Annotated in this window: 50 protein-coding genes and 2 pseudogenes (1 of these 52 running past the window's edge); 33 read left to right on the top strand and 19 right to left on the bottom strand. The window is 47.2% G+C overall.

Annotated features, from left to right (window positions below; translation table 11 throughout):
• The 4 genes from YWK_RS20075 to YWK_RS22900 form a co-directional block, all read left to right on the top strand.
• Positions 1 to 1,349: the 3' portion of a glycoside hydrolase family 3 protein gene (locus YWK_RS20075; RefSeq protein ID WP_051375617.1), read on the top strand. 508 nt of this gene lie to the left of the window's left edge; 1,349 of the gene's 1,857 nt are visible here — the last part of the coding sequence; its start codon lies beyond the left edge, outside the window; it ends in the stop codon at positions 1,347 to 1,349.
• A 529-nt stretch (positions 1,350 to 1,878) separates the two neighbouring features.
• Complete coding sequence (locus tag YWK_RS20070) at positions 1,879 to 3,078, top strand: multidrug effflux MFS transporter (protein ID WP_084453743.1); 1,200 nt, start codon at positions 1,879 to 1,881, stop codon at positions 3,076 to 3,078.
• Positions 3,079 to 3,168: 90 nt separating this feature from the next.
• The gene (locus tag YWK_RS0114145) at positions 3,169 to 4,377 is read left to right on the top strand and encodes a M20 family metallopeptidase (RefSeq protein WP_211231415.1); all 1,209 of its coding nucleotides are present in this window, start codon (positions 3,169 to 3,171) and stop codon (positions 4,375 to 4,377) included.
• A gap of 411 nt (positions 4,378 to 4,788) precedes the next feature.
• Positions 4,789 to 5,052: a YezD family protein gene (locus YWK_RS22900; protein ID WP_084453742.1), complete on the top strand. Its 264-nt coding sequence runs from the start codon at positions 4,789 to 4,791 to the stop codon at positions 5,050 to 5,052.
• A gap of 296 nt (positions 5,053 to 5,348) precedes the next feature.
• Here YWK_RS22900 and YWK_RS21960 read toward each other — a convergent pair whose 3' ends face one another.
• Entirely contained in the window at positions 5,349 to 5,672 is a 324-nt protein-coding gene (locus tag YWK_RS21960) for a hypothetical protein (RefSeq protein WP_156909163.1), read from the bottom strand.
• Between the two features lie 479 nt (positions 5,673 to 6,151).
• Positions 6,152 to 6,325 (bottom strand): hypothetical protein, encoded by a 174-nt coding sequence (locus YWK_RS21955; protein WP_156909162.1) that lies wholly within the window; start codon positions 6,323 to 6,325, stop codon positions 6,152 to 6,154.
• Between the two features lie 773 nt (positions 6,326 to 7,098).
• Between YWK_RS21955 and YWK_RS22155 the strand changes: the two genes are divergently transcribed.
• A complete protein-coding gene (locus YWK_RS22155) occupies positions 7,099 to 7,266 on the top strand; it encodes a hypothetical protein (protein ID WP_169727189.1) in 168 nt (55 codons plus the stop codon).
• 194 nt (positions 7,267 to 7,460) lie between these two features.
• Positions 7,461 to 8,321 (top strand): DUF421 domain-containing protein, encoded by an 861-nt coding sequence (locus YWK_RS0114110; protein WP_026965317.1) that lies wholly within the window; start codon positions 7,461 to 7,463, stop codon positions 8,319 to 8,321.
• Positions 8,322 to 8,341: 20 nt separating this feature from the next.
• On the opposite strand, the gene YWK_RS0114105 is transcribed toward YWK_RS0114110, so the two are convergent.
• The 4 genes from YWK_RS0114105 to YWK_RS0114085 all read right to left on the bottom strand — a co-directional run bounded on the left by YWK_RS0114105 (position 8,342) and on the right by YWK_RS0114085 (position 12,421).
• Complete coding sequence (locus YWK_RS0114105) at positions 8,342 to 8,590, bottom strand: hypothetical protein (RefSeq protein WP_026965316.1); 249 nt, start codon at positions 8,588 to 8,590, stop codon at positions 8,342 to 8,344.
• Positions 8,591 to 9,550: 960 nt separating this feature from the next.
• Positions 9,551 to 10,372 carry a Dam family site-specific DNA-(adenine-N6)-methyltransferase gene (locus tag YWK_RS0114095; RefSeq protein ID WP_026965314.1) on the bottom strand — a complete coding sequence of 274 codons (822 nt, stop codon included), beginning with the start codon at positions 10,370 to 10,372 and terminating at the stop codon, positions 9,551 to 9,553.
• Between the two features lie 132 nt (positions 10,373 to 10,504).
• Positions 10,505 to 10,978 (bottom strand): DUF1003 domain-containing protein, encoded by a 474-nt coding sequence (locus tag YWK_RS0114090; protein ID WP_245578623.1) that lies wholly within the window; start codon positions 10,976 to 10,978, stop codon positions 10,505 to 10,507.
• Between the two features lie 558 nt (positions 10,979 to 11,536).
• On the bottom strand, positions 11,537 to 12,421 hold the full coding sequence (locus tag YWK_RS0114085; RefSeq protein WP_026965312.1) for a GAF domain-containing protein: 885 nt from the start codon (positions 12,419 to 12,421) through the stop codon (positions 11,537 to 11,539).
• 874 nt (positions 12,422 to 13,295) lie between these two features.
• Here YWK_RS0114085 and acsA point away from each other — a divergent pair.
• Positions 13,296 to 15,008, top strand: coding sequence for an acetate--CoA ligase (acsA, locus tag YWK_RS0114075; protein ID WP_026965310.1), 1,713 nt, complete (start codon positions 13,296 to 13,298; stop codon positions 15,006 to 15,008).
• A 310-nt stretch (positions 15,009 to 15,318) separates the two neighbouring features.
• Entirely contained in the window at positions 15,319 to 16,191 is an 873-nt protein-coding gene (locus YWK_RS0114070; protein ID WP_026965309.1) for a DUF1002 domain-containing protein, read from the top strand.
• A 213-nt stretch (positions 16,192 to 16,404) separates the two neighbouring features.
• On the opposite strand, the gene YWK_RS20060 is transcribed toward YWK_RS0114070, so the two are convergent.
• A complete protein-coding gene (locus YWK_RS20060; RefSeq protein WP_051375615.1) occupies positions 16,405 to 16,995 on the bottom strand; it encodes an acetate uptake transporter in 591 nt (196 codons plus the stop codon).
• A gap of 424 nt (positions 16,996 to 17,419) precedes the next feature.
• On the opposite strand from YWK_RS20060, the gene YWK_RS0114055 reads away from it, so the two are divergent.
• Positions 17,420 to 19,105: a long-chain fatty acid--CoA ligase gene (locus tag YWK_RS0114055; protein WP_026965307.1), complete on the top strand. Its 1,686-nt coding sequence runs from the start codon at positions 17,420 to 17,422 to the stop codon at positions 19,103 to 19,105.
• A 268-nt stretch (positions 19,106 to 19,373) separates the two neighbouring features.
• Here the strand turns inward: YWK_RS0114055 and YWK_RS0114050 are convergent, their stop codons facing one another.
• Positions 19,374 to 20,123 (bottom strand): YheC/YheD family protein, encoded by a 750-nt coding sequence (locus tag YWK_RS0114050; protein WP_026965306.1) that lies wholly within the window; start codon positions 20,121 to 20,123, stop codon positions 19,374 to 19,376.
• Between the two features lie 4 nt (positions 20,124 to 20,127).
• The gene (locus tag YWK_RS0114045) at positions 20,128 to 20,868 is read right to left on the bottom strand and encodes a YheC/YheD family protein (RefSeq protein ID WP_026965305.1); all 741 of its coding nucleotides are present in this window, start codon (positions 20,866 to 20,868) and stop codon (positions 20,128 to 20,130) included.
• Between the two features lie 529 nt (positions 20,869 to 21,397).
• Between YWK_RS0114045 and YWK_RS20055 the strand changes: the two genes are divergently transcribed.
• From YWK_RS20055 to YWK_RS22895, 7 genes and pseudogenes are all read left to right on the top strand, one after another.
• A complete protein-coding gene (locus YWK_RS20055; RefSeq protein WP_051375614.1) occupies positions 21,398 to 21,934 on the top strand; it encodes a histidine phosphatase family protein in 537 nt (178 codons plus the stop codon).
• Positions 21,935 to 22,399: 465 nt separating this feature from the next.
• On the top strand, positions 22,400 to 23,275 hold the full coding sequence (gene aepX / locus YWK_RS0114035; RefSeq protein ID WP_026965304.1) for a phosphoenolpyruvate mutase: 876 nt from the start codon (positions 22,400 to 22,402) through the stop codon (positions 23,273 to 23,275).
• 21 nt (positions 23,276 to 23,296) lie between these two features.
• The gene (gene aepY / locus YWK_RS0114030; RefSeq protein ID WP_026965303.1) at positions 23,297 to 24,469 is read left to right on the top strand and encodes a phosphonopyruvate decarboxylase; all 1,173 of its coding nucleotides are present in this window, start codon (positions 23,297 to 23,299) and stop codon (positions 24,467 to 24,469) included.
• Complete coding sequence (locus tag YWK_RS0114025; protein WP_026965302.1) at positions 24,457 to 25,578, top strand: 2-aminoethylphosphonate aminotransferase; 1,122 nt, start codon at positions 24,457 to 24,459, stop codon at positions 25,576 to 25,578. Before aepY ends, YWK_RS0114025 begins: the two co-directional genes overlap by 13 nt.
• Before the next feature lie 18 nt (positions 25,579 to 25,596).
• The gene (locus YWK_RS0114020) at positions 25,597 to 26,340 is read left to right on the top strand and encodes a YheC/YheD family protein (RefSeq protein WP_245578622.1); all 744 of its coding nucleotides are present in this window, start codon (positions 25,597 to 25,599) and stop codon (positions 26,338 to 26,340) included.
• Between the two features lie 343 nt (positions 26,341 to 26,683).
• Positions 26,684 to 27,409, top strand: coding sequence for a PhoH family protein (locus YWK_RS0114015; protein WP_169727188.1), 726 nt, complete (start codon positions 26,684 to 26,686; stop codon positions 27,407 to 27,409).
• A gap of 247 nt (positions 27,410 to 27,656) precedes the next feature.
• Positions 27,657 to 27,799, top strand: a pseudogene (locus YWK_RS22895) (IS256 family transposase); the annotation flags it as partial.
• A 180-nt stretch (positions 27,800 to 27,979) separates the two neighbouring features.
• Here YWK_RS22895 and YWK_RS0114010 read toward each other — a convergent pair.
• From YWK_RS0114010 to YWK_RS0113970, 6 genes are all read right to left on the bottom strand, one after another.
• Entirely contained in the window at positions 27,980 to 29,227 is a 1,248-nt protein-coding gene (locus YWK_RS0114010; RefSeq protein ID WP_026965299.1) for a YheC/YheD family endospore coat-associated protein, read from the bottom strand.
• A gap of 45 nt (positions 29,228 to 29,272) precedes the next feature.
• Entirely contained in the window at positions 29,273 to 30,442 is a 1,170-nt protein-coding gene (locus tag YWK_RS0114005) for a KamA family radical SAM protein (RefSeq protein ID WP_026965298.1), read from the bottom strand.
• Between the two features lie 536 nt (positions 30,443 to 30,978).
• A complete protein-coding gene (locus YWK_RS22700; RefSeq protein ID WP_281172257.1) occupies positions 30,979 to 31,110 on the bottom strand; it encodes a hypothetical protein in 132 nt (43 codons plus the stop codon).
• Positions 31,111 to 32,015: 905 nt separating this feature from the next.
• Positions 32,016 to 32,783 carry a YheC/YheD family protein gene (locus YWK_RS0113990; RefSeq protein ID WP_026965297.1) on the bottom strand — a complete coding sequence of 256 codons (768 nt, stop codon included), beginning with the start codon at positions 32,781 to 32,783 and terminating at the stop codon, positions 32,016 to 32,018.
• Between the two features lie 1,524 nt (positions 32,784 to 34,307).
• Positions 34,308 to 35,555 (bottom strand): IS110 family RNA-guided transposase, encoded by a 1,248-nt coding sequence (locus tag YWK_RS0113975; protein ID WP_026965296.1) that lies wholly within the window; start codon positions 35,553 to 35,555, stop codon positions 34,308 to 34,310.
• A gap of 611 nt (positions 35,556 to 36,166) precedes the next feature.
• Positions 36,167 to 36,916, bottom strand: a complete 750-nt coding sequence (locus YWK_RS0113970) for a YheC/YheD family protein (RefSeq protein ID WP_026965295.1) — start codon at positions 36,914 to 36,916, stop codon at positions 36,167 to 36,169.
• Positions 36,917 to 38,056: 1,140 nt separating this feature from the next.
• Here YWK_RS0113970 and YWK_RS20050 point away from each other — a divergent pair.
• The 14 genes and pseudogenes from YWK_RS20050 (at position 38,057) to YWK_RS0113905 (ending at position 50,710) form a co-directional block, all read left to right on the top strand.
• Positions 38,057 to 39,010, top strand: a complete 954-nt coding sequence (locus YWK_RS20050) for a reverse transcriptase N-terminal domain-containing protein (protein WP_051375613.1) — start codon at positions 38,057 to 38,059, stop codon at positions 39,008 to 39,010.
• Positions 38,958 to 39,491 (top strand): reverse transcriptase domain-containing protein, encoded by a 534-nt coding sequence (locus YWK_RS22695; RefSeq protein ID WP_281172256.1) that lies wholly within the window; start codon positions 38,958 to 38,960, stop codon positions 39,489 to 39,491. The genes YWK_RS20050 and YWK_RS22695 overlap by 53 nt, the downstream gene beginning before the upstream one ends.
• A 458-nt stretch (positions 39,492 to 39,949) precedes the next feature.
• Positions 39,950 to 41,085: pseudogene (locus tag YWK_RS20045) on the top strand (IS256 family transposase).
• Positions 41,086 to 41,720: 635 nt separating this feature from the next.
• A complete protein-coding gene (locus YWK_RS0113945) occupies positions 41,721 to 41,921 on the top strand; it encodes a cold-shock protein (protein WP_035467134.1) in 201 nt (66 codons plus the stop codon).
• A 123-nt stretch (positions 41,922 to 42,044) separates the two neighbouring features.
• Complete coding sequence (locus YWK_RS21570) at positions 42,045 to 42,227, top strand: cold-inducible protein YdjO-related protein (protein ID WP_084453734.1); 183 nt, start codon at positions 42,045 to 42,047, stop codon at positions 42,225 to 42,227.
• A 165-nt stretch (positions 42,228 to 42,392) separates the two neighbouring features.
• The gene (desA, locus tag YWK_RS0113940) at positions 42,393 to 43,400 is read left to right on the top strand and encodes a Delta(5) desaturase DesA (RefSeq protein ID WP_026965290.1); all 1,008 of its coding nucleotides are present in this window, start codon (positions 42,393 to 42,395) and stop codon (positions 43,398 to 43,400) included.
• Between the two features lie 171 nt (positions 43,401 to 43,571).
• On the top strand, positions 43,572 to 43,808 hold the full coding sequence (locus YWK_RS0113935) for a hypothetical protein (protein WP_026965289.1): 237 nt from the start codon (positions 43,572 to 43,574) through the stop codon (positions 43,806 to 43,808).
• Positions 43,809 to 44,531: 723 nt separating this feature from the next.
• Positions 44,532 to 45,470: a L,D-transpeptidase family protein gene (locus YWK_RS20040; protein ID WP_169727187.1), complete on the top strand. Its 939-nt coding sequence runs from the start codon at positions 44,532 to 44,534 to the stop codon at positions 45,468 to 45,470.
• Between the two features lie 808 nt (positions 45,471 to 46,278).
• Complete coding sequence (locus YWK_RS0113925; RefSeq protein WP_026965288.1) at positions 46,279 to 47,148, top strand: DMT family transporter; 870 nt, start codon at positions 46,279 to 46,281, stop codon at positions 47,146 to 47,148.
• A gap of 131 nt (positions 47,149 to 47,279) precedes the next feature.
• Positions 47,280 to 47,609: a chaperone CsaA gene (csaA, locus tag YWK_RS0113920; RefSeq protein WP_026965287.1), complete on the top strand. Its 330-nt coding sequence runs from the start codon at positions 47,280 to 47,282 to the stop codon at positions 47,607 to 47,609.
• A 73-nt stretch (positions 47,610 to 47,682) separates the two neighbouring features.
• Entirely contained in the window at positions 47,683 to 47,943 is a 261-nt protein-coding gene (locus tag YWK_RS0113915) for a DUF2164 domain-containing protein (RefSeq protein ID WP_026965286.1), read from the top strand.
• Between the two features lie 191 nt (positions 47,944 to 48,134).
• The gene (locus YWK_RS22765) at positions 48,135 to 48,278 is read left to right on the top strand and encodes a DUF6886 family protein (protein WP_342664251.1); all 144 of its coding nucleotides are present in this window, start codon (positions 48,135 to 48,137) and stop codon (positions 48,276 to 48,278) included.
• 167 nt (positions 48,279 to 48,445) lie between these two features.
• Positions 48,446 to 49,198 carry an enoyl-[acyl-carrier-protein] reductase FabL gene (gene fabL / locus YWK_RS0113910; RefSeq protein ID WP_026965285.1) on the top strand — a complete coding sequence of 251 codons (753 nt, stop codon included), beginning with the start codon at positions 48,446 to 48,448 and terminating at the stop codon, positions 49,196 to 49,198.
• A 399-nt stretch (positions 49,199 to 49,597) separates the two neighbouring features.
• The gene (locus YWK_RS0113905) at positions 49,598 to 50,710 is read left to right on the top strand and encodes an MFS transporter (protein WP_026965284.1); all 1,113 of its coding nucleotides are present in this window, start codon (positions 49,598 to 49,600) and stop codon (positions 50,708 to 50,710) included.
• Between the two features lie 955 nt (positions 50,711 to 51,665).
• Here the strand turns inward: YWK_RS0113905 and YWK_RS20035 are convergent.
• Positions 51,666 to 52,052 (bottom strand): transposase, encoded by a 387-nt coding sequence (locus YWK_RS20035; protein WP_281172259.1) that lies wholly within the window; start codon positions 52,050 to 52,052, stop codon positions 51,666 to 51,668.
• 405 nt (positions 52,053 to 52,457) lie between these two features.
• On the opposite strand from YWK_RS20035, the gene YWK_RS22535 reads away from it, so the two are divergent.
• From YWK_RS22535 to istB, 3 genes are read left to right on the top strand one after another with little or no spacing between them, the layout of a single operon-like run.
• Entirely contained in the window at positions 52,458 to 53,012 is a 555-nt protein-coding gene (locus tag YWK_RS22535) for a DDE-type integrase/transposase/recombinase (protein WP_245578621.1), read from the top strand.
• A 47-nt stretch (positions 53,013 to 53,059) separates the two neighbouring features.
• Positions 53,060 to 53,686, top strand: a complete 627-nt coding sequence (locus YWK_RS22530) for a Mu transposase domain-containing protein (RefSeq protein ID WP_035467132.1) — start codon at positions 53,060 to 53,062, stop codon at positions 53,684 to 53,686.
• The gene (istB, locus tag YWK_RS0113885) at positions 53,683 to 54,465 is read left to right on the top strand and encodes an IS21-like element helper ATPase IstB (RefSeq protein ID WP_026965281.1); all 783 of its coding nucleotides are present in this window, start codon (positions 53,683 to 53,685) and stop codon (positions 54,463 to 54,465) included. The genes YWK_RS22530 and istB overlap by 4 nt, the downstream gene beginning before the upstream one ends.
• Positions 54,466 to 54,558: 93 nt before the next feature.
• On the opposite strand, the gene YWK_RS0113880 is transcribed toward istB, so the two are convergent.
• The 3 genes from YWK_RS0113880 to YWK_RS0113870 form a co-directional block, all read right to left on the bottom strand.
• Positions 54,559 to 55,029, bottom strand: coding sequence for a hypothetical protein (locus tag YWK_RS0113880; protein ID WP_156909160.1), 471 nt, complete (start codon positions 55,027 to 55,029; stop codon positions 54,559 to 54,561).
• Positions 55,030 to 55,772: 743 nt separating this feature from the next.
• A complete protein-coding gene (locus YWK_RS0113875) occupies positions 55,773 to 56,225 on the bottom strand; it encodes a VOC family protein (RefSeq protein WP_026965279.1) in 453 nt (150 codons plus the stop codon).
• Positions 56,226 to 56,601: 376 nt separating this feature from the next.
• Entirely contained in the window at positions 56,602 to 57,180 is a 579-nt protein-coding gene (locus YWK_RS0113870) for a recombinase family protein (protein ID WP_026965278.1), read from the bottom strand.
• Positions 57,181 to 57,671 lie beyond the last annotated feature (491 nt).

Genomic DNA, 57,671 nt, shown 5'->3' with positions numbered 1-57,671 from the left:
GCCCGCCTGCCACACAGTTCCCTGGCAACATGGCGCTCGGTGCCGCTCGCAATCCAGAGTATGCGTATGATGCCGCGCACATCACCGGAACAGAACTTCGTGCCATGGGCATCCATCAGGACAACGCGCCGGATACTGACGTCAACGTGAATCCGGCGAATCCAGTCATTGGTGTGCGGTCGTTCGGATCAAACCCTGACCTCGTGGCTCTCCTAGGAAGTGCTGCTGTCCAAGGGTATCAGGATGCAGGAGTGGCTGCGACCGCAAAACACTTCCCTGGACATGGCGACACCGATACGGACAGTCACACAGGACTGCCAATCATTACACACACGTTGGACCAATTGAACAATATTGACTTGCCGCCGTTCAAAGCGGCGATTCAGAGCGGAGTCGACGTCATCATGTCCGCGCACATTGTTGTTCCAGCGTTGGACAACTCTGGTCGTCCGGCTACGTTGTCAAAGCCCATTCTGACCGGATTGCTGCGGGATAAGCTTGGTTACGACGGCGTCATTGAAACCGATTCGCTGCAGATGCAGGGTGTTCGAGCGTTGTTTGGGGACGACCGCGTCCCTGTAGAAGCCATTCAGGCTGGTGCAGACCTTCTCCTCATGCCGGAAGATCTGAATTTGGCCATTACCTCCGTCGAGAATGCAGTGAAATCCGGTGAGATCAGTGAAAAACGGATTGACCAGTCCGTTTACCGGATCCTGCGTCTAAAGTACAAGTTGGGATTGTTCCAGAACCCGTACGTAGACACATCCGCAGTAGGGAAGATTGTTGGGACTCCGCAAAACTTGCAAATTGCCGATGCCATCACCAACCAGACCATCACCCTCCTTAAAGATGATGATCACCTCCTTCCCCTGCAACCCAACAGCGGGAAGAAGGTGCTTGTCACTGGTTATGGGGTCAACACCGCAAACACCTTAGCCCGATCCGTGGGGCAGTATGGGGTTATCACCAGCGCCTATGCGACGGGGAGTTCGCCGGACGACATCACAATCCATTCCGTGGTTCAACAAGCGCAGCAAAACGACGTCGTCGTAGTGAGTACGTACAATGCTGCATCCTATCTGCAACAACAGAAGCTCGTTCAGGCTCTGGAAGCCACGGGGAAGCCGGTCATCGTTGTGGCGGTCGGAAATCCATACGATATCGCGTACCTGCCCGGAGTCAAAGACTATCTAGCGACGTACAGCGATAGTCCCGTGTCATTGAAAGCTGTGGCCCGCGTAGTCTTCGGTATTGTGAACCCGTCAGGAAAGCTGCCCGTCGACATTCCAGCGGCGTCCGATGCGAACGCCACCCTGTATCCGTTTGGATTCGGAATGAGCTATCCATAAGGGAGACTTAAGCACTTCTTACGTCAAGTTCAGCGGGGGGCGAGCGGTGGCACGTGCAGATCTACACATGGTTTACACATCTTTTCCACATTTTCTCCACATCTCAACGGTACACTGAACCCATACAGGACGACAACTCGTCCATCCACACCCGTGTAGGTGTCGCTCTCGAAATGCCCCCTTGAATTGTCACACCTACGACCTCACAAGCCTAACCCGGCAAAAACGCTCACATCCGTGAGCGTTTTTGCTTTGCCGAGATGGTATCGATGCAGAAAACGATTCGCCATAAGTCATCGCCACCAGAACATTCGAGACCTGGTATGCAAAACAAAACACGAAGACATGGAACATCATCGTTTGACATCCCTGGTGGGCGTCCCTATCATGTATCCATATGATCTTGGGTAACAGAAATTGGCTGGTGCCGGACGTTGAATTTTACGGAACTCCGGCTTGTTGAACATGTGGGAGGCATGTGGACTTGACCAACACAAATCATGCGACTTCATATGTACCAGAGCACAGAATGTGGCTGGCTGTCGTACTCGGATCACTGACCGCGCTGGCGCCGCTGTCGATTGACATGTACCTACCTTCCCTACCGTCGCTCGCGAGAGAACTACATGTCAGCACATCTTTCGCTCAACTGAGTTTGACGTTCTGCCTCGTTGGGCTTGCGTTGGGTCAATTGCTGGCTGGCCCCCTGAGCGACGCGTTGGGTCGCCGTAGGCCCTTGATTGCGGGACTGGTTGTGTACACGGCCGCATCCTTTCTCTGCGCCACGACCTCGTCGATTTGGATATTGATTGCGCTGCGATTGATCCAGGGCTTGGCGGGATCTGCGGGCATAGTCATTGCACGTGCAGTCGCACGGGATTATTTCTCGGGCAGCGAGCTGACGACGTTCTTTGCGCGTTTGATGTTAGTCAATGGTGCCGCGCCCATCCTCGCGCCGGTCGCCGGTGGACAATTACTCCGTGTCACAACTTGGCACGGTGTGTTCGTTGTTCTCGGCGCGCTTGGAGTTCTCATGGTCTTAGCGGTCGTCTTTGGTCTGCCGGAGAGTTTACCGAGTCATAAGCGGTCGAAGGGCGGACTTCGGAATACACTCATCACTTTAAGTAAACTTGTTCGTCATCGTACTTTTCTCGGATACTCGTTGGCTCAAGCACTCGTTTTCGCGGCCATGTTTGGGTATATATCCGGATCTCCGTTCGTGTTGCAAGAGATATTCGGTGTGTCGCCACAAACGTTTAGCGTGATTTTTGCGGTCAATGGACTTGGGATTATTTTAGCCAGCCAGTTGAGTGCCCGGTTCTCCACTCGAATCGGTGAGGCAAAGGTGCTGGTGGTTGGGCTGGGGTTGGCCGCTCTCAGCAGCGTCGTCCTTTTTTCCATGATATGGCTCGGAGTCGGGCTGTTTGCGGTGTTACCACCACTGTTCCTGGTTGTGGCGTGCGTAGGTATTGTCGGCACGACAAGTACGTCACTCGCGATGCAGAGTCAGGGGCGGTCAGCCGGTACTGCCGCAGCGCTGATTGGCGTCGTCCAGATGCTCATGGGAGCAGTGGCGACTCCGCTCGTCGGGATGGGAGGAAGCCGAACCAGTATGCCGATGGGCGTAGTGATTGCCGTCTGCGACATGTGTGCCATCCTGTGTTACTTTCTCCTCGTGTACCGCTCAGGGCACCTCGGGGCACAAGAGAATTCGTTGACCAGTCGATAGGTCTCCTTTATAATCTCCCATAATCGTGGGTATAGTCTGTCAATTCTCCGAAAACGACAGTTTCCGTTGTGTTCAGGGGAGGAGTATGGAGTGGGGGAGTCAGTAGTGGGGCATCGCACACAGGTTCACAACCGCATCCATGAAGCCATCCAAGAAATTCGCGCCGACATTGTGAAACTGAGTCTTGATCTACATCGTCATCCTGAACTGTCGTTACAGGAGTACTACGCGAGCGAGCGATTGACCGATTGGCTGGTACAAGAAGGTTTTGAGGTTGAAAGGGGCGTCGCCGACTTGCCGACGGCGTTCGTGGCGCGGCGAGGAACCAAGGCGCGCCCGGCAGTTGCCTTTCTATTGGAGTATGACGCACTTCCGGACATTGGGCATGCCTGTGGACATAATCTTATCGCGAGTGGAGGACTGGCGGCTGCGACAGCTTTACGACGAGCACTGCCGGACCCTAGCGGAAGCATCGTTGTGATTGGAACCCCTGGCGAAGAAGACGGGGGTGGAAAGATCATCGAGTTGGAAAAAGGGGTTTTTGACGGGATTGATGCAGCACTGATGTTTCATCCCGGGGACCGCACGATTCCTTGGCGCCACGCCACTGCGACAGCACATCTAGTCATTAAGTATCACGGGAAGGCGGCCCATGCGGCAAGTAATCCACAAGAAGGGCGAAATGCTTTGGCGGCTATGATTCAGTTTTACGTTGCGGTCGATGGGCTTCGTCAGCACATTCCCGAGACCGCTCGGATCCACGGCATTATCGTCAACGGAGGCTCGGCGCCAAATGTCGTTCCCGACTACACCGAAGCCTCGTTCTTGGTTCGAGCACTGACTACGGAAGAAGTCTTCGAGTTGGTCGACCGCGTGACCGCATGCGCTCAGGCAGCAGCTTTGGCGACGGGGACAACGGTTGAAGTGGAACACGGTTCCCCAATCTACGCGGAACGAAAGAATAACCACACCATCGCGTCACGTGTTTCGGAGTACCTCGAGGCACTGGGAGAACCGGTAGAGATTCCTGTCCTCAAAGGGGGGACAGGGTCGTCAGACATTGGCAACGTGAGTCTGGTGCTTCCAACGATTCATCCGTATCTGAAGATTGCTCCGCTTGGCACTTCTGGCCATACACACGAGTTCCGGGAGGCGGCTGCTTCTCCGGAGGCGCACGAGGCGATGCTGCACATGGCCGAAGCCTTAGCGAAAACCGGCGCAGATTTGTTGCTGGATCCCAGCTTCCTGGAGAAGGTTTGGGAAGAGTTTCGCACCAGCGGCCCAGACTTGCCGCAGTGAAGCGTTTACGACGATTCCGGGCAGTGTCTCGTCGGAAACATGACTGCCTTGACGCACAGGGGCATGGCCAGAATCACTCAATCACACATCACAAGGCATCCATTTCACACAAACAGCCGCTCAACGGCTGTTTTTTGTTTGTCTTTTGAGATATCAATCCAAATTGTATAAAAACCATTGGAGTAATCGGTTTTTATGGTTGACTTCATAAAATTGCGATATATACTCATTGTAACGGCAATTCGATAAAACAAATAAACATACTCGGGATTCGGTCAGAGGACGTCACATGTGGGGGGAAGCACAGAACACAAGAGGCATTGCCGGCCAGAAAGACCTGGGCAGTACGCGCTTACTTAGCGATCTCATAAATATCCATCGAAAGGGGATATTCGTGTGGCTCAGTACAAAATGAACCAAGACAAGGTCATTGAACAAATCCTTCATGCGTTGGAAGGATTGGAGTACGGTTCTGTGAACATTACAATCCACGATGCACAAATTACTCAGATTGACCGAATCGAGAAACACCACGAAGAGAACAACAAAAAAATGATGAGAAGCCCTGGAACAATGCGTAACAAAGGCTGGCTGAGAGGCCTATGTACCGTGGCATGTGGCACTGAAACGTACTCCCTTCAAACAGGCTTGGAATTCGATACAGATGAAAGTTGACTACTTTAATCATGTTTTCTCGTGTAAGTATAATCGCTTTATATGTCTAACTGCAATAGTTAGTTTATCCTAACTGTGCTGATTTACATGATGAGCTACATAGGATATGAAACTGCATGGAGAGAGCTCGTAGTATGGGGGGACCAATAACCGAAGGACGCCTGATGTGGGTGCTTGGTCGTGTCCTTGACCGACGCCAGCCTGGTCAGCAAAGAAATACATATTGAACATTTCCAGACGAAAAGAGAACCGTCTTTGGAGGCGGTTCTCTTCGTTCTAGACAGTCCTTATACAAGTCAATAATAGCCAGGATAATAGTACCCATAAGGAGGGTAAGCAGAAGCAGCTGCTAGACCAGCAAGAGCTACAAAAGGCAGGAAAAAGAACGGAAAGAAAGCTTCCGACACATCTGCTTTTCCATCGGTATCTGATATTGCGTGTTCGACCGCTGCCGTATTCACTGGTGCAGATGCCGGATGAAACCCTCTTGCATTCATCATATAGATACCATGATCTTCCACTGAATGCAAGGTTCCATGATACGTTGTGCCACTCACATGGTAGGCTACAACACTGTGACCGATTAACCTCGTGGCGTGATGCCTCATCACGACTGACATGCTTCCTCATCCCTTTTGTCCATTTTATCGCCTTCATAGATATCCTGGATGTAGAAAACAGGTGATGTTGTGCTAGGTGTCTAATATCTGCCGCGATGTGGAATAATCAGAATAAATAGAACAAGGATCATCAAGATCACGGCAGACCAATGGGTGTATCCTCCAAACCCTCCGTACATGTCATCTGGTGGTACATGCGACTCCCCATCTCTCAGCGACATGATACAAAGTATGAGACAGAATCAGTCGATGGGCACGGTATTGGCCCATCATTGCAATGCTCAGTTTTCGGGGTAAGCTCATCCAAGAACCATCCAACCACGACGGGCATTCCCGAGCGGGGAAGAAGGACAGCGATTCCTAAAACATGGGCCTTGTTTTCACAAGGCTCCTCATATCTGGAACACTTTCATTTCAGGATATACCTGCAATGATGGACAGTTTCGGCCGCTTGCCGTAGGTAACGATACATCATTGACTCATCTCGGTTTGTCCGTTAGATGATTCAGGATATTCTTGGCGCGCCAGCATTTCGCTTCTTTCATGGATGACGGCCCCGACTGCTTCAGTGCGTTCCGTGCGGTCGTCTTCACCACAATGACTGTTGTAACGGATGGCTCAGCCTGCTTTGGAAACGGAATAATCCTTCCCACTTCCTCACCTCCCCTAGTGCCAGACGGAAATACAATATGTTTGCAGGAAAGGTTGTGTTCAGACAAGTACCTACGGTGCCCCCGAACCGTGCGAACTTTGGTCTTGCGACGATTGCCTTATATCTCGAAAATCCCTCCTACACACGAACACGGTGTCTTGTTGGGAAAAAGAGGCGAATGGACTAAGTCATATGACCTTTTTGTAGGACAATCACCTAACAATATTCTAAGTTGACACTCAGCACAGGGGAGGGAAAGGGAATGTACGGGGTGTTCGGTGGCTATACGCATTGGGCAGTCGTATTTCTGATTATCTTCGTCTTGTTCTTCTTGTTAGTTCCAGGCTATGGAGCAGCGGTAGGGTGTTGATGCGCCAGTGGATGCGAGATGGTTTGTACGATAGTACCTGTTTACTCATGAACGCGTTGGAGCAAGGCTACTGTGCCTTTCTCATTGGAGAAAACAAGGAGGTGTCTATGCGATGAATTGCCCGCCGATTATGTGTCCACCCCGCTACTGTGTTCGGGATTGTTACATTCCCCGGATGGTTCCTTATGTCCATCCAATTGTAAACATCAACAGACACGTCATTGTGAACGTTCCACGGCACTTCTACCAACCCATCACTAGGAATATCGTCGTTGATCCAGGATGTCCAGGCGCAGGCTGCCACCGCCCCGGTTATTATTGAAAAAATGGGGGCATTCAAAACTACTTTCATTGATGTTTGTTTCGTAGGCTACATGACTGAAACGGAGGAGGTGTGACGAATTATGGACGGACACTTTGGTGGGTTCACTCGATGGGCAATCGTATTCCTGATTATCTTCGTGTTGTTCTTACTGTTGGTTCCTGGTTATGCTGGCTATACTGCAGCGGCAGCGACACCGTGCAGTGGTTATGGCGCGTACGATGGTTATGGAGCTGGCTATGGATATTGATCTCTGTGTGCAAACACCTGTCTTGTAGGCGGGTGTTTGTGTACATAATAAATAGGACCCGACAGGAAAACGAACAAACAGGACTCCGAAAAGAGACCAAACCGTTCTCCAAGAGAAAGGAGAACGGTTTTCTACACAAAAACCGAAGTCCTGGGCAAAGTAATTAATACACGCCATAATCGGGAGGGATTCGAATGCCAACGACGAGTGAAGTGATAGTACAGTCCGTTTTTTCCTTTATCGTGCTGTTCATTTTGGCACGCATCTTGGGCAAACGGCAGGTCGCTCAACTCAACTTTTTCGATTACATAGTCAGTATCACGGTCGGGGACATTGCCGCGAGTTGGTCGCTTGATAACATAAAAGGTATCCATGCCATTAGCAGCTTGGCGATTTGGACCGTTCTTTCCTTGATTGTGTCCCTGATACAGCGAAAATCATATAAGGGGCGTATCTTTCTGGATGGGCGACCAAGTGTGGTGATTCAGCATGGAAATGTTTTAGAAGAAAATTTAAAAAAATCAAACTTATCCATCGAAGAGATGATGATGATGCTACGTCAGAAGGATATCTTCAAACTGTCCGATGTAGAGTATGCCATTCTTGAAACCAACGGTACGCTGAGTGTCATGAAAAAGACCGAGTTACAACCGCTGACTCCCAAAGATGCTGGGATACCAGTCATTTCAGAGAACGAATCCCGACTACTCATCATTGACGGGCACGTTATGGAAAAATCCTTACAACATTCCGGTTATACAAGGGAATGGTTGCTGGGAGAAATCATGAAGCAGGGTGCATCAGATTTCAGGGATGTATTTATTGCACAGGTGGACTCAAATGGAAATGTGTACGTTGATCTCTATAAGGATGTGCAAAAGGAGCCGCCAATGAAAGAGAAACCTTTATTGGCAGCAACTTTGAAAAAAATCCAAGCAGATCTCGAGATGTTCACCTTGCAAACTGAGAATCGACTAGCCAAGCAGACCTATGGAGAGGCAGCGACTCATCTTAAAAACCTGATTACACAAATCGGCCCCTTTTTGAGGGAGTAACTGCTCAGGATTTACTGACTTTATGAGAGATGGAGATCACCAGTGTTTGGACGATGCCGTAATGTAATGGGGGTGAGTCCAATTGTCTTTGCCAAATCCGCCTCGATTGGAATGACTCGTTGAACAGAGTATCGGCTGTAGGGTTTATGGAGATTATCGCGTTGTATCTCCAAAACCAAGCCGGATAAATCTTTATCGTTTAATGTATCAGTTGATATCCTGTCTCCAAGGTCAAGAACAACATACCGCTTAGATTTCTTCTTGCCCAAACTTTCCGCCTCCTTTTCAGATACCGCAGTGTATGGGCAGAGTGTGGTATGAGACAGGGCGAATACCTAGGTACAACCGTTGTAACAAAAATTTATTCCGTGGACTCAATAGAAGAAGGCCTTTACTGGACTCTGATCTTCACAGGAAAATGGTAGACGGATTTCATCCATCTACCAGTTCCTTTGCGTTTGAATTCAGTACGTCGATGGAGAATCCTCATTCATCCCTCTGCCGAGCTCTTGCCGTGGTAGTCCTTCCAGTCGTTCGAGTCTGCGCTCAAGTCTGGCTAGCCTACGTTCATGCCTGTCAAACCTTCGTTCATGGTCCATGAGTCGTTGTTCATGTAAATGAAATGGGTGCGGATGTGTTTGTGGGTATGTCGGTTGTTGGTATGTCGGTTGCGGGTACGTCGGTTGTGCATAGTATGGTTGCTCATATTCTGCCGGCATCATCTGCGGTGGTAACTGTCGAAACGGATGCAATGTTGTTTCCTCCTCCATGGGTGTTTTCTCATGCCTAACCTATGACACGAGCACAAGAACCGTATTGGCTATTCGCCTATTCATGCGGATATTTGTGACTGAAATCTTCAATCCACTCCGCTCCATCACTCCTCACATTTCCGATTCATTCAGGCCCCCAGTTCGCGTACATCCCAACCTCATCAGACTTCAGCAATGGACTTTCCTGTTTCACGGTCGCAAAGCGAGAAACGACATGGAGAATTTCCACAGGTGATTTGATGACAAAATGGACAGACCGGACGAATCATCCGGTCTGTTTCGAGGGTTACGCCAAGTTTTGCGAGGAGAAAGCAATGTGCAAGTTACCAACATACCTTAACACCTTGATGTTAGAAAACTATAATTAAGCCATTAGAGTTGCGTGAGAGACGGCATATGGGGGGCGAAGGTAACGGGTAAGAGCAGAATATATCGGCCAAGGTTCCTTGCTTGATTTCATCCTACACAAATGTGCCTCCCATTGAATAAAGCTAACAACTCCGTGGCTTTATTCCGATTATCGCCATCGCAACTGATGAAGCGTTGTACATCGAACGATTCAATGTTTGCAGCCGCATAGGCTTCAAGCGTGAAGGAGTTTCGGTGATTCGATATGAGGACAGGAATACCTTTGGCAGATACCTCTTCGGCTACACGTGCAAGCCGCAGTTGTTCCTCGGGCCCAAACCCTCCGGCACTGTAGCTAGTAAAGTTCGCAGTATCCGATAAGGGTACATATGGCGGATCGCAGTAGATGACGTCACCAGGCTCAGCACGTCGCATCACTGTTTCGAAGTCCTCTGCCAAGAACTCAGCTGTCTGGGCTTTGTGGTAGAAGAACATCATTTCTTCATAGGGAAAGTACGGCTTTTTGTATCGACCAAATGGTACATTAAAGCCGCCTTCACTGTTGTATCTGCATAGGCCGTTGTACCCATGACGATTCAGATAAAGAAATAAAGCCGACTTGCGTACACGATCCTTTGTTTCATTGAATTCTTGTCGCAACGCGTAATAAGCATCAGGTGAGTTGTTGTCGGGTACAAAGAGGCTTTTGCACTCATCAATAAATGCTGGACCGTGTGCTTTTAAAACCAGGTATAGGTTAATCAAGTCTACATTCAAGTCGTTGACAATGTTATATGCGTAATTGGTATTCAGAAACACTGCTGCCGCGCCAGCAAATGGTTCAATCAGGCGCCGGCCCGGTGGAAGTAGCCCTCGTATTTTGTCAACAATGCGATATTTGTTTCCGGCCCATTTCAGGAAGGGTTTCATGTCGTCACTCCACAGTTTCTGGTCTACGACATTGGTTCGACAAGATGGTCCAAGTTTCCTCTCCGAAGTATTGTTCCGCCATCACGTAAAGGCTGAATCTGCATAGGAAAACCAAACGGCACATCATCTAAACTACGACTTGTCCTTTTGCGAAGTCAGTTGCATGAGCATGGACTCTATCGCAAACAATTTCCCATCAATGCGGTGCAAATGACTTTGCACATCGTCAATTTCGGCTTCTGCTTTGTAATTGATGGCAAAACTAATGACTGCCTCGTGTTTGTCACGGGCTGCCTGTCGGTTTTGACTCATCATAATGATTGGTGCTTGGAACGCGGCAGTACAAGAAAGAATCAAATTAAGCAGGATGAACGGTGGGGGGTCAAAGTGAGGAGTGAAATTTACCGAATTCCAGATCATCCAGAAGGCAAGGAAAAACGCCATTCCAATGATGAACTTCCAACTACCACCCAGTTGCGCGATTCGGTCTGCGAGTCGGTCAGCCCAAGTCGTTTTGCGCAAATACTCGTCATTGAGATGGGCCATAATGTGCTTTTCGTATTCGTTTACCAATCGGTCGATTCGCTTCACACTATCTTCATTCATTGGAATGTCAAATCCCTGCAACCTTTGATAACTTCCCAGGGCGTTTGCATCACTTCCCAATACGTCTTGAGGTTTAACAAAGTATTTTTTCCTCATCTGCTTCCCGTTCCCACGACATGGCTTGTTGTTCAGCGTTATGTTGTGCGTTCTTACGCCGAGTTATTACGGTTGAAGCCGATGAACAATGGATCACCACATTCCTGAAAGAAGGCGGATGTGTAGCGCGTCGGGATGACGAGTCGGAATGGACTAACGAGGGGGCGAGAAAACATTTCTATGTTTTTTGTCGAAAGCAGACGGGCTTTTTAACCCGAATCTAAAGAGGCGTTATGGACGATGGCTACCTTAGGAGAAGCGGGGGCGAATTGTTTTCTGACCTATACCGTATGCTCCAACACTTTAAGTATGCGTTTGACTCTCTTTTCGGAGGCCCTGCGGGTATTGTCAGCTGTCAAAGAACGGGAAATGATTTCTACATATTCCTGAGCAGTAATTTGCCCAGCGTAGTATTGATTCATGGGAGACGGAGAATGATTTTGGCGTCGTTGCTTGGTCGTATTACGTGCCACTTGACCCGGCTCCTTTCACATCGGTCGCTGCAGACGTCGATTTCACCTTATTTATTTCGAATTCTATGTTACGAGCAAACAGAAGTAAAGCAAGCTGGTTGGCGAAAAATTTGATGACATCTGCGTCATCAGCGGAAAACGCATCCTTTTCAGCGCAATCTACATTCAGAACACCCAAAGGATTTCCCAGCCACATGATGGGTACACATACAAGTGAATGATAGCTGTGCCGCTGCTGGTCGAGTTTTACAAATCCACCGGTGAGTGACAGTATGTCTCCTGTGTGATAAACCTCTTTGTTCCTAAATGCCCCCCCAGCAAATGAACTTTCCATTGGGAGAGTCAAATTTGATTGACCCTGAGGAGAGTATCCCAACCCTTTTAACATCACGAGATTTTCGTTGCTGTCGTCTGGTACAAATATGGCAATGCGCGAAAGGCCGCTCTTACCATCTCTCACGGAGTACTCAATGATATGCAGTATAAATGACAATGCTTGATCGAAATAGTTACGCATCTCTTGTTCCGTTGAATTTTCGGATGCACCAGATAAAACTGTTTGGAGTACCATTTGTGCGTTCTGTCCAACTTGGTCGAGGAAATTCAGTACAGCCACTTTGTGACGAGAGTCCCTGCTCACCGTTTCATACTCGGTAGTAAGTTTCTGTAATGCAGTTTCCAGGCGTCGAATCTCTGAGTTCGGTTTTAAAGTCACCTTCGTTATTTTGAAATCAAGTTCGATTTCGTCACCACGTTTATGCCGGACGATGGACATCATCACAATGAACAAAATCAGTATACAGATGCACAGCAACGCAACTGCAGTTCCGTATTTCCCGAGGTGTTCCCATGCTTGTCCAATGATCTCGTGCAATCGACTCATCCTCTCGCAAACACGGGATCGATGATGAGTATTTTTGTAATACATCAAACATAGCGTTTTCATGGTATGCTTTCAAGTCATCGCGAAGAAGTCCAATCGCAGATCCACAAGTGTGCATCCCAAGCCACAGCGGACTTGCTTTGAATCGCGAAAGGACGCAATTGAATATGTCATGAACGTACACACTGGAAGCGGAAACGGCGGTCACTGACAAAGAGGATGGATCCATATTGTCAGCGGGGGGCACCTTCATCAGTAACCGCCTTTCATGACTTGCATCAAATTTGTTCTTCTGGTTTTAACGGGATAAATTTTATTCCGTCACTGTAAATTTCGCATTGAAACCCTAGCGATGTTAAGTCGATTTCATGAGGGCCGATGATAATTTTCGAATAGTATTTCTCCTTTCGGTGTTTGATTCCCCATCCCCAGGGTGTTGCGATGGTTGTCCAGGGCTTCATCTTGTTTACATTGTTTTCATGCATCACTACACCTTCTCGCAGCTTTTGATTGGCCACCGCACAGGATTCAAGTGGACAATCCAGTACTATGCTCGTTACGCAGAAAGCGTTTGGGCAATGAGCTTCATATCATGCACTTAGCCGCACGCGTGTTACAATTTGTCGGGGAAACAAGTGAGCAATCCATTTCGTATATATATTTCGCAATATTGTGTGTTTTGTGAAGGGTGGATGTAAACTCGGTATCGACGAAATCGGCATGGGATCCGATGGTTGGCAATCGTTGTGCCATCCGAGTGAGTTTCCCGATGCTTAAACTTGCAAAAAATACAGACAAACCTCATAATGCTGTTATATAACAATGGTTTGATAAGTAGACGCTGTTACAGGGAGAGGGAATTCTTATGCAGACAACATTCGAAATCATCTTCCCACTGGATGAAAGTGCAAATTTAAGAAGTTACGAAGAAACAAAATCAACTTTTGATTGGAAGGAAATTGAAAAATGCTTTACGTGGAGCTCTACAGGTAAAGTAAACATTGTTTATGAAGCAATTGACCGTCATGTCGATGAGGGGCGTGGGGAGCAAATTGCGTTATATTTTACTGATGGAAACCGTGATGAAAGCTACACATACAAGCAGTTACAAGAGCTTTCTTGTCGATTTGCAACTGGTTTAAAAAAATTAGGAATCCAAAAAGGAGATCGCGTCTTTCTTTTCATGCCGAGAAGCCCTGAACTCATTGTCGCTATGTTAGGTATTCTTCGTATCGGTGCCATTGTTGGTCCTCTTTTTGAAGCCTTTATGGAAGAGGCACTAAAAGACCGTCTTCTAGACAGTGGAGCCGCGGCCATTGTTACTACAGACGAACTTCGAAAGCGCATTCTAGATTCTGAAATTGCAGAATTAAAGTATATCATCGTATTGGGGGAAACTTCCGGCTCTACGAAAGAGGTTTCCTACAATAGGATGTTAAGCGAGTCTGATGCCTATACCATCGAGTGGATGGATAAAGAAGAAGGCATGGCCTTGTTTTATACATCCGGTTCCACTGGCAAACCGAAAGGTATCCTCCATGTGCATTATGCGATGGTTCAAATGTATATTGCTGGTAAATATGTTTACGATCTACGTCCGGGGGATGTGTATTGGTGTACAGCTGACCCGGGTTGGGTAACCGGAACATCCGCTGGCATCTTGGCTCCTTTGCTCCACGGAGTCACATTGGTTTGCCGCGGTGGGCGTTTTAAACCTGAAGACTGGTACGCGACATTGGAAAAATACAAGGTCAATGTTTGGTTCAGTGCGCCTACAGCTTTTCGAATGTTGATGGCTCAAGGAAATGACCTTCCCAGGAAGTTTGATTTAAGTTCTCTGCGTCATATTCTGTCTGCCGGTGAACCGTTAAACCCCGAAGTGATTCATTGGGGATTAGACGTCTTGGGGCATCGCATTCATGATAACTGGTGGATGACAGAAACGGGTTCTACCATCTGTGCGAACTACCGAAATATGTCGATTCGCCCTGGTTCAATGGGTAAGCCTCTGCCTGGCGTGGAGATGGCTATCGTTGATGATGAAGGAAATGTTTTGCCTCCTAGCCGGATGGGAAATCTGGCGATTAAGCCCGGCTGGCCGTCGATGATGCGCAAAGTTTGGGGGAACGAAGAAAAGTACCAGTCTTATTTTCTCAATGGCTGGTTTATTTCGGGCGATTCTGCTTATCAGGATGAGGACGGCTATTTTTGGTTCGAGGGACGCGTTGATGACGTCATTAATACTTCAGGTGAACGCGTAGGTCCTTTCGAAGTGGAAAGCAAACTTGTTGAACATCCTGCGGTGGCAGAAGCAGGAGTCATCGGAGTTCCTGATCCCGTTCGTGGCGAAATTGTGAAAGCTTTTATCACGCTTCGCGCCGGATACGAACCGAGTGAAGAACTAACCAATGAAATATCGCAATTTGTGAAACAAAGATTAGCCGCCCATGCTGCACCACGTCTTATAGAATATAAAGAAAAACTTCCAAAAACTCGTTCGGGAAAGATTATGCGCCGCGTTTTAAAAGCTTGGGAACTAGGTTTACCCGCTGGAGATTTATCCACCCTTGAGGATTAAGAGTGAGTACCTTGCAGCGCAATGCCCCTTATGGAGCATTGCGGGCAAGTCCTCGGAGGAGATCTCGAATCATACATCATTGGATTGTGTTTCTTCCGGAGTCGACGTAATGGCTTCATTACGTTCCAATAACGAACGTTTTTGGAATTGTACTTGTTGAACTCCAGCGTACTTAAGGCTTTTCTCACGAATACTCGCTCATTCTCAGGATTTCATCACCTTGTGTCAGTTGGAGAAAACGCGGTTTCTTTGTAACATTGGATTGACCCGTCAGAGCGTGAGCGGGAACACGAAATGAGAGTGGAGCAACATGAAAAAACAAGTCGTTGCTATTGGTGTTTTAGCTAGTCTTTTGTTTCCTCATCCTGTTTTTGCTGATGTTGCGGCCGGGGATCGAATCATCACATTGGGGAACGATCTCACGAGCGCTCAAAGACAACAAATCGAATCGGATTTTTCCAAAACCAGCTCAGATAAAGTTATCACTGTAACCCATGCGGACGAAGAGCAGGCGTTACACGGAATTGTTTCCGATGCGCTCATTGGTACCCGAGCCATTTCGTCTAGTTTGATTGTGTTTCAATCGCCGGGTTACGGGATTCGCGTGTCGACAAAGAACATTACATGGGTAAGTGCAAGCATGTATTCAAACGCCCTTCTCACAGCAGGTGTCAAAGATGCCGATGTGACGGTGGAAGCGCCTTTCCCTGTCTCGGGGACTGCCGCGCTTGCGGGGATTACCAAAGCATTTGAAGTGGCGACTGGTCATCAACTGGATCCCACCCGAAAGGACGTAGCAAACCAAGAAGTCGTACAAACGGCACAACTCGGGCAGCAAATTGGCAACCCAGATAAGGCGGCAGCTTTCGTGAACGAGTTGAAAACCAAGCTGTCGCAAGAGCATCCGCAAACCGACGATCAATATCGGAATTTGATTTCAGAAGTTGCAAACCAAATGGGCATTCAATTGAATGACAGCCAAATCAATTCTTTGGTCGATTTGTTAAAAAAGATTAACGGATTGCATATCAACTGGGACGCGGTTTCCAAAGAAGCACTCAATGTCCGAGACAGTTTGAATCAATTTATTCACAATCACCCTAAACAAGCAAATGCGATTGTTCAATTTTTCCACGACATCATCCTTGCGATTGCTGGGCTCTTTAAACAGTTGTTTGGGTAATAGCAACGGGTGATTTGCGTAATGAAGCGCACAAGGTCATTGCAAAAGGGTGTCGTAATGCAATAAGGGGTAGCCGAAAGGCCTCCCCTTATTGCGCTAGATGGAGTATTGACATTCCCCATATCCGCCTCAAACACGGCCTGTTTCTTGACAAGGTGTCCGCTTCGCTGTTTGCCCTTCGCACATCAATCCATGGGTCAGCATTGCTAGGTCTTACTCCGCCGCGACAACTCGTGTTGCTTCCACAACCTCAACGGGACTCTTGTTGGTGATTGCCATTAAGCCGCACCAAATCTGGTACAAACCAATGACGCAGGAGATAATCCCCGCCCAACCCCCAAACGCACTGTTCAAGCCAACTAGGTTTGACAGCGTACCGCCTATAAAAGCCAGATCAACAAAGACGAACATCCAACCAAGCGTTTTGTCCTCACGGAAGACGGCGACGGTATAGACCAGCGCTATGATGGTCCACACGAGAAGGAATGTTCCCAGTGCTGGAGCGGCAGCGTTACCGAACTTCAGCGTTCCGTTTAACTCCCATAGGACGAATAGACTCAGTGATATAAAGAAGGCGCCGAAGGTTCCAAAAATAATCATGCTAAACTGGTTGCCGCGCAAGTACTCGAATAGGGCACATAGAAGCTGAATACCGCCGCCAAAAACAAGAGTGACCGTGACAAACAGGGGAGTGGCCAAAGCCGGAACAAGATGGGTATTGGGAATGTTCAATAAAGCCTGCGAGACGACAAACGCGGATAGTCCTAAGATGCCGGGATCAGGGAACTTGCTCTTCTCACTCATACTCATTCTCCTTTTCACGTGTGAACAGTGCGCAAGATTGCAGCGCGAACATACGGTGCAGAGCAACACGAGAGGAAACGCTGTAACCCTCCGGACATCTGTTCTGAATCATCTGATAAGTCGAATCATACATGTGGAATGTAAGCGCTGTCAAGAAGGTGTTTTCAGATAGATTTGACATGGTTGGCCTCGGAAAGTTATCATAATATTTTATTATAAACATAATGTCGAACGTGAAACCGACAGATTTTGACGCCTTCACGAAGCGACCATCGCTTTGCACAGGGGCATGGGCTTGCCTTCATACATCGAAGTGGGAGGGCGAAAGCATGAGGAGAGAAAGTCGTAGTATCACTGTTGTTGGGTCTGCTCCAACGGGATCACAGTGGGGAGGCAAGAGTGGCAAAGGTTGGTATGAATACAAATGAAGATAACGAGCCACTTGCAATTCTGGCCGAAAGGACTGCCGCACTCTCTCACGTTGCCTGTTACCCCGGTCCACGATAATTTAGCCGTGACGGCGCGTCGTTACCCTGATAAGACAGCGATTTACTATTACGGAAGAACAATTTCGTACGCATTTCTGTGGCACCAAGTGGAGGCGTTCGCGGGATACTTGCAAGTGGCGTTGGGGGTGAAGGCAGGCCAGCGCGTTGCACTGTACCTCCAGAACTCACCCCAATATATCATTGCGTATTACGCCATCCTGCGCATTGACGCAGTGGTCGTGCCTATGAATCCGATGACCCTCACTGCAGAACTTGATCTTTACCTGCGTGATAGCGGCGCGACAGTCATCGTAGCCGGCCAAGAGCTGCTACAGTACGTGCAACCTCTCTTTCATCACCTGCGTCATGTGGTGGTGGCGGCATACAGCGATTATGCCCTGCAAGACGGATCATGGTCCCTTCCAAATGTGGTCGCCAGGGCGGCTGCACCGATACCACCTGACATAGCGGAGATGGTTACGGCTTGGACGGACGCCTTAGCGTCTGGGTACACTCCAGGGCCAAGTCATGCCGGGGCGAACGACATCGCGGTGCTGCCGTACACGTCGGGCACAACCGGGATTGCGAAAGGCTGCATCCACACGCACAGCACAACTCAGGCTAACATCGTAGGCGGTGCACTTTGGTCGGGCTTGACGACCGATTCAGTGGTCTTGAGTGCCTTGCCGTTGTTCCATGTCACGGGGATGGAGCACTCGATGAACGCACCGATTTTTTGTGGTGCGACCATTGTCCTTATGACGCGATGGGATCGAGAAGTGGCGGCTGCAATGATACAACGCTATCAGTGTTCGCACTGGAAGTGCATTTCTACGATGTTGATTGATTTCTTAAACACTCCCAATCTTCGTCACTACGCCTTGTCCTCTCTTTGTTACATCGGTGGCGGTGGTGCGTCGGTTCCGGCTGCCATTGCTGAAAAGTGCAGAGACATCCTGGGCATTGATTACATCGAAGGATATGGATTAACCGAAACCATGTCGACATCACACGTGAACCCAGACCATCGGGCGAAGGCGCAATGCGCGGGAATTCCTACGTTTGACGTCGACGCACGCGTTGTACATCCAGAGACCTTGGCTGAACTTGGTGTGCGGGAAGAGGGCGAGATTGTTGTTCGCGGTCCGCAGGTGTTCAAGGGATATTGGAACCGACCGGATGAAGATGCAAAGGCGTTTGTCGATATTGAGGGAGAAGTGTTCTTTCGGACAGGGGACGTCGGATATTACGACGAAGACGGCTACTTTTTCATTGTCGATCGCGCCAAACGCATGATTAACGTAGCAGGCTTCAAAGTGTGGCCCACCGAGGTGGAGTCCATACTTTACAAGCACCCAGACATCGAGCAGGTATGCGTCATCGGCGTACCTGACGAACGACGCGGCCAAACGGTCAAGGCCCTCGTCGTGTTACACCCGGACAGACGTGGTGCTTTGACGGAAAGGGACATCATTGACTGGGCGAAGTCGCAGATGGCCGCGTACAAGTATCCACGAATTGTTGAATTTGTTGACAGCTTACCGATGTCTGGAAGTGGTAAAATCCTCTGGCGTCAATTGCAAGCGGAGGCGATGCAGAAAACAGGGGAAAACAAGCTTTAATTTACCGGAAGAACTTCTATTTTGGCATAGCCAAGCTCTGCCTCAGACTCCGCGTCCAGCATCTCTTGCATAGTGCTAGCGCGCACCAACTCTCAGGACTGCCAGTACGTCATCCATGGATTTGAGGTTGTTATCTCTTATGAACTGCCGCACCTACTCCTTTGAAACCAAAGCGATTCTCTGTCCCCTCCCAATCTTCTACTGCCTATCGGAGATTGGGAGTTTACACAACCTAGAGCTAGCGTTACAAACCTGTTCGTTGAGATATTTACTTTGCAGTCTTCCTCATGTATCGAATTCTTCGATACAGAGTTTTATCAGGTAACAATTTAAAATTGCCCCTAATTAGCGGTTCAATATTCACCTCGTAAATCCATATCCGCTTCTTGGGGTCAATTCCTATGTCTACGGCGTACTCTTTAAGATTTGGATACATTCGACTTACATTGTTAACGGTTTTGACGACACATTTCTCTACTTTCTGAATCATATCCGATGTTTCTCTTCGGGAATACCTTAAATGTCGGGTAAAGAGTGTTTTGATGAGCGTTGGGGTACCGCCGGCATGAGATGTTGTCACAACACTACCCCGTTTCCCCAACCTTCCACAAATACCGCCAATCTTCCATTTACCGTTGATTCTCAGTACATGGCAACGAAGATCAAAGTGCCTCCGATCCTTCGTCACACTGTCTATAGCCTGTTGAATGAGATACCTCCTGTCTCTTGTCAGGTCCTTGATTTTTGTCCATAGCTCATGTGAATCTACATATTCCATGTCGGATCCTTGCCTTATTTTGAATCGGTTATCCTTTAACCTTTCTACCTGCATTACTCCCCTGGATTTTCTTCCCCGATCGGGCTTGATGTAGGCCTTACCATGTTTTTTCATCATGCGTTTGAACGAATTTTCGTATAGCAGTTCCGTTTCAGGAATATGGCCTTCAACCTCAGGTGTGTGCATGAGCTGGTAAGCAACCGCTAACTTGCTTTTAACCTGGTGTTTCTTAATTGACATAAGATCACCTTTTGCCGATCAATCTTTTTGCTTCTAGATATCTTCGATACTGATTTCGATCCAGTTTTCTCAAACCTTTGAAATCCGGTTTGGTATTCGCTTCGATAAACCATATTTTACCATGCTTATCGATACCCATATCTAAACCGACGATATTAAAGGGAAAATGAGAGCCCAATATTTGAGCCATTTGATATGAGATGTCTATTAATTCCCGCTGAACCTCAAACACGTTCAAAGGTTGATCTAATCCTTGTAACGTCTTGATTATTTTCACGTCCTTTGCTCCTTTTGACACATTGGTGACAACGGAAGTTTTTCGGGGTGCGACTTTTGCACTGATCCAGGTAAGATGCCACCGGTTCAAAGGCTTTTGTAGTACAACACGTACATCAAATGGACGATGGTGATAGGTTGCCAAATCAATACCCTGCTGAATGATGTACTCCTTTTTGGGATGCAGTATCTTTTTGAGTTCCACAATTAGTTTTTTCGTAGAGCACCTTTGAGATGTCTGTCTATACGAAATCTCACTTTCCGAATCGTTCAGCTTTTTTACCCGAATTACTCCGTTTCCTCTTCTACCTTTATCTGGTTTGATATACACGGTAGAATACGTGCGGAGCATGCTTTGGAGGCTTGTAACATGAAACCAGTGTGTTTCCGGTACATAAACCGAAATCATCGGATCATCCATGAGAGGTTTTCCCTTTTTCATTTTGCTGCGGATGACGGTATGCTTCATAAACTCAGCTCCACTTTAGTACCAAAGGCATCTGCTTTGCGGTTGACGATTCAGTAATGTAATTTGACATAACAGTGATACCTCCACGTTTTGCGTACGTTTTGTCGCCGATACCGTAGTTAATTCGGAATGCGGTGTGGTTGAAATGGACAACCACCTACATTTTTAATATCAAACAAAAAACGCCTGCGGTGAATGTCTACAAGCTACCATGTTATTTGGTTAGAAACACAGGAACAGGTCATGTATGGCGTTTGAACGCATTCCGAATGGTGATGACCACTAATCCAAATCCATATTGATCCCTGTCGTCTTGGTTCACGGTGGAAGGTACTATGTAGGGCTAGGGAAGGAGAGGGTGAGCGCTCCGGCTGTGGTGTAAACAAATTAGCGACAAGTGGAAGCTTTAAGCTTAGCCGTTGGCGACCTTCTGAATTAAACTCGTTTGTCCGGCATAAGTCTTTTCCTTTTTCCTCCACATTGAATATGATGACACATCACTGCTTACTGGGATGGAGGAGACTACGAATTGGCCACCATGGAACCCTCGCGAATCATTATCATCCGTCATGGAGAAAAATCACAAAACAAAAATAATAGGAATCTACAAATGCCAAAAGGATATGAACGGGCGGGTAAGTTAGCAACGCTGATACCCTTAAAATTCAAAAAAATCGACGTATTATATGCCCCCAGTATCGGGCCAGATAGACAAAGTATAAGAGTCATCGAAACCATTACCCCACTATCGAAGTTTTTAAATCTACCCATTCTAACAACCTATTTCAATTCGAAAGATGAAATTCAAAAGATGGTAAAGTTTATTAGGACAAACCCAGAGTACAGTGGGAAAACGGTTCTCATCTGCTGGCATCACCATAAGATTCCGTTTTTGACGAAAGAGTTTAAACCCATTAATATCAATCAAGTCCCGAATCACTGGCCGAATGACAGGTTCGATGTGATTTGGATACTCAAGAAAACACCGAAAGGTATCATATTTAGTCAGAAACCACAAAAATTGCTGATTGGTGATAAGGTATCTGTAATTCCCCTTAAGAAATAAAAATATGCCGTCTTTTCACTAGATTATCTATTTTCCCCTCCCTTCTAAATCGAAGCATTCCTAATTGGAAATGATATTGAAGCTCTCAACGGTTGCCATCGTTGGGTTCCGGTCTATGCAAAGCTTCGACCTTCGCAGTCTTCTTCGAGACAAAAACAAGGGTATTATTACATCTTGTTTGTCTGGGCAAATAACCCTTTTTGTAATTTTGCCCGTCACGAGCGCCTAAGCGTTGTCTAGGCGTTATTTTTATAGCAAAGAAAATCCACGAATTAATCAGTAGATAAGCCTGTCTCCTCTGTAACACTCTCACATAAGGTGTACAAATCCGTATACGGAAGAAGGTCAGGTTTCTCGACCGAAGACCATATTTCCCGGATAAACATTAAATATTATAGGTTTCTAAGCCAACACCATCTTGACGCGAATTCAAGTCGACGATTTGGTGCTACAGGAGGTATTTCAATGAAAAAGACATCTCAGTTAAAAACTTTAATCCACTCGCAACATCTGGAGTTTTTAATGGAAGCCCATAACGGGCTGTCGGCAACAATTGTGGAGGAAGCAGGTTTTAAAGGGATTTGGGCCAGCGGTTTATCTATTTCCGCGAGCCTGGGGGTCAGAGACAACAATGAGGCTTCCTGGACTCAGGTGCTGGACGTTTTGGAATTTATGAGCGACGCCACATCCATTCCAATTTTACTGGACGGAGATACTGGATACGGCAATTTCAATAATGCAAGACGGCTCGTTAAAAAATTGGAGCAACGCAATATCGCGGGCGCATGCATCGAAGATAAGCTGTTTCCGAAAACGAACTCGTTCATTAATAGCAAATCCCAACCGCTCGCCGATATCGATGAATTTTGCGGCAAGATTAAAGCGATGAAGGACACGCAACATGACGAAGATTTTGTGGTCGTGACGAGAGTGGAAGCTTTTATAGCGGGCTTGGGCTTGAAGGAGGCGCTGCGACGTGCGGAGGCTTATCGGCAAGCAGGCACGGACGCCGTTCTTATACACAGCAACAAATCAGACGTCACTGAAATTGAAGCTTTTATGAAAGAATGGAACGGAAGACTGCCGGTGGTTATTGTGCCTACAAAATATCATACGACTCCGACCAACCGTTTTATGGAATTAGGGGTAAGTGTTGCAATCTGGGCAAACCATAATTTGCGGGCATCTATTGATGCGATTCAAAAGATATCCAAGCAAATTTTCCAGGATGAAAGCCTTATCAACGTAGAAGGCAGGGTGGCCTCCCTTGAAGAAATTTTCCGGCTACAAAGAGTCGATGAGCTTCAAGAGGCGGAAAAAAAGTATCTTCCTTCAAAGTAATCAAAGTAAGGGTGATCAGTTGTGTTAAATACGAAAACATTCGGAAGAGAACTGCAAAAATTGGGGTTCACATTTTACACAGGGGTTCCGTGCTCCTATTTGAAAGATTTGATCAACTATGCCATCAATGAGCGCGACTACGTTGCGGCAGTGAACGAAGGAGACGCGGTCGCCATTGCCGCGGGTGCTTATTTAGGAGGGAAAAAGCCGGTTGCCTTAATGCAAAATTCTGGACTGGCAAACGCCGTCTCCCCTTTAGTGTCTCTCAATTATCCGTTCCGGCTTCCCGTTCTCGGGTTCGTCAGCCTTCGGGGGGAACCGGGCGTTCCCGATGAACCGCAGCATGAACTGATGGGGCGAATTACAACGCAACTGCTGGAATTGATGCAGGTCAGATGGATGTATTTGTCTTATGAGTTGGAGGAAGCGAAGCGGCAGCTGCTGGAGGCAAGCCGGTATATTGATTGCAACCAGCCTTTTTTCTTCGTGGTCAGACACGGGACGTTCGAAACGGAAGACCTGCAAAAGCAAGAACTCTCCTCTCATCGGAACCGAGTCAAAATCCTGAAAAATACAGCGGATCAGCTACCCAACCGAAATGACGTGTTGGCGGTCATTAATAGGTTAAAAGATGGTAAAACGGTGCAGCTCGCCACCACGGGAAAAACGGGGCGGGAATTATACGAGATTGAAGATACCTGCAATAATTTATATATGGTCGGTTCCTTAGGGTGCGTCAGCTCTCTCGGACTCGGCTTGGCACTAAGCAAAGACCATCTGGATGTCGTCGTTATCGACGGGGACGGCTCTCTCTTAATGCGCATGGGGAGTTTGGCAACAAATGGGTACTACAGCCCGCCTAACATGCTTCATATTCTTCTGGATAATCAGGCTCACGATTCGACGGGAGGACAGAGTACGGTCTCCCATAATGTAAATTTCGTTGAAATTGCCGCATCCTGCGGGTATGAGAAATCGATTTATATTCACTCTGTTAACGAGTTAGAACATCACATCAATGAATGGAAAAAAACAGGTGGATTGACCTTTCTTCATATGAACATTGTGAAAGGTTCCAGCACACAGCTCGGTCGTCCGAAAATGAAACCTCATGAAGTCAAGGAGCGGTTACAACTGTTTATAGGGAACAACTCTCTTAGGACTAAAGGAGAAGAACAAGGATGCGAACCGTAAAAAGAAACATATTACTTACACCCGGTCCTGCGACTACTACGGATTGCGTGAAATTCGCTCAAGTGGTCCCAGATATTTGCCCACGTGAAAAGGAATTTGGGCGTCTGATGGAACACATCGCCGAAGAGCTGACCCGTTTGGTTGCCGAACCGGAACATTACGCCACCGTCATGTTCGGCGGTTCAGGCACAGCAGCGGTGGAGTCCATATTAAGCTCTGTAGTGGGTAAAGATGCTGTGATTATCATCAATAATGGAGCTTACGGGAAGCGCATGTGTGAAATTGCGAACGTGTATGGGCTGAATTTTTATGAATTCACAAGCTCGCCGCAAACTCCAATAGACTGTGAAGAGTTGGAAACTTTCATTAAGAAATTCCACAGCAAAATATCCTATCTCGCTGTAGTTCATCATGAGACGACGACCGGCCTGTTGAACGACATTGAATCCATCGGGGAGACATGCAGAAGGTATCAGATTGATCTGATTGTGGACGCTATCAGTTCATTCGCGGCCATTCCCATCCGGACGAAGGAAATGAATATAAGTTACTTGGCGGCAAGCTCCAATAAAAACCTTCAAGGATTGCCTGGGATCTCCTTTGTCATCGCAAATAAACGGAGATTGGAAAGCTTGGGTGAACAGAAACCAAAGAACTACTATCTCAATCTGTATGCTCAATATAAGTATTTTTCGGAAACTCGACAAATGAGGTTCACCCCGCCCGTACAGACCTTTTACGCACTCCAGCAAGCGATAGTGGAATTAAAGCAGGAGGGTATAGAAGGGAGATATGCAAGATATGTAAAATCATGGGAAGGTTTGATTAGCGGTATTCAGCGATTGGGATTAAAACATATCGTGCCTGTGGAACATCATTCCAAGCTCGTTACTTCCATCGTTGAGCCGAAGTGCGACGGCTACGATTTTCATGTCATGCACGACTATTTTTACGAGAGAGGCTTCACGATCTACCCAGGTAAACTTGAGGAGTTACCAACTTTCCGAATCGCGAATATCGGAGATATTACTTGCAAAGATATTGAAGAGTTTTTGGAGGTGCTTGGAAAGTACCTTTGGAGTATAGACTTCCTTGTGAAAGAAGGGTGATCGATGAGTACGTCGTACATGCGCAGCAAATGGACAAAGTACACGTTCATGAGTGGATCTGAAGGGCTAAGGCCTCATATACCGAAAACGCGATTGTTCACGCAAAAAGCTTTATGGAAGTGTATGAACCAATATGGTGATGTAATCCTTAAACCTGTCTACGGCAGTCGCGGGGCAGGGGTGTTTCGACTATCTTCGGTAGGCCATGACGAATACCTAATACACTGTGAGAAGATAAGAACATTTGTACACGGGAAGAAAGAGGTATTCGATTATTTAAACGGGAAGATCGAGTCTCGCAGCTACATCGTTCAACGCCGGGTTCATCTGGCTAAAGTCAACGACCATCCTTTTGATATACGGGTTATCGTGCAGCGCAGAGGAAAATCCGATTCATGGAAAGTGACCGGTAAAGTTGCCAAAGTGGCAGGTAAAGGTTACGTCGTCACTAACATTACAAGAAGCGGAGGTACTGTGCTTCCGGTGAAAACCGCCATTCAAAGTTCTTCAATAAAACTGCATTCCCGGCGGTCCTTACTATCTGAAATAGAGACGGTTGCTTTACTATCAGCCAGGATACTGAGTAAAAGAAAATTATATTCAAACCAACGTATTTTTGGATTTGATATGGGACTAGATCAGGAAGGTCGCGTTTGGATCATTGAAGCGAATTTAAAACCAATGCTTTCCCATTTCCGTAAACTCAAGGACCGGACAATGTATCGTCGAATTTTGAAACATAAAGGGTTAGCAATTCGATAAAAAACATATCTCTTCTATCTAATCGTGACGAATCTGTGGTACACGTAGGTTCATCCAATAATCCTGCGTCGGTGCAATTACGAATATACGGAAACATTTCAAAAACCTCGTTGTCCTGGCTCCATTTTTGAACCGTAGCAGCAGATACAGCAAGTTTGGGAGGTGAATATAGCATGTCTGACCCGATGTTTAATATCTTGGTTTACAGACAGTACCTTCAAAGAATAGGTACACTGCGAACAACAATATTGAATGAACGCCAGACTGATTACAAGAGGTGTAGGTTACTGGGAGAAAAGTTACAGTCATGGCCGAATGTAGCGCATACGAGAGGATGAGCCTGATGGGGAAAAGGCAACAGCAGCAAGCATGCACAGATCCGTTGAGTATGCTTAAGATTGAGACTAACCTGTATTCGGTAATGGACGAGCACCAACGGGCTTACGCGAAGTCCATGCGAGCCACCCCAGTTACTTTCTGTGATGCAAAATCTGGGACAGGCAAAACGACAATCGCAGTAATGGTTGGGTTAGAGGGTTTGTCTAAGAACGAATGTCAGAAGCTTATATATGTTCGCTATGTCGATGACCGCTTCCTCAAGGAAGGATTTCTGCCGGGAAATGCGACCCCGGAAGAGAAAGAACGTGGCCTGTATCAACCATTCCTCGATTCTTTGACGGAGCTGGGGATTTCGGAATACCAGTACATTCAGTTAAGGAATAACGGGCACATCGAACTCATAACTGACCGGGCTATGCGCGGAACTAACATTGAGGATGCATTCGTTATCATTGACGAGGCTCAGAACGCACGTGAAATCGAAGACATGCTACTCTGTATTACGCGAGTCCACACATCAAATTGCAGAGTGGTCATCATCGGCCACTCCGGGCAACAAGACAACAAGAAGCATTGGCGTAGTAAACGCTTGGACTACAACGTTTTTCAAGCCTTCGCGTATCACATGAGCAAGAAGCCGTGGGCAGTTACATGTACTCTTATTAACGACTACCGCGGCGAAATTAGCCGCCACGCGGACGAAATCTGGACAAGTTTGGAGGAGATTTAGAAAAGTATCGAAAAAAGCTTGTGGTTATTGAAGCTGAACAGTGGGGGTCCGGTAAGCACGTGGAAGGCGTTTGCGGCACGAAGATCATGAGTTGATTGGACACTACGTACACGCGCCAGAAGTCCCATTAAAAGTATCCGAAGGCGACACAGAAATATCCCTGCAAGCCCAATATCTTTGAAGCTCATGACGACGAATGTCCCTGCACTGCAAATCTGGGACAATGCAAAAGTCGGATGGCCAGCCGAAGCGCTGGCAGAATGGTACGTAGGTACTGCGATGGGCTGTGGCAGGCCTCCTCGAGGCTGAGAAAAATTCCGGACCGCAAAGGGATTTCGCCAAATCCCCATGCTGATCCAAATATTCCACAAAGGTGTACATCGAGCATAGATCCAGAGAAAAATATAATACGGAAAAGGCCATCACCAAAATCTGCGAAGAGCACGATAAGGCCCTCATTAAGGGTATTAACTGACCACTTTTGGCAAAAATACATTGGCTATTGACAATCACCATTCCTTGTGCCGATGCTGTCCTATATCGAGAAATCTGTAAAAAAGGCAAGTACAGTTACTGCCTAGCAGTCTTCCTCGAATATTGATTTGTCTTGTACGCGGCCACTTTACCTATAGTTCGCCTGTCAAGTGTTCGTTTCTTGGCATACTTTCTAGTGCGAACGCGAGATGGACTCGATTTTCGTGCCAATATCTTTGCATATTGTAAAGGATTTAAATAAGTTTTTCGTAGCGTTTCTGTACCATAGGCTTTTCTTATCGAAACTTTTGCAGATTTAGCGTTACATTCGATCAACCATATAGCTCCGTCTCTATCCAAACCGAAGTCTATACCAATTTCACCAAACTTCCCATACGCTTTTTCAACACTTGAATATACAGATACTAAAAAATTCCTTATTTTATCTTTCAGTCCATCGAGCTGACTTGACGAATACTGAGGCAATAATTTACCTAAATAATCGTCAAATTTAAATGCGGAAGAATGAATAGTAATGGGGGAATGGCGTTGTCCAACGCGAATGGGAATTCCGACAATTTCTATTTCACCTTTTTTGTTTCTCTGCACCTCAGCACGAAAGTCTACAATACTATCTTGATCTGCTCTTAATAAATCAATCGCCTGCTGAACAATAATTCTTCGGGACCCCAAAAATGTTCTTACAGCAAGCAATAGATCTTCTATATTATTCACTTCTTTACGAACCAATTTCTCTCCAAAATAGCTGTACTCATAACCGCCTTGGGGTAGTTTAACAACTCGCATAACCGTCTTTCCGCGACTTCCACGACACCCCTTTATATAGATTTCATTTCGATTTTGGAGTACGTTTTTTAAGTCATCTATATTTTCAAGACGCTCGGTATAGGGTAAAAATGGGCGTACGTTTTCGTCTTGACTTAATTTTTGATAAAGATCCCATTTATCGAATGCGTATATAGGGTTAATTCTTTTGATGCCCATTCTCCGGAATTCTTTCAGAATATTTCTAAACGAAGCCCCGTGCCTCACACCACCTCGAACATATAATACATCTGGGAGCGGAAAATCTTTCTTTTCCCATCTCCTTTTTGCTGTATTGAAATACGTCCCTCTTACTCTTTCACGAGATAAATTTACATCTTCTGGTGAAAAAATGTAGACGGTATCCTTTGCTTCCTTATTTGCTTTGACAAGCATCGCAAATCGGATGTAAGACCAAAAGCGACGATTTTGTGCATTTAATAGCCGGGTCATTGTATTGGCTACGAGTACACCGACAATTGGCTTACGTGATCTAGAATTTACACCTTTTTTATCCACTATAAGCACCCCTCATTGTATTTGGGTCGAATGACAATAGCGGTTTTAGCCTAATCTATTATTCTTCTGTGGAATATCTGGCATCTTGTTGACGGATATGACATCTTCCGCTTTCTTAACAGGCTTCGTCCAATACTGTTCGTTACCTGGCAAATCATCAAACCATGTGGCACCTTTTGGACAGTCCAAAATCAAAAATTCTCCATACTCCTCGTTTCTCGACTGATGATACTTCAGATAAGCCTTTCCATTGTCAACCGCAAGAATCTCGATTTTTCCGGAAGTATGGCTCATACAAAGCTTGACACGCTTACCTAGACCTGAAGTTCTTGATTTTGCTTGCTCAACGATTCGATACACTTCTTCAAGTGTGAGCACAAATCCGCTGTTTCCGGCAACGGGTCTGTTAACAAAGAAGTAATACGGTGTAACCCCAGCCCAAGACAGTTGATCAAGCAATTCACCAAGTACGGCTGGGTCATCATTGATGCCTTTCAGCACAGGTGTTTGATTGACAACGATAGCCCCTGCATCGTGTAGGGCTTTGAAACACTTTCTGGCTTCCTTAGTTATTTCTCTTGGATGGTTAACGTGGGCCATAATGTAGATTCGCTTCTCTTCTGTAGAATTTTGGCGAATCAAATCGAGAAGCTCTTGGTCTTCGTAGATTCTCATGGGATTGAATACAAGCATTTTGGAACCGATTCGTATAATCTTGACATGTTCGATTGACCTTAGCCTTTCAATAATCATACGAAGCTTGTTGGTTGCTAACGCTAATGGGTCGCCACCTGTGAGTAGGACATTGTTAATTTCAGGGGTTCGTTCGATGTAATCAAGACCTTCTCGAACGTCAGACATCGCTTCTTTAACGTCTGAGCGAAACAATCGTTTTCTAAAACAAAATCGACAGTATGCCCCACATACCTCTGAGACGATCAACAGGGCTGTAGTTTTGTATTTATGCTGGCAACCCTTGACAACGTAGTTTGTGTCTTCATCAGAAGCATCCCAACGACCGTATTCGAGAAGTTCACTCGAGTCTGGTATCACTAGTCTCCGCAATGGATCATCAGGATCCGACCAGTCAATCAGGCTTAAATAATAGTCATTAACACGAAAAACGTACTTTTCAGTGACGTGTTTCAATGTTTCCTTTTCGCCTTCGGTTAAATTGGGGATTTTATCTAAGTTCGTAAGATATTTTGCAGGCATAACACGGACACCTCCCGTTTTGTAGCCGATACCGTATTTAATTCGGTATGCGGTGGGATTGATACGGCCAACCACCTACATTGAGGTCTCAGGAGGGCAATCGAGCTCTTTGAGCTGGCCAGTCGCAGCGTTGGTAATCATCGGACTTGATGAGGACAAGTGGGAGTTACAGCAGCTGCTGGACATGTATGAGCGGGTTCAGACGACGATTCAGAAGGCCATCAGAGAATTCAAATCCTGCTCTATGAAATCCCATAAACAAACCTGCTCAGTTAAGTTGTTCTGAGTGCGCCTTGGAGACAGTACGTGATCTGGGCCGAACAGAGAGCCGGTAGAGGGCGCGGAGACAAAGTATACGGGAGGAAAGAACAGTGGTCATTACCATGGAACATAAGCTGGCCAGTCGACAATGTCATCTATAGACTACCATCGTCACGATTGGTGATGTCGTCGTGGGAGTGGGTGAACCGATTACGAGTGCTGCCACCATACTCATGGCAGCGACGTAGCGCGGAATGACGACTCCGCAGCAATCACTAACACCACAGGAATTTGCGAAACTGATACGCAGACTCGGCCAGAAGATGACTGACTCCGCTCAGTTCACGAACGCCTGACTTGTCAATGCAACCCACGATGTCGTGGACTCTCCGTGCAAGCCGTCTCACGATGAATTTCCCTCCATACGCTAAATAAAGTTCTGAGAAATGAGCTGCACAGCTCGTTCATTGTTATGAATAGTAGGTAGTACCCGATGATGTGAACGATAACGCGAGCACCCAAGGAGGGGTCACCGCCGATGGATATGTCCTTCATCGTACGCTGCATTGTCGTATTTCTGGTTGTCTTCATTCTGTTGATGTTTTTCGTGTTCAGTTTTATTCGCAAGCGGGTTTGAGTGTGTTGGTAGTCTGCGGTCCCGCCGAATTCGATGGAGTGCGATTTGGAGGCAGCACACACGGCGTAGAGAACCAAAACGGTCGCTCAGGAGGCCGCTCCGTCCGCATGTATGAAGGTACTGTACCAAAGCGGGACCGCGGTATCACGGTGGTAGGGTAAAGAACACCTGGTTTCATGTGAAAATTTTGTACAAATGCCGTTGGACAGATACCGCCACGATACATTTGTCCCACCCAGATACCAAGGGTATCAGTAATATTAAGAGGATGATAATGTAATTGAGGTTATCAGACTAGAGAAGATAGCCATCTCGGGTGCACCAATTGCCGGCCAAGTTCGAGCTGAAGATACCTAGGTATTCGCCCTTTTTTAAGCGGGCTTTCAGAATTGGAGTTGCGTCAACCTGCACAGCTAAGAACCCCATTTGGTCCTGGATCCGCTCCGTATCCAGTGCTATTGGTCAAACATTTACAAATCTTTTTAAGCGAACACGGTATGGACCTAGAGAATCCGCGTCAATGCCCTACCAGGGAAAACTCTCGGACTTGAAAGATACCAGCCAATGCTCGTACGAAAGACCGCCATTATCTTAAATTCCGATGAGAAGCGATCTTTATCTTTTTTTCAACTGCAGAAAGTGCAAAATTATTTGCCGTTCCTCAATATCGTTCCGTTAGCTGTTTGAATGCTTTCTGTAAGCGGCTGCCAAACTTTTAATCCTGCGGTAGAATGTTTTATCTTGGAGCCGATTAAACAGTCCGTACGAAGGATATAAAAGGTTTACTTCAATAATCCATATATATCCCTTTTTGTCCACGCATAAATCTATTCCACTTTCATGAGTTCGGTAACCGTTTTTCGTTGCATGACGAACAATCTCAAAACCAATGCTGATCAGCTTCCGTTTCACTTTCTCGATCCGTTTTCGGCCGTAGCCTAAAGATTGGGCCAAAGCATCATCGACTGTCGCGGCATAACCTCCGCCGCGCCGAACATTGGTGATGACGCTACCTTTTCCCGCTACTTTCGCCAGCATTCCCGCGTATTGCCATTTTTCTTTTCCGTCCTTCATCAGCATGAGACGAATGGAGAAAGGCCTCCCGTTAATGCTGGCCAAATCGATTGCTTTTTGGACAACGATGGACCGACGGGGTCTTCCATCCTTGATCTTATCATATAGATCCTTGAACGATTGCACATCAACCGCTTTACCTCGCACTTTCACGAAGCGATAACCATGTTTCATTTTCACTGCCTTTATAATGCCCGCCCCGGTATGCTGATTGCTCCCCTTGATGTACACCGCTCGATAATCGTCCAAGTATTGCTTCAGAGAACTCGAACTTAAACTCGATGTCGGCGGCAAATGCTTGCTCAGATGAGGATGCTTGGAATACAACCGGTGAAGCTCCAATTTGGACGGATCCCCATTCGACGGCATACCATCATTCCTCTCCTGCTCGGAATTGACTTTTTTAACATATCGAGAATCCCAAAAACATTTCCTTTACCCGCAAGATGTTGCTTCAGTGCATTGAATGCAGACGGCTTTTTTACGGACTTCCTTGGCATAGAAATATCCCTCCTCCTTTCTCCGTCGTGTCTGCTTCGTTCGTGTTTCTACCCATTGCCCCATCATGGATTGCTCACTATGCAGGGGTTATCACCATCAACTCTTTAAACCAAAGTTAATTTAGGGTATGGCGTGAAATTCAGTCGTGAGACGGCTTGTATCATAGAAATGCACGGCTTGTACGCCCTTATTAGACAAACAATAAAACGCCCCCTATGCACGGGGACGTTTTATTGGGCTTGTACCTATCAACAGAACGGGAAAAGAATGAAGAACAGTACAAAAATCACGAGAAACGCAATTTCAGCTCGACGCAGTCGGAACCCATCTGACATTCAGAGTCACCTCCTTATAAGCCGAAGTTAATATAGGGTATGGCGGGAGATTCAGTCGTGAGACGGCTTGTATCATAGAAATACACGGCTTGTACGCCCCTATTAGACAAACAATAAAACGTCCCCGTACAGAGGGACGTTTTATCGGGCTTGTACTTAAAACTCGCCAAATGGGGTGAAAAGAACGAAGAACAGGACGAAAATCACGAGAAACGCAATTTCAGCTCGACGAACGCGAAAGGACATTCTGAGTCACCTCCTTATAAACTAAAGTTAATATAGGGTATGGCGGGAGATTCAGTCGTGAGACGGCTTGTATCATAGAAATACACGGCTCGTACACCTATTAGGCAAACAATAAAACGCCCCTAGGTACGGGGGCGTTTTATTGGGAGATGAATGCACGATGATGGCTTTGGTGGTTCATCGATGGGTAATTTTAATATATGCCACCACAGTTCAAAAACAACGGCTTGTACCTATCTAGCAAATGAAATAAGACAGTCGTCCATTCCAATTCTAGACTATGATACATGCTGATCTGTGGGACCGATTGAATCTAGGTGGACAACTATGTACGCTGGTTTTCCACCTAGATTGCACCTCCGAATACAAATCCGACTAAGATCACATAGTCAAATCCATCCTATCAGTGCCAGAATAGGGTCACGGGCTTGTGTCCGTAACGCTCTGGTTGGCGATATAGTTGGTTTCCGATGAAAAACAACTTCCCATGCAAGTGCATTTGAATGTAATTTCCTCTCGCTTGATGAATGTGAAAGAGGGGGGGAACATTCCTGTAGACGTTAAGAAATAGAGTTTGTACAAATATAAACGCCTCGATACGATGGGGGTGTGCCGGGTCAAAAGCCCTTAAACGGATGTAGAGCAGCGGTACGATGTCAAGACCATAAGGCAACATAATATCTTTTGAATCACTGCTTTTTTGGAGGCGGTGCCGAATTTGGCAATGCTCAACTAAGCCCACCCTACCCGGTTTTTCACATTTTTCCTTTGTAGCTAGGAACTGGTGGCCCTGGTGTCGAGCACGTTTCTGTTATGCCTCTTGTCGGATCACCTCCGGAGTGTAGAGTCGGTTGGTCTTTAGCAGATAGAAGACCACCCGCATCAGTTTCCGGGCTGTAAGCGCAAGGGCACGTCCCTCGGCAAATTCTTTGGGCTCCGCTTTCTTCTTGGCGTAGTACTCGGCAAAAACAGGGTCGTGCACCCGGACGCTGTTGGCCGCTTCAACCATGTAGTACTTCAGATAGCGGTTGCCAGAAAGAATGAGTCGAGTTCGGTTTGCTGTGAATTTCCCGGATTGGTTAACAGTCCAAGCGAGCCCGGTGTACTTTGCTGCTTCCGCGTGGCTCCTGAACTGGCTAACGTCTAGTTCAGCCACAATGCCAGAAGCGAAAATGGGACCGATACCGGGAATGGAATCAAGCGTTTGTGGGATCGTTGCCAAGTGATCCTCAATGCCTTTACGCAGCGCCTTGAGTTGCTCTTGTGCCGTTCGAATCATGCGAATGCTGGAAGCCATTGCAAGATTCACCGAGTCCGACATGGACTGCGGCAACCGGTACGAAGAGCGAGCGGCCTTCTGCAAAGCCTGAGCGACTACCTCGGGATTGTCGAAGCGATTCTTTCCATGCTCGACAAGGAAGTCAATAAGACGCTCAAGGGGCATCTCAGCGAGTTCCTCGACGGATTCGAATTCCTCTATGACGGCCAGCGAAGTGGCAGAGAGCTTGTTTCTACGAAAGGGTCCAGTGAGGGAGTAATCACTGAACTTGAGAAACAGGTTCGTCATGAGGAAATTGCTTTCCCGAGTCAGATCCTGCATCAGATGATAGCGAGCACGTGTCAGGCGTTGCAGCGCCATAAGCGGTTCGCTCCAGATAAACGGATGCGGGAGAAGGCCTGTCCGAAGTTTGGCTGCGATGAACCAGGCATCCACTCGGTCGTTCTTGGGGGCGCTCAGATAATGGGACTTCTTAAACTCCCGGATGAGACTGGGATTGAAGACGTACACCTTACGCGGAACGCCGAAGTCCAAGTGACGTTGCAGATACATTGCGGCATGAGTTGAGTAACAGCCGGTATGTTCGAGACCGAAAAGAATCTCTTCAGACTGGAGCTGCTGAGCCAACTTAGTAATGCGATCCTGAAACTCCAGAATGCCGGGACGATTGTTGGTAACAGTGAATCGGCTAACAGGTCGCTTCTCATCGTCCCTCGTTAAACAGCAAACCACGTTGGACTCGCTGCCTACATCAATTCCGACAAACAATGGAGAGGACATGTAAAATCACCTCCTTTGGTTGGAATGCAGATGTCTATGGCCTTGGGATGACCCTGGGAAACCCATGAACGACAGCCTTGCGAGCTATTGGAATACACCGGGCGTCATCGGTGCACGAGCCTCCCTCTGCTGGCAGGAGGGATGACTGACCGGGAAACAGTCAGCGTGTAGGTCTATTCCATGGGGCCAGGGGAACACTCTACGCTCGGAAGACACCCTATAACGAGGGGCAACGGGAGGCATTGGAACATCCCCTTGGTAAACACCTAAGGCTATTTTCCCAAGGTCAGCCCAAGGTCGTAAACACCCTGTGACGTGACTTGATAGTCACGGTGGATGGACTTCTAATGGGTCTCGGCTGTGTTGCTGGGGTTACGCTCTCCAGAAATCTAAAAAGAGCAACCACAACCTGGATTTATGTAAACCAAGTTGATAGCTGCTCTTAATATACAAGGAGGCGTTACTATGAAGTCTAGACTGAACAAGGCTCAGAATCAACGAGTAGAGCGGATTTCCTCTTGAACACTAGTAGTTGGAAACGGCCTTGCACGCCGGTTTATCGAAAAGGTTTCTCATGTGTGAATAGAGCTATTCACTGATTCTCTTCATGTCTATCCCCTGTCATATTCCATGATTCGACGATACATCGTCTTGTCCTTCAGGTAACGAAAGTGGGAGAACAGGGGCGCAAGGTTCACTTCAATCACCCATACATGGCCGTCCTGATCCAATCCTAGATCCATTCCAAAAACGCGTTGATCCGAATATAGTTCAGTGTTACCAAGCCTCTCGGCTGACAGTAAGGAGACTTTGTTTATATCTGATACTAGAGCTCGGCGGGAACAGTGTTTGAGTGATGACCGTTCGAGTGCGGTTTTCAGGGGGAGGACGGAGCCTTTACTCTTTTCGATATTCGTGACGATATAGCCTTCGCCTGCCACTTTCGCAACTTTCCCGGTTACTTTCCACGCATCCGATAATTTTTTGCGCTGCACAATGACACGGAGGTCGAACGGCCTGCCATCAATGGTTGCCAGAGGAATCCGACGCTGAACGATGTGGCTGCTCATTTTCCCCATGCTTCTCACAGATTCATACGCCTTTTCCTTCCCTGTTACAGTTGTCTGGATATTGTCCATGTGGATGACATACAAATCTTGTCCTACTTCAGAGATTCGACATACTCCCTCCCCACGACTTCCGAAATCGGGTTTCACAACAATATCTCTGTATTTGACCAGCAGATCCGTAAAGGCTTTTTTCGTCAGTCTTCGGGTCTGCGGTAAGTGTTCCCTCAGTTCTTTAAAGCTTCTCATCAACTGAAATTTTGTCCATTTTCCGGACCAGAAAAACGTTTTCATCGACCATCTTCCTTTTCTTAAGTTTCGCAAAAGATACCTATTCTCAGAAGGTACCTTTCGAGCAATTTCCAAAAAGCTTGATTCGGAAAGTGTCTACGTCTGAAAGTTTTTCGGGATAGATGGTGAGGCCTCTCTCACACAAATAGTCATGCATTGCATGGATTAAACTCTTTCAGGTCGTGAGATGAATTCGGCACCTCCTATAGCTGTAGTACATGCTCTTCCTTCGTTATCCGTGTTGGCGGAAGCGGAAGAGCTGTCATCAGGAGGTATGGAAACACTATTTGGCAATGGCTCAGCCAGGCTTTGCATAGGGGTGAGGTTTCTTATGCTGGTGTTAAGATTCCGGGAACAATCCAATTCAAGGCAGACACGGCAGGAAACCCACGCAGCACAGGCTACGAATTTTAGAGGTGTTGTACTCACCAACCGTGTAATCATGTTCTCAAACACCCCGGGACGGGTTAGAACACCGGGAACGTAGCATGCGGAAGTTGCAGCAGGTCCACGGCATGGACGATGTCATCGTAGGAATAGAGCGTACGGGGCATTATTGGTTCGTGTGACATGCAAGCTGTTGGTAATCATGTGGTGTAAGCCCACCCACTCAGGATTGTGAGTGCGAGCCTATCACGACGTGGGAACTGGTGACGGAACTCACGGAGTGAGTGAGACAATGTAGCCATAGCTGGAAGGGTGTATCCGGCGTGGAGCTAGGCTAGAGATACATGGTAAACGAGAGTGAATCCTTTATAAACTGCGTCAAATGTAACAAGCGAAACACCCTGACACGCTTGAGCCAAAATGGCACGTAGCTGGAGTCAGTGCTGAACCATCACTGATTCACAATTCCATAACGCTACCGCAGGATTCAGGATACCTAAACATCTCACTAAGGGGTTACCAATGGAACATGGTAATCCTCATGGGGTCTGCACAACTAGTAAACCAATCGTAAGAGCGGTGAATCCCCAGGAGGTATGGGAACGGGTAAAAAGCGAACGCCATCCTGTAATGGGATGGATAGGGACGGTACAAGGTGCCAAACTTCATGTCCTGACGCGAAAGCGTGCTGACTTGCCCATGGTCATCCAGCTAGAAGTCACTCGGCAGATAGATGAGAGGAGAGGAGAGCCTGTTATGAACAGATTAGCCGCATCTAGCGAGGCAACAGGCTCAAAACGCAAGATGTCTCAGGAACCCATTGAAGATGAGGTCATGCGAGCATGGCTTGAAGCCCAAGACTCCGCATCGAACGAAAACGTCCTCAGCGAATGGACAGACTGGAATGAAATCGAGCGCCACGTCTATCGGTTGCAGCGCCAACTAGCAAACGCAGTCGAACACGGAAACCGCAAAGCTATCCGCCATTACAAGTGGCTCATCCGCAATAGTCAACACGCGAAAATGCTGGCCATTCGTAGCGTTACGCAGGAAAACAACGGACGAAGAACCCCAGGGGTCGATGGAAGAATCTACACGACGCCAGAAGCCCGTTATGAATTGCTCACGCTGGTGAATCTCCAGAGAAAGCCCCTTCCAGTTCGCCGGGTATACATCAAGAAAAAGAATGGCAAACAAAGGCCACTCGGTATCCCCACTATCCACGACCGCGTGTGTCAGGCGATACACAAAATGGCCATGGAACCGGAATGGGACACCCAGTTTGCACCCAATTCATACGGATTTCGTCCAAGTCGTTCGACTTGGGACGCCATCGAACAACTCTTTATGGTTCTAGCAACAAAGCGTGCACCGCAATGGGTCATTGAGGGTGACATTAAGGGGTTCTTCGATAATGTACATCACGAGAAACTGCTGATAAAGTTAGCACCGGAAGACCGCACATTCATCAGAAGAACCTTAAAAGCCCCCGTCATTGAACCTAAGCGAGGAAGAGTCCCCAGCATCCAGGGAACACCGCAGGGCGGGATTATTTCGCCTCTTCTCGCCAATATCGCACTCCACGGCAGAGGGACTGAGGGAACGGGCATTCCAAATGGGGTTCGGTCCCCAGAGAAAGAACCCCGGAATCAATATTGTGGTCTACGCGGACGACTTTGTTATCTCCTGCAGAACAAAGGAGCAAGCTGAGCAGTTCGTCCCGGTGGTAGCCAAGTGGCTACAGGAACACGTTGGAGTCGAACTAAGCCTAGAGAAAACCAAAATCACTCACATTGAAGAGGGATTTGATTTTCTCGGATTCAACGTTCGGAAATACAACGGAAAAATGCTCATCAAGCCTTCCAAGGAGAGTCAGGTATCCATCCTTCGGAAAGTGAAAGAGCTACTAGCCTCGAACAAAACGGCCAAAGCGGAAACTATCATACGAACACTTAATCCGCTGCTTCGTGGATGGGCGATCTGTTTTCATCATATAATTCCCCTTCGTCTTGGTGGCCACACTACGGTTAACAACGTGTTCGTCACCCATCGTTGGTGTCGTGAACAGCACTACAAGAAACACGGACACGATACCATGCCTGACAGGCCGGAACGGTTTCTCTGTGAGAGGGAAGCCTTCATCAATGGAAGAGTTGTCTGGAAGGGTGAACCCAAGGCCGCTCATAACTAGGCTACGGATACTGCAGGATGGCTTGAGCCGGATGAGGCGAAAGTCTCAAGTCCGGTTCTTAAGGGGGAAGGGAGCCGCAAGGCTCCTGACCTACCTGACAACATTGCTAGGTGGCTGGTAGGCCATTTAAGCATTGATTTTAGGTTCCGCTCTAATAACACGTTTGACGCTGTGTTAAGCATTTCTATTGCCAGTTGGAGTTCCATTTTGCTGGTGTCGATCTTTGTTTCTCCTGTCCTTTGGTCGTATTCAACCGTGAATTTAGTATATGGTTGTCCATGTTTCCGCTCCTAATTCGAGTAATCATGTGGAACCATATTGCGAAGGTGGGGGATATAGAAACGGCGGGTGTTAAAGTCTCAAGTGGTGGTGTAAATTCTGAGGCTTCATGTTGACGAAAAAGCCATCGAGTGCAATCTACTAAAAGTGACGAGCAATTAGTAGAAGGAGGCACATCGATGGCTTCTATGGATAAGATCGCACTTTTGGAGCTGATTCGCAAGATCGGATTGGATGGGGATGTCGATTTTCTTCGGGAGGGACTGAAAGTCCTAACCCAAGCCATCATGGAAGCNGAAGTTAGCGAATTGGTTGGTGCCGAGCGATTTGAGCGCTCGAANGAGAGGAAAAACTACCGAAATGGATACCGCTCCAGGGAATGGGATACGAGAGTAGGCACCATTGAACTACAGATCCTCATGCTTCGTAAAGGCAGCTATTTCCCAAGTTTGCTCGAGTCACGGCGACGAGCCGAAAAGGCACTGTTGTCTGTGGTTCAANAGGCATATGTCCATGGGGTGAGTACCCGCAAAGTCGATGAATGAGTCGAATCCCTTGGCATTGACGGTATCAGTAAGAGTGAAGTTTCCCGCATCTGTAAGGAACTTGACGACGTGGTCCAGGCATTCAAAGACCGTCCGTTGGAGGGAGAGTATCCGTATGTTTGGCTGGATGCCACTTTTCCCAAGGTTCGTGAGGGTGGACGAGTTCAGAGTATGGCGTTCGTCATTGCGATTGGTGTGAAAGCCACCGGCGAGCGTGAGGTGTTGGGATTTGACCTTGGGACCAGCGAGGACGGTTCCTTCTGGCTGACATTTTCTACGGAGCCTAGTGGCAAGAGGACTAAGGGGCGTGAAATTTGCGATTAGCGCAATGTATTGAGCCAGGTGCCGAAGTCCTCTCAAGCCATGTATCCTCGATTGTTCGCACGATTTTTGCCTAGCCAACACAGGAGGCAGCAAAAGAACAGCTTGCCCTCGTGGTGGAGCAATTGAAGAGCCGTTTTCCGAAGGCGATGGATGTGTTGCAGCGAGCGGAAGAAGATGTATTGGCGTACATGGCATTCCCGAGGGAGCACTGGCGGCAAATCTGTTCAACGAATCCGCTTGAACGGTTGAACCGGGAAATTCGCCGACGCATGGATGTAGTTGGGATCTTCCCAAACCGGGACTCTGTGATCCGTCTTGTGGGAACCATTCTGCAAGAGCAGGACGAGGAATGGAGCATTGGACGTCGTTACTTCAGCTTGGAGTCGATGTCCAAGGTTACAGGTAACCAGGCGTTACTGNCCCCGACTTCGGTTCTGCATAAATGATGTATGTCACGTAGTAGAGGCACTCGACGAAATTACACCACTTGACGGGACACTACCTCTCAGTTTCACCACAAGATTTTCCAAGCCAAAGCCTGACGTTCCACTCGGAACGAATTTTGAACCATTATTCATCGAGATAGCCGCAGCAGTCGTTATTGAGTGTATCCCAATTATGCTGATACGACTATTCATGAGAAAGTAACACAGCACCTAAGCGCCTATCTGTTTTGGTTGTTAATCGGTGAGGTGTATGTCAACTGCCTGCTGAACGAGCATAAATAGGTCATGCAGTTTTGAAAACACCTACGTAGACGCTCGGAATTGGGGCTAGGACGCCTTAGAATCCATTCTAGGTCGCAAGGACGAGCATGGAGTTGTGAAGTGAATCAGAGTAGTCAAAGGCATGCATCTACAATGTGTCTGTATTTTCGGGGCTGCTTGACGAATTGAGCACTGTACGACTTGATTTTTCCTGATGGATCCAGTATGATTGATGTGTTCAAGAGCCATCATGCCTCTGTACAACATACTGAGCCGTTCTTTTCTGCGCCTCATGTGGGAGCAGAATAGGGCGGCTCGTTATATTTGGACGATCGACAAATTATCGTGCTCGAGGAGCACCAGGAGGAATTTGTTTGAATCAACAAGGTACAGTGAAATGGTTTAATTCAGAAAAGGGTTTCGGGTTTATTGAAGTTGAAGGTGGGGAAGATGTTTTCGTACATTTCAGCGCGATTCAGGGAGATGGTTACAAATCCCTCGATGAAGGTCAACGTGTGACGTTTGATATTGTTCAAGGTCCGAAAGGCCCGCAAGCAGCAAACGTCGTTGCATAGGTTGTGAACAGGCGGGACTGTCCCTGTAGCCATCATTTAGACACCTCAAGGGCAGTCCCTTTTTTAGTAAACCTCGTTTCGAATACATCAATTTTTATTTACTACAGGCGAGGAGGTATCTTCATGAGTTACTTTAACAATAGGAGAAAGCCACCTTCTGAACACGTCTACGCCGATACTGTTATCTGGCAGTGCTCGGAATGCAATTGTTGGTCGAGGAAAGAGTTTATTTACGTCGATGAACCAATTTGCCCTATGTGTACGGGCAGGATGAATCAAGAAGCAAAAAGCATTCGTGTCGAATAAATGACTGCTATCCTTTGATACGTTGTTATCTTGCTTTTAAGTCACCCCTTTTCTTAAAACAGTTTGATTTATCATCTTGAATTCACCAATCTCCCTTTTCCTGCCTTTTCCCAAAATCAACTCGTCGGAACTGTACACTCCACTGTTTGAAGACAAGAAAGGAAGATGAATATCCAAGCAGAACAAAGTCACTGGAAAAAAGACATTGCTCCTTATCAAAGGTCGGATATCAGAAAAAGCGCATGGCAGCTTACAAATACCATCGTGCCTTTTTTGGTACTGTGGTGCCTAGCTTATCTGAGTCTGTCTGTTTCGTTTTGGATTACGTTGGCTCTCACCATTCCAGCGGCTGGGTTTGCGGTGAGGACCTTTATCATATTTCATGACTGCTGCCATGACTCTTTCTTTAAGAGTCGACATGCCAATGTACTTGTCGGAGTCATTACGGGGCTGATGACCTTTTTCCCGTATTATCAATGGAAGTACGAACACGCCATTCACCATGCGACAAGCGGTAACTTGAGTCGGAGAGGGACAGGGGATATCTGGACACTTACGGTCGATGAGTACCTGGCTTTATCTTCATTACGGCGAATGCTTTACCGAATGTATCGAAACCCGTTGGTAATGTTTGGACTTGGGCCCATCTACATTTTGCTGATTGAATACAGGTTTAATAATAAACGCGCCGGCCGAAAAGAGCGATTGAACACGTATGCAACCAATCTTGGACTGATCGGTATCATAGGGCTCCTTTGCTGGACATTGGGATGGGATAAATTTCTTCTTGTGCAAGGGCCTATTCTCTACCTTTCAGGTATGGCGGGTATTTGGTTGTTTTACGTGCAACATCAATTTGAAAAAACTTATTATGAGAAAGATGAGAATTGGGACTATGTAAGTGCGGCCATGGAAGGTAGTTCCTTTTACAAATTACCGACCATCTTGCAATGGATGACGGGAAATATAGGGTTTCATCATATTCACCACCTGAGTTCCCAAGTCCCTAACTATAATCTGCAACGCGCCTATAAAAATATTCCTTCTATGCGGAATGTTTCATCTGTCGGTCTCCTTTCCAGCTTACGCTCCCTTCGATACCGTGTCTGGGACGAAGAGAGGAAGAAATTTGTGGGGTTTAGAGCTATTTCGAACCTGAAATCCAAGATGTGACCCCAGTTTTTATGACGGTCTCACGCTCGATTCTAAGCTTCAACATGATTGATGACACGGAATTTGGGAGGACTTCGGATGTTGTGACATGTGAAGTCGAGAGACAGTTCAGGAATATTGTGGTTTCAGTGTAAAGAATGAAAGGAGAGGTTCAATATAGACAAGTACAGGGTGACTATCCATTCGAAGGACGGATCGACATACTTCTATACAGAAGAGGTCGGCTACAACAACGAGGAAGCGATGTGGGCTAAGGTGATGGATGACCTCTCCAAGGCTGCATGGGTGAGAGTGGAGAACACGTCGGGAACGACCGTTGCACTTCGAGGTTCAGAAATAAAAGACTTCGCCATCAAACGTCTAACAGACTACGTGAAGGAGCCCAGAGCAGACGGACGGCTTTGGTGAAAGAAAAAGAGAGAGCGTATGTCCCCATTTTTATTTCTTGTAGGTTTAAAAATCCGCCAGAAAAATGCAATCGCCGTTTTGAGGCAAATTTCGCCTTGAGCGGCGATTTTGCATTACATGATGAGCGACCGTACCAAGACCGGATTAGAGAGTGCAAGAGCACGTGGCCGGAATGGCGGCAGACTACGCAAAGATGAGGATAAGGTGAAATTGACACGCAGGATGTACGACAGCAAGCAATACAGGATCACCGAGCTAACCTAGGCTATAGGAGTCAGCAAACGACGCTGTGCAGATGTATCAAGGAACTTAACAACGTTCAATAACGCTGCACCCTTCAACACATTTCGCACAGACACCGCGTAATATACAGCGCGTGCCTACATCGCATGATTTGTTCTTCGATGAGCCGCTTGTTCTTGAATGTGGCATTTTTTGTGAACAATAAGTGCCTGTCAAAGGTGGACCTGCCAACATCGCCGCAGCTTACCAGGGAATCTGTGTCCCGTATATCATCTGGACATCCTACAAAAAATTAGTTTTTGGTTTTTTAATGATTGGTGTTTGGTTAACGTAATGTATCGTACGCATCTGGTGAATTTTACAATTCGTCGCTACAGTCGCGGCAGTCACCCACGTTTACTACGAACCTGGAGTCGTCGCAATGATACACCGGTGCCATCAAAGAACGGGGTGACATGATTGCGACGGGGACTCATGTCTTTGACAGCAGCTACAGCTGCGGTGCTCACGACGACTCTAACATCTGTTTCAGCACTCGCCAACAGCGTTACCAACCCTACTTCATCCACACATTCAGTTACACAGTTGCAAAGGGAGCTTGCCACGTTGGGTTATCTTCCGTTGACCGAATCCTTTCAGTGGAGATACAATGAACCATCTAGCCTGAAGGCGCTGTGGAAAACAGGATCATACAATGTGATGACGAAAGGCGCCGTGATGGAATTTCAATCGGCAAACCACCTTGCAATCGACGGGATTGCCGGTCCGAAGACGTGGACTGCACTAGATAAGGCATATCATGAGAAACGGATGAATCCGTATGGATACACTTACGTGCTTGTATCCGAGAAATCCCCAGAAACACTACAAATTTGGACAAATGGAAAACTTGTTCTCACTTCTTTAGCCAATACGGGCATTTCTCAAAGACCTACGGCTGTAGGGACGTTCCCGGTTTATCTTCGGTATTACTCACAAACGATGAGCGGCACGAATCCGGATGGAACGCATTATTCTGATCCAGGCGTACCGTATGTGAATTATTTTTATGGTGGTGATGCCATACATGGTTTCTGGAGAAAGTCGTACGGGTTTCCGCAAAGTTTGGGGTGCGTGGAACTTCCAGTATCGCAGGCAAAAATAGCATGGAGTTACATCAACTATGGAACTTTGGTTACTGTACAAAGAGGTGGTACCCCAACTTCGAATCCATCAGGCTCCTACTCTCACTATCCAAATCTTCATGAAGGAATCTATAACAATTCTTACGTGATGAAGCTTCAAAAGATCTTAGGGATTACTGCGGACGGTGACTTTGGTCCCAAAACCCTGACCGCAGTGAAAAGATTCCAACAGGCGCATGGGTTGGTGGTTGACGGTATTGTCGGACCAAAAACGTGGAATGCCCTTCTTTCATAAGTGACTAGATAGGTTTCATGGAAGATTCCATGTTTGGAAGACCGGCGACGTGTTGTGTCACCGGTCTCGTTTCGTTTGTCTGAAATGCCACGCCTCTCGGTGTAGATGCCCTCCGTCATGACTTCTCAGGTGAAGCGGTTTGGTACAAAGTTGATTTGTAGTGTCCAATGCTTCTTGAGCTCACTTGCGAAGAAAGGTTTTTCTCACGAATGCTCGCTCATTCGCAGGATTTCATCACCTTCTTAATCGTAACGTTGGAGAAGGTGGTTTTGGCGTGGAATACCGTGCATTCACCAGATTGGATACTGAATTTTCTTGGTATAAGAGTATGTGTATACTTCACGCAAACATCTTCTCAACCCTAAGCTCCGATTCTATTAGGGTCGAACTATTGTCAAGACCACAGTTCCTAATACTTGTGGCCAATCATGATGGTCGTGTTGTCGGCTACACAATCGGATGCCACGAGCGAAAGAGTCAATCATACGTGATATACTCATTCTGAACTTGCGTCATGCGTTCGATGTAGTCGGGACGTATACAGATGAAAAAGGAGAACCGAAAATAATTCTGGAGAAACGGCTGTAAGCCAATAATCCTTATTCAGTTAACGGAGGCATTAATGTAAGAAGACACACAATTGAGTTTATTTCACCGGATTTGGGAGGTGAGTCGTCAATGTATTTCAAGCCGCTGTTTGAGAACGATGTTCCCCAACCACTTCGCCCCTGAGCGAAGTGGATCGGAGAATGCGATCCTTTCCGTCTGGGGCATGCAAAGTCCAATCAAGACGGAGGGAAGCCGTAAAATGAATGAACGATATCTAGGTGCCTTCTTGATGGCACTTGCCGCCAGCATATGGGGTGCTATGTATGTAGTAAGTAAGATTGTACTCGACGTGATTCCACCCTTGGCACTCGTTTGGCTCCGGTATCTGGTCGCCTTGGTCGCTTTGGTGACCATGGCTTTCCTTACCCGTCAATCATGGCGGATTCGTTGGCGACATGTGCCGCTGGTTGTGGCGATTGGTGTCATCGGCTACGCTGTATCCATTTGGGCACAGTTCCTAGGAACAAAGCTTTCGTCAGCACAAATGGGAGCCATCATCACGTCAGCAACGCCGGCTTTTATGGTCGTGTTCGCCCGTATTCTACTCGGCGAAAAGATTACTGTGCGGAAGGCAGTTTCCGTCGGGCTGGCCACTGTCGGAGTACTGTTGATAGCGGGCGTTGGTCATGTCAGTCCATCCAATGAATTGGGCGGGATTGTACTTGGGTTGGCTGCACTCACGTGGGCGCTGATGTCTGTATTGGTCAAACGTGTACCAAGTGATTATTCACAACTCGTGATAACCATGTACGGCGTTCTTGTTGCTGCGGCGGTGATGACACCGGTCTCCTTGGTTCAGCTACATGGAGTGGCCATGACCGAATTTGCCAGACCGACAATTTGGGGTGGTGTCCTCTATCTCGGTGTGGTGTCGACAGCAGGCGCATTCTTCCTCTGGAACAAGGGCTTGCAAATGATTGATGCAACCAGTGGTGGACTGTACTTTTTCTTCCAGCCCCTAGTAGGCACTTTCCTTGGTTGGATCGTTCTGGGTGAACAGGTTGGAATCCCGTTTTGGGTGGGTGCTGCATTGATTCTTGGAGGTGTTTTACTTGTTGTAAGGGATTGAGATAGAGGTCTATGCCATGGGGGCGGCAACTTAGCCGCTCTCCAAACGACAGAGTATTAAATTTTTCTTAAGGGACATATCTCGGATTACGATTAGGATCAGTCGTTAATCCCGAAATGAAGGAGGTTCACATGGCGACGATAGACGATTTTCTTAAACTCGATATTCGGATTGGCACGGTTCTCACGGCGGAACCATTTCCCGAAGCTCGTGTTCCTGCAATCAAAATGGAAATTGACTTCGGACCACTTGGAGTAAAACGTTCCAGTGCACAAATCACAAAGCGATACACTCCGGAAGTAATCGTTGGTAGGCAAGTTGTCGCTGTTGTGAACTTTCCACCGAGACGAATTGCCGGTTTTGAATCAGAGGTCTTGGTCCTCGGAGGCATCCCAGACAAGGGAGATGTCGTGCTCCTCAAACCCGATGAAAATGTTCCGAATGGAACGCCAATTGCATAACTGCGGAAGATCATTAAACTATCCTTGTTCAGCTAATGTTCTATGGGAAAATGGTTCAGGTGGGGGCGAAACCGTGATTGTATTAAAGATTCCTCGGGAACACAAAGCATTGTTGGTAAACAAAATTCAGTCGTATTTTGTGACTGAAAGGTCCGAGGAAATAGGTGAACTCGCTGCAGGAAACTTGTTGGATTTTATGGTAGAACAACTCGGACCAATCATTTATAATCAAGCGATCCGTGATGCCCGAACCGTTGTCATGCAACAGATGGAACGAGTTGAAGAAGAGCTTCATGCCCTTGAACAGCCACTAGAATTGCTAAAACGCAATTAAACCAGCGTAACGAATTCTTGTTGAACTACGGGGGTATAAATTTAACAACGCCCCCGTGTTGGTTTCTGAATAAGCAAATAGCTTACAGTTCCCATCCTTACTGCATTTAGGGGCAGATTGGTTGAAGAAGTCCCATTACAATGAAACTGTGCCCTTATCACACGATACGTGTTAAGTAAGGAGGGTAATTTTTGCTCTTCCATTTTAGCGAGGAGTCTTCAATCAACCAGTTTATACCTCGTCGGTACCGCAGTTATCCGAACTCGCCACCACTGGTCTGGGCAATTGATGAGGAACATGCACCTCTATACTCTACTCCCTTCAGTTCTCAATGATTAGAATGCGCAATGCGAGTCGGTAGAGCGTCCATGCACACTATCTGTTCCAAACAGTTTGGCCACAACTATCCGACAATGGATTGCACGTCGTCGAGCACGGCTTCTACTCAGCCATCCCTCTATAGGATATACTGGAAATTAATCGTCTATTTTTGGAGGTTCGCATGAATCAGAACAAGGTAGCACTGATCACTGGTGGAACCAGAGGGATTGGAAAAGCGATTGCGACGAAATTTGCCAAGAACGGTTACGACGTGGTCTTGAACTTCTTGCGTAGCAAGACGAACGCTGAGAAAACAAAAGAAGAGTTGGAGTCCCATGGAATTCGTGTGCATCTAGTTAAGGCCAACGTCAATGACGTCGACAACATCAAGGATATGTTTCGTGAGATTGACGCCACGTTCGGAAGGTTGGACGTTTTCATCAACAATGCAGCTTCGGGGGTCCTCCGTCCACTTATGGAATTGGAGGAATCACATTGGGATTGGACGCAGGATATCAATGCGAAAGCATACTTCTTTGCCGCACAAGAAGCAGTCAAGTTAATGGAACGTGTCGGTGGAGGTGCAATTGTCGCACTTTCAAGTCTCGGTTCAATCCGAGTTTTACCAAACTATGTTGCAGTAGGGGTGTCTAAGGCATCCCTTGAAGCCATTACCCGATACTTAGCCGTAGAACTCGCATCCAAGAACATCGTTGTCAACGCGGTATCGGGTGGTGCCGTTGATACAGACGCACTAAAGCATTTTCCAAACCGACAAGAGATGCTTGAATCAGGTGCCAACAATCCAGCAGGACGACTTGTTGAACCCGAAGATATTGCTAACGTCGTTTACTTCCTGTGTACGGACAATGCCAACATGATTCGTGGTCAAACCATCATCGTGGACGGTGGATTATCCCTACTTTGCAGGTAATACGGTACAAAAGGCGTCCATCATCGGACGCCCTAACAAGCCATTCGACCAATCGCATGGTCATCTGAACTGAGTCATGTTTTTGACACAAACTAATGTACGTCATCGGGCAGAACCCAGTAATATACTCATCTATACTACATCTATCTACCGGTAGTTGTATTCCAGTGGTAGCTCGTTCCATTGGACAAGTGGGTCGGAGGTAATGCCATGATAAATTCACGCAAACGTCCCATTTGATCACCTGAGGGGCATAGCCCCGTAAGTGGAGAAAATTCCGGCCTCCAATGCGGGGCCTCTGAGGTGATGACAATGAAATATGGGCAAGGTTCTGCGGCAGCGGGATTTCCTGCTATTGACGGCTGGCACGGGCATCTCCACGTTGGGTGACCAGATCGGTTGGCTGTCGCTTCTCTGGTTCGTGATGTTGCTTACAAAGTCCTCACTTCAGATGGGCTTGCCGGGTTGTGCTATGAATTACCGAGTGTTGCCGTGGGTATGTTCGCCGGTGTCTTGATGAACCGGTTTTCACGCAAGCGGCTCATGGTGATGGACAACATCCTGCGGGGATTATGTTTTGTATCCATCCCCATGCTGCACTGGGCACACCTTCTTCCGTGGCTGTTGTGCGGGATGTTGGTGTGCGCCGGTATGTTAGCTCCCTTTACCACGGTCGGAGCGATGGCGTTCGTACCAGAAATCGTGCCGGTCGACATGTTATCCGAAGCCAATGCTTGGGACGAAACGCTGTGGCAAGCGGCATATCTCGCCGGCTCGCTTCTTGGCGGTATCCTCATCAGTTCTGTGGGGGCTCCTATCGCCATTCTGGCGGATGGGCTGTCTTTTTGGGCCTGCGCTCTTTGCCTGACGTTCATTCGGCGTACTGGTGGGGCGGAGGTCAGTAGCGGAAAAGGCGGCTTTACGACTGACTTGCTAAACGGCGCAAAGGCTTTGCTTTCCATGCGTGTTGTATTGGCGATCACGCTGATGGCATTGTTCCTCAATATCACGTATGTACAGTTGGATGTATCCATTCCACTATTCGTCCATGAGGAACTTCATCAGACCGGCTCTGTGCTCGGAATGATGTGGACCGGATATGGTCTCGGCGCAATCGTGGGGACTGCGTTGGTGGCATTCGTGCGTATGGATGGTCGTCAAGGGTTCTGGATGAGTGTGATGGTGGCTGGGATGGGTATGAGCCTCATCCCAATGGTTTGGGCACGTGGCCTATGGCTACCGATAATACTCATGTGGGCTGCGGGTTTCTGTTTTGGACCTTATGCACCACTTGCACGAACCATTGTGCAGAAGCTGGTGCCAGATGACCTGCGTGGCCGGGTGTTCGGAATTCGAACATCCATCATTGGTATCGGTGTTCCAGCCGGATCAGCACTCTGTGGAGTCGTGTTACAAACGATACACCCTTCTGTTTGGATTGGTGTGATGGGTGTAACGATCTTGGCGCTCGGGGTGGGCATGTTGGCATATCGAGGACTGCGAGCAGTCTAAGGTGCATACGTGAGCAGACGACAGGCACGATCGTCCTTTTTGGACGACTTAGTGACCGATATGGCCCCTTTAAGATGTATACGTGGGGACTCCTGGTGTTTGCGGTATCGTCAACATGTTTTCCGCGGTTCTAATTTGCAAAAAAACGCGGCGCTGTTTTATTCGCGTATACTGCATATTCATGCAAAATCATAGTGACATCTTGTTGCGTTATAGGGCAGGAGAGCGCAATATCAATTCCATCAACATATATTTACATACGGTAAAGTGCGCCAAGGCAGGAGCGGAGTGATTGGCTTGGGATGGCTCAGATCGCTTTTTTCCAAAAGGAAATTGATTTATTCCACGTTCAATGAAGCTGACTATATGAGCATCATGAACAAGTTGGATGCAGAGGGAGTACCTTACGTGCTAAAGAGCAAGGGTAGCAGCATGTATCTTGGTTCGCAATGGAGTAACTTGGGCAACCCTACCGAGTACAACTTTTACGTAAGGGTCGAAGATGAAGGTAGAGCATATAAGGCAATAAATCAGAGATGAGCTTGCTAAACTCCCTCGTAGAATAAGGGTTTTCTCACGAATGCTCGCTCATTCGCAGGATTTCGTCACCTGGAATTAGGGTCAGGAGCCACTTGAAGTGTGTAAGATGGACTTTGAGCCGTTACGAGTGCATGCGGAAACAGAAGGTGCGACCGAATATACAGCATCTTCCAAAACACCTCTGTGCTGCACGCTTCCCTCCACAAGGTCCTTGGGATTCACTCTCCCATATCTCGGCGGGTCTAAGCCCTTACATTCCTTCGTCCCATCTGTCCAAGGTGTGGAGTCCGATCAACGTTAAAGGAACGTGTCTAAGCCCTGAAGCCCCATAAACTCGGTACTCCGTGCTTTCTTTGTGAAATCCTGCGAATGAGCCAACGTACGTGCCTAGCAGTCTGACTTAAAGATATGCATTTTATGCTGCCTGGTTCTGTGCCCTGTCAGCGGAAAATGGTTGTCCCTCCCGAGCCATAGCGACCAGCATCCGCGCCAGTTTTCCAATTAACTTCATTATCGACTGCATCTTTGACATCCGCTTGACTTGAACGTTATGTGCATGCAGTGCCTGAAAGGCGCGATTGTGGGAGAGCAAGTGGGATACGGTGAAATACAAGTGTTTCCGCAGGAGTGAACTCCCTCGCTTAGACAGCTTAATTTTGCCTTTGTATTTACCAGAACTGCGCTCGGCTAAATTCAAACCTGCCTTACGTAGCAATTGGTTTCCGTGCGCAAGTTTACGCAAGTCACCACCAAAGGCAAGTATGGCTGCGGTTGCCGGTGCCGTTACACCAACCGACCTGATTAGGTCGGCGCAGGGGATTTCGGAGAGCAGACTCTGAATTCTTTCGTCGGCTTCGTCGATAATCCGCTGAACTCTTTGGTACTCATCAAGTAGGTGCTGTATCAGTTAATTCAGTAAAAGTCAATCCGTTATATAGGAGGACCTTTACGACATTTTGCTTTGTTCGCTTCATGGGTAAAGAAGACTGGTCATATCTGAGTAATATTGTCTGTAATCATACCACCCAGGTAACCAGACGACTTCTTTTGCATAGTTCCGAGTGGGTGTCAGCATCGGGTGTAAACTCCCCACTATCACCGGAACGTGATTCCCCATAATCATCGGTGAAAAATCCCCAAAATCATCAGAATGAAACTCCCCACCCTTTGTCGAATCTTGGCACCATCTTACTTAGGAGGTGCCGACGTGACGGAGAGTGAGAAAATGGAGATTAAGAAACTTTACGAGGAAGGCGTCAGGATTTCAGAGTTAGCTAGGAAGTATGGACGCGACCGTAAGACCATTCGCAAGGCGCTAAAAGAACCCGTGGTAAAGCAGTCATCTCATCAGGGGGCCAAATTGAAGCGCAGTAAGTTGGAGCCATTTAAGCCATACATTGAGAAGCAAATGAAGAAGGGGGTAATGAACGCGGTACGACTGTTGAGGGATATCCAGGAGCAGGGCTATACCGGCGGCATTACCGTTCTCCGGGAATTCATGCATCCGTTGCGGCCAGTTGTCTCTGCCAAGGCAACTGTACGCTTCGAGACAGATCCTGGTGAACAGGCCCAAGTGGACTTGGGGGCTTTCCCGTACATAGGGCCAGACGGAAAGCGCCACACCATCTGGTGTCTTGCCATGGTATTGTCCTACTCCCGAATGCTCTACGTTGAGTTTATCAAAGCGAGTGACCAGTTGCATATCCTTCAGGCCATGCGTAATGCATTCGAGTTTTTTGGCGGTGTACCAAGACCGTTCTAAGTGACAATTGTTCGCCACTTGTCATCTCGAACGACGGCCAAGGAAACGTGCATTGGCAGCCTCCATATCTGGACTTTGCAAAATACTACGGGTTTGTCCCGAAAGCCTGCAAACCGTACCGGAGTCGTACGAAAGGGAAAATTGAACGCCCAATTGGATACATGCGACAGAGCTTCTGGCCGGTCGAGTTTACCGACCAAACGGACCTAAACCAACAACTGTTTCAGTGGCGAGATACCGTGGCCAATGTGCGCGTCCACGGAACGACTCGAGAAATCCCTCTGTACCGGTTTGCTCAGGAGCGCCTGGGGATATTACCAACCAACCGCTATCCACTCGGACATAGCGCGCTACGAAAGGTTAGTAACGATTGCCGTGTATCTTGGAACTCAAATCTGTATTCTGTGCCCTGGAAACATGTCGGCCAGACTGTTTGGGTTCGGGAGTACGAGACAGGCTTACTCCAGATTGAGGCTGAAGGACAGATTGTTGCTGAGCACCGAGTGTTGCCTGGCAGGCATCTGGTATCTGCAAATCCTGAGCACACTCGAGGAATCACACCAACGGCAAGCGTTGCGTACGGAAAGATTCCCGGGACGCAAATTGGTCCAGAGGTAGAACAACGCGACTTGGCAATCTACGAAGAGATTGCGTTGGGAGGTAGATCGCATTGAGTGAACATCTTACCCTAGCCCAGGTCGAAGAATCTCTTCTCGAGCTCGGTCTCAAAAGATCTGCCGACCTCGTTGCAGCGAGTGCAGAGTGGGCGACTGCCAACAACGCCACGTACCTAGACTTTCTAGCACGTCTGCTGGAAGCAGAGAGGGAGGAGCGGTATAACCGCTACCTCCAGACTCGGCTCAAACTAGCGCATTTCCCGTACCGAAAAACATTGGCGGACTTTGAATTTGGGTTCCAACCTTCAATTGACGAGAGGCAGATTCGTGAACTCTCCCAGATGGCATTCGTACATGACGGCAGCAATGTTATTCTTCTTGGACCTCCAGGTGTCGGCAAAACACATTTGGCCATATCGCTCGGCATGGAGGCGATTAGGCAACGAATCAGTGTTTACTTTGTATCCATGCAGGCGCTGGTTAGTGACCTGCGGAAGGCGTACAACGAAAACCGTTTGGACCGACGCCTACGCGTCTACACTAAGCCCAAACTCCTAATTTGTGACGAAGTTGGGTACTTGCCACTGGATGCCGTGGATGCAGCCAACTTCTTTCGTTTAGTTTCGGAACGCTACGAACATGGTGCAATGATTATTACATCCAACACAAGTTACGCCAATTGGGGACATCTATTTGGCGACCAAGTGCTCGCTACTGCGCTTTTGGATAGATTGTTACACCATGCAACCACGATTAACATTCGTGGGAATAGCTACAGGATGCGTGAAAAGCTCAGAACGGGGGTGGTGCATGTTGTAAGTGAAACGGACAAATAGGCGAACGTATGTCCGGGGAATTTTCATCCGATGAAATTGGGGAAATCGTGACGATGATTCTGGGGACAGTTCATCCGGTGTTTGTGGGGAATTTCAATCCGGTGTTGACATGGGGTACCTTCGAAAAGGTAATCCGTCCCCCAAGGATGCTTCTAGTTTGTCGAAACAATCCTGAACACTCTTTTTGAATTCTCCTTCTTCGCAATGAATCGACTGATTTCTAGCTTCCCAAATGACCGTTTTCAATGGGATGCCATGAACCAAACGGCCAGGAGGACACTTATCTATCCCTCCGTATACTGTGGAAATCCCCTGGCGGGCAATTTGAAGGATGGCTTGACATAGAGAGCGAATCGAGTCTTCCTTACTACGCACAGATTCCCGTAACTCCTTCACAGTCTTCTCAATTTCCTGCTTGCGGAATTGTGCCTCCATAGCCATACGATAAGAGCGCTGTACCATTGAATCCGTTGTGAAATCTGACAGGTCATCGTTATAGAACTTGTTATACAACGCTTCTGCCTGAGAGACAGCAATCTTAAGTTGCTGCTCCAAATCCGCCAACCGGATCTCCTCATCTGTGGCAAGAGCAATTAACCCTGACACCGCGTAGCTCGTGTCACTAACATATCCCAAACAGAACATCTCCATTTCATGCTAGTCTGCCAGACACAAGTATAATAAGTTGTCCCTTTTTTACCTATAATCCGCTTATGAGGAACAATCCCATAGTTGCACTACACTGCGCCAGTGCAACAAGAATAGCGGGTCCAATGCGTATCAGTGTTTATTTTCACATATGTGTAATTGTAACATATTGACAACATCCAACAAAGTTTATATTTGAATATTAAGATTATTTTGTGGGGGAGGATGAAAGATGTCGTCACTTATCGATTTTGATGACATGCAACGTATTTGTCTGGAGTTGTGTGAAGATCGAGAAGAAAGGCCGATTAGGGGTACCACCATATAAGTGAGAAATTAGGCTTTAGTTACTCATGAAAAGCGCCCTTTTATTGAATAAGAATTTTCTTCAAATCGAGACGGATTGGCATATAACGTTTTCGCATTCACGAACCCTGCGAGCCTTAGAATGAAGTTCTTAGGCTCGCAGGGTTGTCGCCTGAATCTGCTTCCCTGCTTCTTCTCCTGGCGACCAAGGGGCTCGGAGAGTCCCGCAGCGTGTATGCTGTGTTATATGATGTACCCGACTTCTTCGAGTTACTTTTACACTTCTTTTCTGTTTCAATTTTTACTTCAGTAATGTATATTTCAGTAAAGGCTTTTTATAAAACGTCACTTACTTATTTGTTACCGAGTTGTTCCGCCAAACCGATTAGAAGTCCTTCGGTTCCACGAATGTAGCAGAGCCGATACGAGTCCTCGTACTGAACCACTTCGCCAACGAGCTGAGCACCATACTTAGTGAGTCTGGATACCATTTCGTCAATGTCTTCAACGGTGAACATGACGCGTAGATAACCGAGGGCGTTTACAGGAGCAGTCCGGTGATCTGATATAGTAGGTGGGGTGAGAAATCGCGAAAGTTCAAGTCGGCTGTGGCCATCTGGGGTAACCATCATAGCAATCTCTACGCACTGAGAACCCAGTCCGGTTACGCGACCAGCCCATTCACCTTCGACAGTGGCTCGCCCTTCGAGGTTCAAGCCAATCTCCTCGAAGAAAGAGATTGCGTCATCAAGGGATTCTACAACGATGCCGACATTGTCCATTCTTAGTAATTTGTTTTTTGCCATAGTTTTATCTCCTTATGTGTAAAAATTTATTATCTGATCATCTTCATAATTATATTCTATTAAAAAGTTACAAATTCCTTCCAAACAAAAAACACCTTGTCACAGTTCATGATAACAAAGACAAGTCACAGTATAGGAAAATGTGAAATTGGGTTTTCGGGTATGTCATATAACATCTTGTTAACGAACAACACTTCGTAAACCCTCTGCTATTGGAATATTCGCGAACCTTATTTCGTGAATGCCATCATGTTCAAACCTCTAGCGCAAATTTAAGCTATTGATAACGAATGGCGGAACTGTCATTCTAATTGATCATCTTACCCTTGATGGTACTAACATGCTCTCCAACCCAGCGCTAAATAACCAGGCCCTTTTATCCCTTGGCGGAACCGCCATTCGCGTTGCTACGTTTCTTTATGTATCTGTACAACGTTGTCTTACTGACTCCTGTAGCCTTGGTTATCTCAGTGATGCTGTATTGCTTGCTGTCGTACATCTTGAGTGCCAATGTTACCTTATCCTCATCTTTGTGTGGTCTGCCACCTTTCCGCCCACGCGCTCTTGCACTTTCTAGTCCTGCCTTGGTACGTTCGCTAATCATGTCACGCTCAAACTCGGCTAATCCGGCAAAAATGGTGAACACAAGTTTCCCAGTGGCTGTCGATGTATCAATGCCGTCTTTGAGTGATACAAAGTTGATTCCCTTCTCACCGAACTCATTGATCAAATCAACAAGGTGCTTCGTACTGCGTCCGATACGATCTAGTTTCCACACTACAACCGCATCGCCTTTTCGTAGGTACTTGAGCATGTCATCTAACTGCGGTCGTTCGCGTTTTGTTCCAGTCATCTTCTCCTGAAATATTTGATCAACACCATATTGCATCAGGGCATCAATCTGTAGATCTAAGTTTTGGTCTTGTGTGGAGACACGAGCATATCCGAATATCATCGAGCGTCGTTCCTTCCGTTCTACATCATGTCTCAATGGTATCAAAAATGTTCAAGTAAAGGAGTATCGAAACTTTGATTTTAGAACGGGTTTTGGAACCTATTTTTGATAGCCTTTAGGCCAGTTTATGACGTCCTAATAAAAGTACCGTAAACGTTCGTTTTTGGGACTTAAAGAAGCAATAAATTAGGCTCCGCGAACATGGTTGTACAATGGTGGATGAACGGTTTATATTGCGGGAAGGGTGGCCTTTAAGGTTGGCGTTCTACCCGGACATTGCCTTACCACTACTCCAGCTTGTATGAACTAGCTGACCTGATAATACGAAATCACGTTATTGGATGGAAAACCCTTCGTCCATCTATCTCTGGTAAGGTAGTGTCCCGTCAAGTGGTGTAAATTTGTTGAGTGCCTCTACTACGTGACATACATCATTTATGCAGAACCGAAGTCGGGGCCAGTAACGCCTGGTTACCTGTAACCTTGGCCAT

The sequence above is a fragment of the Alicyclobacillus pomorum DSM 14955 genome (assembly GCF_000472905.1).
Classification (GTDB): domain Bacteria; phylum Bacillota; class Bacilli; order Alicyclobacillales; family Alicyclobacillaceae; genus Alicyclobacillus_A; species Alicyclobacillus_A pomorum.
This window is presented reverse-complemented; position numbering and strand designations above follow the sequence as displayed.

What these genes read in the sequence shown, in the direction of transcription:
- YWK_RS20070 (WP_084453743.1), top strand. Translation starts at nt 1,879, where the DNA reads ATGTGGCTGGCTGTCGTACTCGGATCACTGACCGCGCTGGCGCCGCTG.
- YWK_RS22900 (WP_084453742.1), top strand. Translation starts at nt 4,789, where the DNA reads ATGAACCAAGACAAGGTCATTGAACAAATCCTTCATGCGTTGGAAGGA.
- YWK_RS21960 (WP_156909163.1), bottom strand. Translation starts at nt 5,672, where the DNA reads ATGTCAGTCGTGATGAGGCATCACGCCACGAGGTTAATCGGTCACAGT.
- YWK_RS22155 (WP_169727189.1), top strand. Translation starts at nt 7,099, where the DNA reads ATGGACGGACACTTTGGTGGGTTCACTCGATGGGCAATCGTATTCCTG.
- YWK_RS0114110 (WP_026965317.1), top strand. Translation starts at nt 7,461, where the DNA reads ATGCCAACGACGAGTGAAGTGATAGTACAGTCCGTTTTTTCCTTTATC.
- YWK_RS0114095 (WP_026965314.1), bottom strand. Translation starts at nt 10,372, where the DNA reads ATGAAACCCTTCCTGAAATGGGCCGGAAACAAATATCGCATTGTTGAC.
- YWK_RS0114090 (WP_245578623.1), bottom strand. Translation starts at nt 10,978, where the DNA reads ATGAATGAAGATAGTGTGAAGCGAATCGACCGATTGGTAAACGAATAC.
- acsA (WP_026965310.1), top strand. Translation starts at nt 13,296, where the DNA reads ATGCAGACAACATTCGAAATCATCTTCCCACTGGATGAAAGTGCAAAT.
- YWK_RS0114070 (WP_026965309.1), top strand. Translation starts at nt 15,319, where the DNA reads ATGAAAAAACAAGTCGTTGCTATTGGTGTTTTAGCTAGTCTTTTGTTT.
- YWK_RS20060 (WP_051375615.1), bottom strand. Translation starts at nt 16,995, where the DNA reads ATGAGTGAGAAGAGCAAGTTCCCTGATCCCGGCATCTTAGGACTATCC.
- YWK_RS0114055 (WP_026965307.1), top strand. Translation starts at nt 17,420, where the DNA reads ATGAAGATAACGAGCCACTTGCAATTCTGGCCGAAAGGACTGCCGCAC.
- YWK_RS0114050 (WP_026965306.1), bottom strand. Translation starts at nt 20,123, where the DNA reads ATGTCAATTAAGAAACACCAGGTTAAAAGCAAGTTAGCGGTTGCTTAC.
- YWK_RS0114045 (WP_026965305.1), bottom strand. Translation starts at nt 20,868, where the DNA reads ATGAAGCATACCGTCATCCGCAGCAAAATGAAAAAGGGAAAACCTCTC.
- aepX (WP_026965304.1), top strand. Translation starts at nt 22,400, where the DNA reads ATGAAAAAGACATCTCAGTTAAAAACTTTAATCCACTCGCAACATCTG.
- YWK_RS0114025 (WP_026965302.1), top strand. Translation starts at nt 24,457, where the DNA reads ATGCGAACCGTAAAAAGAAACATATTACTTACACCCGGTCCTGCGACT.
- YWK_RS0114020 (WP_245578622.1), top strand. Translation starts at nt 25,597, where the DNA reads ATGCGCAGCAAATGGACAAAGTACACGTTCATGAGTGGATCTGAAGGG.
- YWK_RS0114015 (WP_169727188.1), top strand. Translation starts at nt 26,684, where the DNA reads ATGGGGAAAAGGCAACAGCAGCAAGCATGCACAGATCCGTTGAGTATG.
- YWK_RS0114005 (WP_026965298.1), bottom strand. Translation starts at nt 30,442, where the DNA reads ATGCCTGCAAAATATCTTACGAACTTAGATAAAATCCCCAATTTAACC.
- YWK_RS0113990 (WP_026965297.1), bottom strand. Translation starts at nt 32,783, where the DNA reads ATGCCGTCGAATGGGGATCCGTCCAAATTGGAGCTTCACCGGTTGTAT.
- YWK_RS0113975 (WP_026965296.1), bottom strand. Translation starts at nt 35,555, where the DNA reads ATGTCCTCTCCATTGTTTGTCGGAATTGATGTAGGCAGCGAGTCCAAC.
- YWK_RS0113970 (WP_026965295.1), bottom strand. Translation starts at nt 36,916, where the DNA reads ATGAAAACGTTTTTCTGGTCCGGAAAATGGACAAAATTTCAGTTGATG.
- YWK_RS20050 (WP_051375613.1), top strand. Translation starts at nt 38,057, where the DNA reads ATGAACAGATTAGCCGCATCTAGCGAGGCAACAGGCTCAAAACGCAAG.
- YWK_RS21570 (WP_084453734.1), top strand. Translation starts at nt 42,045, where the DNA reads ATGAGTTACTTTAACAATAGGAGAAAGCCACCTTCTGAACACGTCTAC.
- desA (WP_026965290.1), top strand. Translation starts at nt 42,393, where the DNA reads ATGAATATCCAAGCAGAACAAAGTCACTGGAAAAAAGACATTGCTCCT.
- YWK_RS0113925 (WP_026965288.1), top strand. Translation starts at nt 46,279, where the DNA reads ATGAATGAACGATATCTAGGTGCCTTCTTGATGGCACTTGCCGCCAGC.
- csaA (WP_026965287.1), top strand. Translation starts at nt 47,280, where the DNA reads ATGGCGACGATAGACGATTTTCTTAAACTCGATATTCGGATTGGCACG.
- fabL (WP_026965285.1), top strand. Translation starts at nt 48,446, where the DNA reads ATGAATCAGAACAAGGTAGCACTGATCACTGGTGGAACCAGAGGGATT.
- YWK_RS0113875 (WP_026965279.1), bottom strand. Translation starts at nt 56,225, where the DNA reads ATGGCAAAAAACAAATTACTAAGAATGGACAATGTCGGCATCGTTGTA.
- YWK_RS0113870 (WP_026965278.1), bottom strand. Translation starts at nt 57,180, where the DNA reads ATGATATTCGGATATGCTCGTGTCTCCACACAAGACCAAAACTTAGAT.